General features: G+C 68.1%; 43 protein-coding genes and 1 pseudogene (1 of these 44 running past the window's edge). 26 read left to right on the top strand and 18 right to left on the bottom strand.

Features of this window, described 5'->3' with window-relative positions; translation table 11 throughout:
• The 4 genes in view from HGB44_RS27405 to rfbA are tightly spaced (at most 52 nt apart) and all read right to left on the bottom strand, a layout consistent with a single transcriptional unit that may run on beyond the window.
• On the bottom strand, window positions 1-1,144 hold the 5' portion of the coding sequence (locus tag HGB44_RS27405) for an AMP-binding protein (RefSeq protein WP_061083188.1). 431 nt of this gene lie to the left of the window's left edge; 1,144 of the gene's 1,575 nt are visible here — the first part of the coding sequence; it begins with the start codon at window positions 1,142-1,144; its stop codon lies beyond the left edge, outside the window.
• 52 nt (window positions 1,145-1,196) lie between these two features.
• Entirely contained in the window at window positions 1,197-1,460 is a 264-nt protein-coding gene (locus HGB44_RS27400) for a hypothetical protein (RefSeq protein ID WP_061083189.1), read from the bottom strand.
• Window positions 1,457-2,479 carry a dTDP-glucose 4,6-dehydratase gene (gene rfbB, locus HGB44_RS27395; RefSeq protein ID WP_061083190.1) on the bottom strand — a complete coding sequence of 341 codons (1,023 nt, stop codon included), beginning with the start codon at window positions 2,477-2,479 and terminating at the stop codon, window positions 1,457-1,459. Before rfbB ends, HGB44_RS27400 begins: the two co-directional genes overlap by 4 nt.
• Entirely contained in the window at window positions 2,476-3,372 is an 897-nt protein-coding gene (rfbA, locus tag HGB44_RS27390; RefSeq protein ID WP_061083191.1) for a glucose-1-phosphate thymidylyltransferase RfbA, read from the bottom strand. Before rfbA ends, rfbB begins: the two co-directional genes overlap by 4 nt.
• 841 nt (window positions 3,373-4,213) lie before the next feature.
• On the opposite strand from rfbA, the gene HGB44_RS27385 reads away from it, so the two are divergent.
• From HGB44_RS27385 to HGB44_RS27365, 5 genes are all read left to right on the top strand, one after another.
• Complete coding sequence (locus tag HGB44_RS27385; protein WP_061083192.1) at window positions 4,214-5,323, top strand: DegT/DnrJ/EryC1/StrS family aminotransferase; 1,110 nt, start codon at window positions 4,214-4,216, stop codon at window positions 5,321-5,323.
• A gap of 147 nt (window positions 5,324-5,470) precedes the next feature.
• Entirely contained in the window at window positions 5,471-6,916 is a 1,446-nt protein-coding gene (locus HGB44_RS27380) for an NDP-hexose 2,3-dehydratase family protein (protein ID WP_231972637.1), read from the top strand.
• 47 nt (window positions 6,917-6,963) lie between these two features.
• On the top strand, window positions 6,964-7,566 hold the full coding sequence (locus HGB44_RS27375) for a dTDP-4-dehydrorhamnose 3,5-epimerase family protein (protein WP_061083193.1): 603 nt from the start codon (window positions 6,964-6,966) through the stop codon (window positions 7,564-7,566).
• 77 nt (window positions 7,567-7,643) lie between these two features.
• Complete coding sequence (gene fabG, locus HGB44_RS27370) at window positions 7,644-8,375, top strand: 3-oxoacyl-ACP reductase FabG (protein WP_061083194.1); 732 nt, start codon at window positions 7,644-7,646, stop codon at window positions 8,373-8,375.
• 168 nt (window positions 8,376-8,543) lie between these two features.
• Entirely contained in the window at window positions 8,544-10,892 is a 2,349-nt protein-coding gene (locus HGB44_RS27365; RefSeq protein WP_061083195.1) for a penicillin acylase family protein, read from the top strand.
• A gap of 56 nt (window positions 10,893-10,948) precedes the next feature.
• Here the strand turns inward: HGB44_RS27365 and HGB44_RS27360 are convergent, their stop codons facing one another.
• Window positions 10,949-12,172, bottom strand: coding sequence for a beta-ketoacyl-[acyl-carrier-protein] synthase family protein (locus HGB44_RS27360; protein ID WP_210752246.1), 1,224 nt, complete (start codon window positions 12,170-12,172; stop codon window positions 10,949-10,951).
• A 376-nt stretch (window positions 12,173-12,548) separates the two neighbouring features.
• Between HGB44_RS27360 and HGB44_RS27355 the strand changes: the two genes are divergently transcribed.
• Window positions 12,549-13,967: an activator-dependent family glycosyltransferase gene (locus HGB44_RS27355; RefSeq protein ID WP_267909144.1), complete on the top strand. Its 1,419-nt coding sequence runs from the start codon at window positions 12,549-12,551 to the stop codon at window positions 13,965-13,967.
• On the opposite strand, the gene HGB44_RS27350 is transcribed toward HGB44_RS27355, so the two are convergent.
• The 4 genes from HGB44_RS27350 to HGB44_RS27335 all read right to left on the bottom strand — a co-directional run bounded on the left by HGB44_RS27350 (window position 13,946) and on the right by HGB44_RS27335 (window position 18,707).
• A complete protein-coding gene (locus HGB44_RS27350) occupies window positions 13,946-15,727 on the bottom strand; it encodes a fatty acyl-AMP ligase (protein WP_168444170.1) in 1,782 nt (593 codons plus the stop codon). The genes HGB44_RS27355 and HGB44_RS27350 overlap by 22 nt on opposite strands.
• Window positions 15,721-17,280 carry an aromatic amino acid ammonia-lyase gene (locus HGB44_RS27345; RefSeq protein ID WP_061083198.1) on the bottom strand — a complete coding sequence of 520 codons (1,560 nt, stop codon included), beginning with the start codon at window positions 17,278-17,280 and terminating at the stop codon, window positions 15,721-15,723. Before HGB44_RS27345 ends, HGB44_RS27350 begins: the two co-directional genes overlap by 7 nt.
• A 3-nt stretch (window positions 17,281-17,283) precedes the next feature.
• Window positions 17,284-18,402: a class I adenylate-forming enzyme family protein gene (locus tag HGB44_RS27340; protein ID WP_061083199.1), complete on the bottom strand. Its 1,119-nt coding sequence runs from the start codon at window positions 18,400-18,402 to the stop codon at window positions 17,284-17,286.
• Window positions 18,403-18,473: 71 nt separating this feature from the next.
• Window positions 18,474-18,707, bottom strand: a complete 234-nt coding sequence (locus HGB44_RS27335) for a phosphopantetheine-binding protein (protein ID WP_061083200.1) — start codon at window positions 18,705-18,707, stop codon at window positions 18,474-18,476.
• 1,966 nt (window positions 18,708-20,673) lie between these two features.
• On the opposite strand from HGB44_RS27335, the gene HGB44_RS27330 reads away from it, so the two are divergent.
• The 3 genes from HGB44_RS27330 to HGB44_RS27320 all read left to right on the top strand — a co-directional run bounded on the left by HGB44_RS27330 (window position 20,674) and on the right by HGB44_RS27320 (window position 23,918).
• Window positions 20,674-21,294, top strand: a complete 621-nt coding sequence (locus HGB44_RS27330) for an LmbU family transcriptional regulator (RefSeq protein ID WP_168444169.1) — start codon at window positions 20,674-20,676, stop codon at window positions 21,292-21,294.
• Between the two features lie 151 nt (window positions 21,295-21,445).
• Complete coding sequence (locus tag HGB44_RS27325) at window positions 21,446-22,498, top strand: NAD-dependent epimerase/dehydratase family protein (protein WP_061082571.1); 1,053 nt, start codon at window positions 21,446-21,448, stop codon at window positions 22,496-22,498.
• A 202-nt stretch (window positions 22,499-22,700) separates the two neighbouring features.
• Window positions 22,701-23,918, top strand: coding sequence for a class I SAM-dependent methyltransferase (locus HGB44_RS27320; protein ID WP_061082572.1), 1,218 nt, complete (start codon window positions 22,701-22,703; stop codon window positions 23,916-23,918).
• Window positions 23,919-24,356: 438 nt separating this feature from the next.
• Here HGB44_RS27320 and HGB44_RS27315 read toward each other — a convergent pair whose 3' ends face one another.
• Window positions 24,357-25,565 carry a PLP-dependent cysteine synthase family protein gene (locus HGB44_RS27315; RefSeq protein ID WP_061082573.1) on the bottom strand — a complete coding sequence of 403 codons (1,209 nt, stop codon included), beginning with the start codon at window positions 25,563-25,565 and terminating at the stop codon, window positions 24,357-24,359.
• Between the two features lie 343 nt (window positions 25,566-25,908).
• Between HGB44_RS27315 and HGB44_RS27310 the strand changes: the two genes are divergently transcribed.
• Window positions 25,909-26,241 carry a hypothetical protein gene (locus HGB44_RS27310; RefSeq protein ID WP_061082574.1) on the top strand — a complete coding sequence of 111 codons (333 nt, stop codon included), beginning with the start codon at window positions 25,909-25,911 and terminating at the stop codon, window positions 26,239-26,241.
• 13 nt (window positions 26,242-26,254) lie between these two features.
• The gene (locus tag HGB44_RS27305) at window positions 26,255-26,752 is read left to right on the top strand and encodes a hypothetical protein (protein ID WP_061082575.1); all 498 of its coding nucleotides are present in this window, start codon (window positions 26,255-26,257) and stop codon (window positions 26,750-26,752) included.
• Window positions 26,753-26,871: 119 nt separating this feature from the next.
• Here HGB44_RS27305 and HGB44_RS27300 read toward each other — a convergent pair whose 3' ends face one another.
• Window positions 26,872-27,456 (bottom strand): TetR/AcrR family transcriptional regulator, encoded by a 585-nt coding sequence (locus tag HGB44_RS27300; protein ID WP_231972583.1) that lies wholly within the window; start codon window positions 27,454-27,456, stop codon window positions 26,872-26,874.
• 117 nt (window positions 27,457-27,573) lie between these two features.
• On the opposite strand from HGB44_RS27300, the gene HGB44_RS27295 reads away from it, so the two are divergent.
• The gene (locus HGB44_RS27295; RefSeq protein ID WP_061082576.1) at window positions 27,574-28,323 is read left to right on the top strand and encodes an SDR family NAD(P)-dependent oxidoreductase; all 750 of its coding nucleotides are present in this window, start codon (window positions 27,574-27,576) and stop codon (window positions 28,321-28,323) included.
• 211 nt (window positions 28,324-28,534) lie between these two features.
• Here the strand turns inward: HGB44_RS27295 and HGB44_RS27290 are convergent, their stop codons facing one another.
• Both HGB44_RS27290 and HGB44_RS27285 read right to left on the bottom strand, forming a co-directional pair.
• Complete coding sequence (locus HGB44_RS27290) at window positions 28,535-32,332, bottom strand: caspase, EACC1-associated type (RefSeq protein ID WP_231972584.1); 3,798 nt, start codon at window positions 32,330-32,332, stop codon at window positions 28,535-28,537.
• Window positions 32,332-32,745, bottom strand: coding sequence for a hypothetical protein (locus HGB44_RS27285; protein WP_168444168.1), 414 nt, complete (start codon window positions 32,743-32,745; stop codon window positions 32,332-32,334). Before HGB44_RS27285 ends, HGB44_RS27290 begins: the two co-directional genes overlap by 1 nt.
• A 235-nt stretch (window positions 32,746-32,980) precedes the next feature.
• Between HGB44_RS27285 and HGB44_RS27280 the strand changes: the two genes are divergently transcribed.
• The 6 genes from HGB44_RS27280 (at window position 32,981) to HGB44_RS27255 (ending at window position 46,493) form a co-directional block, all read left to right on the top strand.
• Entirely contained in the window at window positions 32,981-33,505 is a 525-nt protein-coding gene (locus HGB44_RS27280; protein ID WP_061082578.1) for a hypothetical protein, read from the top strand.
• 509 nt (window positions 33,506-34,014) lie between these two features.
• Window positions 34,015-35,067, top strand: coding sequence for an McrB family protein (locus tag HGB44_RS27275; protein WP_061082579.1), 1,053 nt, complete (start codon window positions 34,015-34,017; stop codon window positions 35,065-35,067).
• Window positions 35,064-36,263 carry an McrC family protein gene (locus HGB44_RS27270; protein ID WP_082768546.1) on the top strand — a complete coding sequence of 400 codons (1,200 nt, stop codon included), beginning with the start codon at window positions 35,064-35,066 and terminating at the stop codon, window positions 36,261-36,263. Before HGB44_RS27275 ends, HGB44_RS27270 begins: the two co-directional genes overlap by 4 nt.
• 414 nt (window positions 36,264-36,677) lie before the next feature.
• Window positions 36,678-40,148 carry a helicase-related protein gene (locus HGB44_RS27265; RefSeq protein WP_061082581.1) on the top strand — a complete coding sequence of 1,157 codons (3,471 nt, stop codon included), beginning with the start codon at window positions 36,678-36,680 and terminating at the stop codon, window positions 40,146-40,148.
• An 82-nt stretch (window positions 40,149-40,230) separates the two neighbouring features.
• Window positions 40,231-43,086 carry a DUF1156 domain-containing protein gene (locus HGB44_RS27260; protein WP_210752244.1) on the top strand — a complete coding sequence of 952 codons (2,856 nt, stop codon included), beginning with the start codon at window positions 40,231-40,233 and terminating at the stop codon, window positions 43,084-43,086.
• Window positions 43,086-46,493, top strand: a complete 3,408-nt coding sequence (locus tag HGB44_RS27255; protein ID WP_061082585.1) for a Swt1 family HEPN domain-containing protein — start codon at window positions 43,086-43,088, stop codon at window positions 46,491-46,493. Before HGB44_RS27260 ends, HGB44_RS27255 begins: the two co-directional genes overlap by 1 nt.
• 209 nt (window positions 46,494-46,702) lie before the next feature.
• Here HGB44_RS27255 and HGB44_RS27250 read toward each other — a convergent pair whose 3' ends face one another.
• Window positions 46,703-47,044, bottom strand: coding sequence for a hypothetical protein (locus tag HGB44_RS27250; RefSeq protein ID WP_061082586.1), 342 nt, complete (start codon window positions 47,042-47,044; stop codon window positions 46,703-46,705).
• Between the two features lie 130 nt (window positions 47,045-47,174).
• Window positions 47,175-47,738 carry an ATP-binding protein gene (locus HGB44_RS27245; RefSeq protein ID WP_061082587.1) on the bottom strand — a complete coding sequence of 188 codons (564 nt, stop codon included), beginning with the start codon at window positions 47,736-47,738 and terminating at the stop codon, window positions 47,175-47,177.
• A gap of 235 nt (window positions 47,739-47,973) precedes the next feature.
• Between HGB44_RS27245 and HGB44_RS27240 the strand changes: the two genes are divergently transcribed.
• The 5 genes from HGB44_RS27240 (at window position 47,974) to HGB44_RS27220 (ending at window position 52,894) form a co-directional block, all read left to right on the top strand.
• A complete protein-coding gene (locus HGB44_RS27240) occupies window positions 47,974-48,840 on the top strand; it encodes a helix-turn-helix domain-containing protein (RefSeq protein ID WP_061082588.1) in 867 nt (288 codons plus the stop codon).
• Window positions 48,833-49,084 (top strand): DUF397 domain-containing protein, encoded by a 252-nt coding sequence (locus HGB44_RS27235; protein WP_061082589.1) that lies wholly within the window; start codon window positions 48,833-48,835, stop codon window positions 49,082-49,084. The genes HGB44_RS27240 and HGB44_RS27235 overlap by 8 nt, the downstream gene beginning before the upstream one ends.
• A 502-nt stretch (window positions 49,085-49,586) precedes the next feature.
• The gene (locus HGB44_RS27230) at window positions 49,587-49,856 is read left to right on the top strand and encodes a hypothetical protein (protein WP_061082590.1); all 270 of its coding nucleotides are present in this window, start codon (window positions 49,587-49,589) and stop codon (window positions 49,854-49,856) included.
• A complete protein-coding gene (locus tag HGB44_RS27225; protein ID WP_061082591.1) occupies window positions 49,849-50,457 on the top strand; it encodes a DUF6879 family protein in 609 nt (202 codons plus the stop codon). Before HGB44_RS27230 ends, HGB44_RS27225 begins: the two co-directional genes overlap by 8 nt.
• 64 nt (window positions 50,458-50,521) lie before the next feature.
• Window positions 50,522-52,894, top strand: a complete 2,373-nt coding sequence (locus HGB44_RS27220; RefSeq protein WP_061082592.1) for an ATP-binding protein — start codon at window positions 50,522-50,524, stop codon at window positions 52,892-52,894.
• A gap of 33 nt (window positions 52,895-52,927) precedes the next feature.
• Here HGB44_RS27220 and HGB44_RS27215 read toward each other — a convergent pair.
• Together HGB44_RS27215 and HGB44_RS27210 are read right to left on the bottom strand one after the other, a co-directional pair.
• Window positions 52,928-53,193, bottom strand: a pseudogene (locus tag HGB44_RS27215) (Scr1 family TA system antitoxin-like transcriptional regulator).
• Window positions 53,194-53,337: 144 nt separating this feature from the next.
• Complete coding sequence (locus HGB44_RS27210; protein ID WP_168444166.1) at window positions 53,338-53,574, bottom strand: hypothetical protein; 237 nt, start codon at window positions 53,572-53,574, stop codon at window positions 53,338-53,340.
• On the opposite strand from HGB44_RS27210, the gene HGB44_RS27205 reads away from it, so the two are divergent.
• Entirely contained in the window at window positions 53,518-55,275 is a 1,758-nt protein-coding gene (locus HGB44_RS27205) for an AAA family ATPase (protein ID WP_061082593.1), read from the top strand. The two genes, HGB44_RS27210 and HGB44_RS27205, sit on opposite strands and share 57 nt — an antisense overlap.
• A gap of 122 nt (window positions 55,276-55,397) precedes the next feature.
• Here the strand turns inward: HGB44_RS27205 and HGB44_RS27200 are convergent, their stop codons facing one another.
• Window positions 55,398-56,069 (bottom strand): DUF429 domain-containing protein, encoded by a 672-nt coding sequence (locus HGB44_RS27200; protein ID WP_061082594.1) that lies wholly within the window; start codon window positions 56,067-56,069, stop codon window positions 55,398-55,400.
• A gap of 254 nt (window positions 56,070-56,323) precedes the next feature.
• On the opposite strand from HGB44_RS27200, the gene HGB44_RS27195 reads away from it, so the two are divergent.
• A complete protein-coding gene (locus HGB44_RS27195) occupies window positions 56,324-56,860 on the top strand; it encodes a hypothetical protein (protein ID WP_168444167.1) in 537 nt (178 codons plus the stop codon).
• Window positions 56,861-57,198: 338 nt separating this feature from the next.
• A complete protein-coding gene (locus tag HGB44_RS32560) occupies window positions 57,199-57,327 on the top strand; it encodes a hypothetical protein (RefSeq protein WP_267909143.1) in 129 nt (42 codons plus the stop codon).
• Window positions 57,328-57,671 lie beyond the last annotated feature (344 nt).

Here is a 57,671-nt window from a genome sequence, read left to right as displayed (position 1 = left end):
GCCAGAAGCGGCCCGCGTTGTCCCTCGGGTCGATGTACCCGTCGAAGCGCTGCGGACCGCGGACGCACAGTTCACCGTCGTCCGCACGCTGTCCGCGCTCGTCCATGACCGCGGTTTCCATATGCGGATACGGGGTGCCGATGGGCACCGTCCCGTTGGCCGTCTCCGGCCAGGCGGAGCGCTCCCGCGGCAGCCGGTACGCCGTGACCGTCACCGTGAGCTCCGTCGGACCGTAGAGGTTCTCGACCCGGCTCCCGGGTGCGGCCGCGGACCAGACGTGCGCCTGCTCCAGGGTGAGCTGCTCTCCCGCGAAGAGGCTCCACCGCAGACCGTTCATCGCGCCGCGGCGCAGGGTTCCCAGCTCCTGGCAGATCGAGATGACCGACGGGACCGAATACCAGTGCGTGACGCGCGTGCGGTTGACGAAGGAGACGGGGTCGTAGAGGTCGTCCCTGTCCGGAACCACCACGGCGGCTCCGCTCCCCCACGCCACGAACAGGTCGAAGACCGACGGGTCGAACGTGAGGTCGAACGTCTGCGAGAAGCGGGCCCCCGGCCCCGCTCCGTAGCGCGCGATGTTGTGTTCCAGGAACTCGTCCAAGCGCGCGTTCGCGATCGGGACTCCTTTCGGCCGCCCCGTCGACCCCGAGGTGAACAGGCAGTAGGCGAGGTCCCGGGGGCCTCCCGGGCGAGCGCCGGCACCGACTTCCGCGCTTTCCACCGCACGCGCGCACACGGACCGGACCTCGTCGCCGTCGACCTCGACCACCGGGACCCCGGCATCCTCCAGGAACGCCGCCCCTTCGCCCGCGCCCCGGTCGACGACGACGGCCTCCAGGGACGCCGCCCGCGCGATCGCGCGGAACCGTTCACGGGGGAGGTCGGAGCCGATCGGGACGACGGCGGCTCCCATCCTCAGGATCGCCAGGTACCCCGCGTAGGTCGCGACATCGCGCGAGGCGAGCAAGCCCACGCGCGCGGGAACCCTGCCCCCCAGAAGCCGGACGATGAGACCGGAGACATGCGCGGCGGCACCGTCCAGCCGGGCATACGAGATCTCCTCCCCACCGATCGCGAGCGCGGGGAGGTCGGGGTGCTTGCGGGCGGACTCCACGAACCATCCATACAAACCGTCACGACTCATCCTGGACCCTCAACCGTTTCGATCTCTCCGGTTTCCGAGCGAGCACGGAACGTCATTCACCGGACACCGTTTCCATGTCTTGTTCCGCGGCGATCGAGCAGACGAAGACGCTCAGCTCGTCGAAGGAGAAACCGTTGAATTCGAGCATCCTCTCCAGCAGGACGATTCCGAACTTGTCCTCGACATGCAGCACGAGCTGCACGAAGCTGAACGAGTCGAGGTCCCCGAACTCGATCTTCCCGGACACGTCCTCTGGTTCCATGATCGATTCCGCGAACCGCACGACCTCCTGGTGGACGGTTTCCTTATCCATCATCCGACCTCCTCTTCCCGGCATGCACGGGACATGCCCTGACCAGTTCCTGTCTCCTTGAGCGGCGTCCACCATTCCCGGTTCTTCGCGTACCACTCCACGACGTCTGCCAGGGCCTCGTGGAATATCGATTCGGGTTGGTATCCGAGCTCCTTGCCCGCCTTCTGGAAGTCCATCGAATAGCGGAAGTCGTGCCCCGGCCTGTCGTCGACGAAATCGACGCTGGACCAGTCGGCGCCGGTCAGGTCCAACAGCAGTCCCGTCAGATCCAGGTTGCTCAGTTCCCGCCCGCTCCCGATGTTATAGACCTCACCGGACCGTCCGGCCACCGCGGCGAGCGCTATTCCGCGGCAGCAGTCGTCGACGTGCAGCCATTCACGAACATTCGTCCCGTCGCCGTACACGGGCACCTTGCGCCCGTCCAGCAGATCGGTGATGAACCGGGGGATCAGTTTCTCCGGGTGCTGGTAGGGCCCATAATTGTTCGAAGGGCGCACGGTGACGATATCGATTCCGTGGGTCCGGTGGAAGGACATCCCGAGCATGTCCACGGAGGCCTTCGACGCGGCGTAGACGGAGTTCGGCTGGAGCGGCCGGTGCTCGTCCCAGGAACCCGCGTCGATCGATCCGTACACCTCGTCCGTCGAGACCACGACCAGCCTGCCCACCCGGCCGCCGTGAGCCTGCCGCATCAGGTTGAACGTCCCGACGATGTTGGTGTCCACGAAATCCGAGCCGTCCGCGATCGACCGGTCGACATGGCTCTCCGCCGCGAAGTGGACGACCATGTCCGCGCGGCGGAGCACGCGGGCCACCGTCTCGGGGTCCCGAACGTCACCGTGCACGAAGGAGAACCGGGGGTCGTCCTGTACCGGTTTCAGGTTCTCCGGGTTCCCGGCGTAGGTGAGGGCGTCCAGCACCAGCACCTCGTCGGGGACGAGGCCCCGGTAGGCCCCGCCGAGAAGGCGGCGCACGAAGTTCGATCCGATGAAACCGGCGCCACCGGTGACCACGATCTTCATCCCGCACCCCGAGCATCCGAACCGTCAAAGGCCATAGCGGTCTCCATCACGTAGCGCCCGTATTCCGATACACCCATTTCGGCCCCCAGTTTGATGCAGGCCTCGACGTCTATGAACCCCATCCGCATCGCCACCTCCTCCAGGCATGCCACCTGGATTCCCTGGCGCTTCCGGAGGACGCGGACATAGTTACTCGCCTCCAGCAGGGAGTCGCAGGTGCCGGCGTCGAGCCAGGTGAATCCGCGCCCCAGTTCCACGAGTGACGCCTTCTGCATGTCGACGTACGCCTTATTGACATCGGTGATCTCCAGCTCGCCCCGGGGCGAGGGCTTGATGGACTTCGCGATCTCGACGACGTCGGAATCATAGATGTACAGACCTGTCACGGCATTATGCGAACGCGGTTCCCCCGGCTTCTCGCATATGGACCTGATGTTTCCCTCGGAGTCCGTGTCGACGACCGCGTACCGTTCGGGTTCCGCGACCGGATAGCTGAACAGCACGCAACCGTCCGTGCTTTTCGTCGCTTCCGCCAGCAGCCCTTGGAACCCGGCGCCGTGGAAGATGTTGTCCCCGAGGACGAGGGCCGACTGCTCGCCCGCCACGTGTTCCGCCCCGATGAGGTACGCATCGGCGATGCCGCGCGGATCCTCCTGCCGACCGTAGGAGACGTTCAGTCCCAGCCGGGAGCCGTCCCCGAAGAGCTGTTCGATCTGAACGAGCGAATCCGGGGCGGAAATGATCATGATGTCGCGTATTCCGGCCAGCATCAGGACCGACATCGGATAGTAGATCATCGGCTTGTCGTAGACGGGGAGCAGCTGCTTCGAAGTCACTGCGGTGATCGGGGCCAGGCGTGTTCCCAATCCGCCGGCGAGGACGATTCCCTTCATCCCATCCCTCCAATATTTCCGCTGCGTGGTACGCGTACTCGCGACCGAACGACCGGATGCCCCGGTGTGAAAATTCTCCGCGATAATTCCCTGCCGTCGGCGCCCAATATATCCCGGACCCCTTATTCAGGGCAGTACAGCGAACGGAAACGAACGCGTAGAATTATTCAGGAAACACCTCGGCGCCCCGGACTCCTGCCGCACCCCTCATTCCGCGGGCGGGAGTGAACGCTTTCCTCCGCGCCCCGGGTTCTTCGACTCCACGCCGAGAACGCCCGGGGCCCGCACCCTCATCGGTGCGGTTTCCACCGGAGCCGACGGTGGTCGGGGCCGCCGCCTTCCCCTCACCGGGACGCCGGCGTCCCGCCGGCGGGACACATCCCGTCCGGCGCGGAGCCCCGGCCGACCGACGCCGTCACCGCACCCCGGAAGCCGGCGAGGGGGCACCAGGAGCGGATTCCGGCGGTCGCCCATCGCTCCGTGACCGCCTTTCCCGGGCGCAGGGGCGCCCGCCGCCCGACCCCCTTCTCCCCGACGGTCACGCCGGAGCGGCCTCGCCCGCGGACAGGTCCGTCCCGATGGGGGGCGTCGGCCCGCTCATGGCCCTCTCTGGCGCGAAGACACTTTTCCCGACCGAGTTGTCTATGGTTAGCTGTTCATCGGCGCCTGAGGCGATCCGCCATTCGGATATTCCTTTTCCAAGGGGCTTGGCCCACAACAGCCCGGGCGATTACAGCGAGTATCGACGTCCACACGGGCGACCTCCGAAAAAGGAGCGCGAAAGCGCTGCGTCCAGACACCGGACGGCAGGTCGACCGAAGAATACGAATGGGAGTACCGGATGGCCATACATGTCTGGGCATACCTTGCGGAATACGAGGAGGAGCGCGCAGAGATACTCGCGGCCGTCGACACCGTGTTCAGTTCGGGCCAGCTGGTTCTCGGACGGGCGGTCCGTGAGTTCGAGGAGAAGTTCGCCGAGTACCACGGCACCGGGTTCGCCGTCGGGGTCGACAACGGCACCAACGCCATCGTCCTCGGTCTGCGCGCCCTCGGGGTGGGCCCGGGGGACGAGGTGATCACCGTGTCGAACACCGCCGCTCCCACCGTCGTCGCGATCGACGCCGTGGGCGCGGTCCCCGTCTTCGTGGACGTCCACCCCGACACGCTGCTCATGGACACCGACCAGGTGAAGGCGGCGGTGACCCCGCGCACGCGTTGCATCGTCCCGGTCCACCTCTACGGCCAGTGCGTCGACATGGAGCCCCTCGAACGTCTGGCCGCCGAGCGGGACCTGGTCATCCTGGAGGACTGCGCCCAGGCCCACGGAGCCCGGCACCACGGCCGCGTCGCCGGTTCGATGGGCCATGCCGGGGCGTTCTCCTTCTACCCGACGAAGGTCCTGGGCGCCTACGGCGACGGCGGCGCGGTGATGACCGACTCCTCCGCGGTGGACGCCGCCCTCCGACGGCTTCGGTACTACGGGATGCAGGACCAGTACTACGTCGAGAGCACGCCGGGCCACAACAGTCGGCTCGACGAGGTCCAGGCCGAGATCCTGCTCCGCAAGCTCACCCGACTGGACCGCTACGTGTCCGGCCGCCGCGCCGTCGCCGAACGCTATGCGCGGGAGCTCGCGGACACGTCCCTCCTCCTCCCGACGACCGCTCCGGGGAACGACCACGTCTACTACCTCTACGCGGTCCGGCACCCGCAGCGCGACCGGATCATCCAGCGCCTGAAGGACCAGGGGATCAACCTCAACATCAGCTACCCGTGGCCGGTCCACACGATGCGCGGATTCGCCCATCTCGGATACCGGACGGGCGACCTCCCGGTCACGGAGAAGGCGGCCGACCAGGTCTTCTCCCTGCCGATGTACCCGTCCCTCTCCCGTGAGCACCAGGACCGGGTGATCGGCGCACTCCGAGAAGTCCTGTCGACTTTGTGAGGACCCGCGGCGAACACCCCCCGGGGAGTGTTCCGCGAAGGCTTTCGGATCAGCGAGCGGCCGTCCGGGCGATCTCTCGCAAGACGGTTCGCGCAGGTCAGCCTGCTCGGCTTTTCAAGCGAAACCGGCGCAGCGGGAGGCAGCCCGGTGGTCGCGAGCCCGAAACGGTCCAAGGAACACTCCCTAGGAGCGATCATCTTCCACGCACCAGCGACCGCGAGACTCACGCGTTCGGCAGTCGCCGACCTGCGCCCATCCGGGCTGGAGGGCTTCCACCAGTGGTGGCGCGAGCGCAAGGACGCGGCACACTTCTCGGTGGATCCGATCCCCTTCGCGCAACTCGACGAGTGGGAGTTCTCCGCGGAGACCGGAAACCTCGGCCACACCAGCGGGAGGTTCTTCAGCGTCGAGGGCGTGCAGCCGCACGGCGCGGAGTCGACCCGGTCAGGACAGCCGATCATCTGCCAACCGGAGATCGGCACCCTGGGCATCCTGGTCAAGGAGTTCGACGGCGTACTCCACCTGCTGATGCAGGCCAAGGCCGAACCCGGGAACGTCAACGGCATACAGCTCTCCCCCACGGTCCAGGCGACCCGAAGCAACTACCGCCGCGTTCACCGGGGCGGACGCACCGAGTACCTGCGCTACTTCGCCGACGCGGCGGAACACGTGCTGGTCGACTCCCTCCAGGGCGAACAGGGCATGTGGTTCTGGCAGAAGCAGAACCGCAACCAGGTCGTGGAGACGACAGGCGACGTGCCGGCCCTCGGGAACCACCGGTGGCTGACGCTGCACGAACTCAGGAAGCTCATGTCCGTCGACGACCTCGTCAACATGGACAGCCGCACGGTCCTGAGCTGCCTTCCCCTGGCCCCGCCCGTGGACGGGCCCGCCGCCTCGTCCGACCCGTTCACCCTGGCGCTCGCGCGGTCCTACCGCAGCCTGGACCCGGCCTCCGCCTTCCCCGCGCAGCACGGTGAGGGGGAGCTGCTGAGCTGGCTCATCGACCAGCGGGTCCACAGCTCGCTGCGGCCGCGCCTCGTGCCGATGCGGAACCTGCGGGACTGGAGCCGCACCGATTGGGAGATCGCGGACGCGGGCGGGAAGGACTTCCGCATCATCGCCGTACGCGTCGAAGGCGGCGGGCGGGAAGTCGCGGCATGGACCCAGCCCCTGCTCGCTCCGCGCGCACCCGGGCTGGCCGTCTTCCTCGTCGCGCGGATCCGGGGCGTCCTCCACGTGCTGGCCCAGGCCGGGGAGGAGCCCGGAGCCCGCGAGATCGCCCACATCGTCCCCACGGTGCACGTACCCGCGGGAGCGGAGGCGGGGGAACCCGCGCACCTCCTCGAAGCGGCCCTCACGGAGGACCCGGACCGGGTCCGCTTCGACACGGTCCTCTCCGAGGAGGGCGGGCGCTTCCACCACGCCCGCACGCGCACGCGCGTCGTCGAGGTGGACGCCGGAATCACCGGGGAACCGGCGGAACGCTTCCGCTGGATCACCGTCGGGCAACTGGTCGGACTGCTGCACCACGGCCCGCACGTGAGCATGGAGGCACGCAGCCTCATCTCCTGCCTGCACAGCCTGTGGTGACGGATCCGGGCAGAGGTCCGGTCGGCCAGGAGCAGAAAGGAATCCAGATGCAGGTCAATCCCTTGTCCGTCACCGGAGCCTACGAGTTCGTCCCGGACCTGTTCCCCGACCGCCGCGGATTCTTCGCGGCGCCGTACCAGGAGCAGGCGTTCACGAGGGCGGTGGGCAGACCGCTGTTCGGCGTCGCCCAGTCCGGACACAGCAGATCCCGCAAGGGGGTGGCCAGAGGCATCCACTTCACCAGCGCGCCTCCGGGAATGGCCACCTACGTCCACTGCGCGCGGGGACGGGTCCAGGACTTCGCCGTGGACCTGCGCGTCGGATCGCCGACGTTCGGCCGGTGGGACACCCGCGTACTCGACTCGGAGCGGTGCAACGCGGTCTACCTGCCGACAGGCATGGGCCACGCGTTCCTGGCCCTGGAGGAGGAGAGCACCGTCTGCTACCTGCTCTCCGAGGGATACGTCCCGGAGAACGAACACGCGATCTCGCTCTTCGACGACGCGATCGGCCTTCCGGTCCCGGCGGACACCGAGGTCGTCCTCTCCGATCGCGACAGGTCCGCGGTCTCCCTTGCCTCCGCCCTCTCCGCCGGGCTCCTCCCGTCCTATGCAGCGTGCCTGCGTCTGGAGGAGTCCAGTGCGCCCTGACCACGTCCCGGCTCCCGGCGGGGGCACAGCGCCCGCGTCTGTATCCGTATCCGCATCCCACGCCCACGGAGGAAGCCATGCCATCGGTACCGAGTGATCGAGAGTCCCCCCGATCGGTCGTCGTCACCGGCGGGAACCGAGGAATCGGACTGGCCGTCGCGCGACGGTTCCAGGCGTCGGGGGACCGGGTGACCGTGACCTACCGTTCCGCGCCGCCCCCCGACGACATACACGGCGTACCGTGCGACATCACCGACGGCGCGCAGGTCGACGCGGCCTTCGCCAAGATCGAGGCCAACCAGGGGCCGCCGGAGGTCATCGTCGCGAACGCCGGCATCACCAACGACCGGCTGATGGTGCTCATGAGCGAAGACGACTTCTCCGGCGTCGTCGAGACCAACCTCCTCGGAAGCTTCCGGACGGTCAAGCGGGGTCTTCGCAACATGCTGCGCGCCCGGAGCGGCCGCATCATCCTGCTCTCCTCCGTGGCCGGCATGCGCGGTTCCCCGGGACAGACCAACTACGCCGCGACCAAAGCGGGCATGGTCGGCCTCGCGCGCTCACTCGCCCGCGAGGTCGGCTCCCGGGGCATCACCGTGAACGTCGTCGCCCCGGGAGTCGTGGAGACGGACATGACGGCGTCGCTTCCCGAGAAGCGGAAGAGCGAGATGCTGCGGGAGGTCCCGCTCGGCCGGTTCGGCACGGTGGACGATATCGCGGGGGTCGTGGAGTTCCTCGCCTCTCCCTCCTCCGGCTACATCACCGGTGCCGTCGTCGCCGTCGACGGCGGGTTGGGCATGGGGAACTAGGCCGCGTTCTCCGAACATCCGCCGCGCTTCGGTCCTCCCGTCGCCCGCTGCCGCCCCCACCGTCCGGCCCGCGGTCGACAGTCCTTCCGCCGTGCTCTGCGCCCCTTGAGCGCCAGCGGCCCCCGACCCCGTTCCAGCGTGACCGACCTGAGGAGTTGAGCCGTCCGAATGCCCCGAAGACGCCTTCCCGCACTCGCCGCCCCCGCCCTGGCCCTCGTACTGGCCACGGGATATCCGGTCCACGCGTCGGAACACCCCCCGGGCGAGCGGTTCGAGTCCGAAGCCCTCAAGGAGGACGTGGAGATCCTTGTGGACGAGTGGGGCGTGCCCCACATATACGCGCAGAACACCGACGACCTGTTCTTCGCGCAGGGCTTCAACATCGCGCGCGACCGGCTCTTCCAGATCGACCTGTGGCGCCGGCAGGGACTGGGAGAGCTCTCCTCCGCCTTCGGCCCGGAGTTCGTGGAGCACGACACCGCGGCCAGGCACCTGCTGTACCGGGGAGACATGAAGGAGGAGTGGCGGAGCTATCCGAAGCCGACGCGGAACGCGGTGACACGGTTCACCGAAGGGATCAACCAGTACATCTCCCTCGCGCGGGACGTTCCCGGGATGCTGCCGCCGGAGTTCACCGAACACGATTACCTGCCCGAGCGCTGGGCCCCCGAGGACGTCGTCCGCATCCGCAGCCACAGCCTGGCGTCGAACGTCGAGTCCGAAGTCGCCCGGGCGGTCGTCACCTGCCACGCGGGTCCGCGGGCGCACCTCCTCGACCAGGCCCTCCGCCCCGAGCGGGAGCTGTCCGTGCCCGACGGGCTGGACCCCTGCGACGTTCCCGCGGACGTGCTCGACTCCTACCTCCTGGCGACCGAGCCCGTCTCCCTCGACACCGGGGGCGCGCCCGACACGCTCCTGGGACCGGTCGCGGGAGAGGGCAGCAACACCTGGACCGTCTCCGGTGAGAACACCGCCACCGGGCGACCCATCCTCGCCAACGACCCCCACCGGGCGACCCTGCTGCCCTCGACGCGCTACATCGTGCACCTGTCCGCCCCGGGAACAGACGTGGTGGGAGCCGGGGAGCCCATCGCCCCCGGCATCTCGCTGGGGCACAACGGATCCGTCGCCTTCGGCCTCACCAGTTTCGAGGTCGACCAGGAGGACCTCTACGTCTACGAGCTGAACCCGGACGACCCGAACGAGTACCTCTACCAGGGGGAGTGGGAGTCCTTCGAGACGGACACCGAAACGGTGGCGGTCAGGGGCCGGGAGGACGTCGAGGTCGACGTCTCCTTCACCCGGCACGGGCCGGTGCTCCACCGGGACCTGGAGAACGACCGCGCGTTCGCTCTGCGCACGACCTGGCTCGAACCGGGGACCAGCCCCTATCTGGGGGCCCTCGGGCTGATGGGCGCGTCGGACTTCGACGACTTCTCCTCGACCGTGCGGCGGCTCGGCGGCCCGCCCCTCAACTACTCCTACGCCGACGCCGACGGCGACATCGGGTGGCGGCCGGGGGGAATGGCACCCCAGCGCGTCGGTTACGACGGCCTGCTCCCCGTGCCCGGCGACGGCTCCTTCGACTGGGACGGGTTCCACGGAGGGGCGCGGCTCCCCCAGGTCCACAACCCGCCCAACGGGTTCTACGCGAACGCCAACAACCTGCCGATCCCCGACGGCTCCGCCCCGGACTACGGGTTCCAGTGGGCGGCGCCCTACCGGTACGACAGGATCACCGAAGTGCTCTCCTCGTCGAACCGGCACACGGTCGCCTCGATGGCGGATCTGCAACTGGACGAGGTCTCCCTCCCCGCGAGGGAGATCGTCCCCCTGCTGGAGGGCCTGGAGACCGAGGACGCGTCGGCGAGGGCCGCGATCGCGCTGCTCCAGGACTGGCCCGGTCACGTGGCCTCCGCGGACTCGGCCGAAGCCGCGCTGTTCGAGACCTGGATCATGGCCCATCTCGCCTACACCGTCATCAACGTGGCGCTCCCCCGGCCGGCGGCCGAACAGATCCTCACTCCGGACATCTCCACCCTGATCGATGTCCTGCACGATCCGGAACCGTGGTTCGGCCCCGAGGGCGAGCTGATCCGCGACCAGCTGATGGTGAGCACGCTGGGCCTTGCCTACGACGATGTGGCCGGCCGGCTGGGGGACGACCCGGGCCAGTGGCGTTGGGGGGACCTGCACCAGACGGTGTTCACCCATGCCGCGGGCGACGACGTGGGCCCGTTCGGCCGCGGCGGCGGGTGGGAGACCGTCAACATGTCCGTCTTCCACCCCGTTACGTACCAGCAGATCGTCGGCGCCACCACGCGTGTCGTGATCGACGTGGGCTCCTGGGACGACTCCCTCGCCACCAACGCCCCCGGGCAGTCGGGGGATCCGCGCAGCCCCTTCCACCAGGACCTCGCACCGCTGTGGAGCAGCGGCGAGTTCTTCCCGCTCCTCTACTCCCGTGATGCGGTGGAGCAGCACACCCGTATGCGGATCGTCCTCCGGGCCGACTGACCCCCGCGCCCCGCGGGACCTCCTTCCCGCGGGGCGCGCCCCACCGCCGTTCAGCGTCAGGCGGGCTTCCACCGCCTCATCACCAGCACCGCGTTGTGCCCCCCGAAACCGAACGAGTTGCTCACGGCGACATCGACCGGACTCTCCTGGGCCCGGTGGGCGACCAGGTTCATGTCCGGGTACTCCGGCTCGTCGCAGTTGATGGTCGGGGGGATGACGCCGCTCAGCAGCACCTCGCTCACCACGGCGGCCTCGACCGCACCGCTGGCGGCGAGCATGTGCCCGGTCATGCTCTTGGTCGAGCTCACCGCCACCGCGGCGGCGTTCTCCGGCAGGACCCGGCGCAGCACCGCGAGCTCGTTGGCGTCGTTGGTGGGCGTCGCCGTACCGTGGGCGTTGACGTAGTCGACGTCGCCGGGCTCGACTCCGGCGCTGTCCAGAGCCATCCTGACCGCCCGCTCCACCTCGGGGGCGCCCTCGGGGGGCGCCGTGAGCTGGTAGGCGTCGCAGGTCGCACCGTAACCGACCAGCTCCGCGCGGATCGGAGCCCGTCGTCTCAGGGCGTGCTCCGCGCTTTCCAACACGATGACCCCCGCACCCGCCGCCATGACGAACCCGTCCCGGGACACGTCGAAGGGGCGGGAGGCTCGGGTCGGGTCGTCGTTGCGCCGGGACAGCGTTCTGGCCCGGGCCGCCGCCGCGACCTCGAGTCGGGTGAAGGCGTCCACGCCCCCCGCGATCACCACATCGGCGCGCCCGCTCTGGATCAGGCGCATGCCCTCGCCCACGCACATCGTGCCCGTCGCGCATGCCGCGACCATTTCGGCGCACGGGCCCTGGGCCCCCGCGTGGAGCGCGACCTCGCCGGCGACGCTCATCCCCATGGTCGGGAAGACGGTCGGGCCGACCGCCATGTAACCCTCCTCGTCCAACCGGCTCTGGCTGGCGATCGCCAGCCGTGTGGAGCCGATGATCGATCCCGCGAACACGGCCGTGCGCGGAGCGGTCTCGGGCCCGATCTTCAGTTCCGCTTCCTCCAACGCCATCGACACCGCCGCGATCAGCGGATGCATCGGCCAGTCGAGGCGCCGCAGCAGAGGCCGGGGCAGGTGCGCCGCGGCGTCGAACCCGACCAGCTCGCCCCCGATGCGCACGGGCAGGTCAGAGGTCTCGAACGCGGAGATCTCCCGGATCCCGCTGGCGCCTCGGACCAGTCCCGACCAGGTCTCCTCCCAGCTCGGGCCGAGGGGCGAGACCACCCCGCGGCCGGTGACCACCACTCGCCGCGGACTCGATGTACCAGTGGACGCGGTTGTCCGTTCGGACGCCATGGCTTCCCTCTTTCGATGACTCGGCGGATCCTTGCCCTGAAAACCGGATTCTTGCCCCGGAGGTACTTCGATGGCGCCCACGGGATCGGTGTGCCTTTCCCGCTCCCCGGGGGGAACAACGGCGCCTCCACCGGCGGGTCGCGCGGACGCGCGGAAGCGGCGGGGAGCCGCCGACCGTCCGCAGGTCCGCCTCGACCGCAGGTCGGGACGCCTCCCCCGGGGCCGCTCTCGTCCCCCGCGTCCGAACGCGGACTCCGCGGCCGACGCTTATCCACCGGGATACGGATAAACATTCTTCAACGCGGCAGCAGGATTACGAACCCCAATGGAGGCACCATCATTTTATGATACTATTTTACCGGCCATTCCCACATGCGGGCAATCTGTCAGGCGCATTCATTCGCCCTTTCGCCCGCCGGAGAATCTGCAGCACCCCGAACACACCCGGAAGCACAGGCCACAAGGAGCGCCGCACGTGCGAATTCTTTTTTCCGCCTATTCCGAGAAGACACACTTCTTCAGCATGGTCCCGCTCGCATGGGCCCTCCGCGCGGCCGGCCACGAGGTCCGGGTCGCGAGCCACCCCGAGCTCGCGCCGACCATCACCGAGGCCGGTCTGACCGCCGTCCCGGTGGGACGCGACCACGGGATGTGGCGGGTGCTGTCGACGGTGCACGGCACCAAGCACTGGAGCCAGGTCCCACCGTTCGACGTCGCGGACCAGCCCGCCGACGCGGTCTCCTTCGAGTACCTGAAGGACGGCTACGACGGCGTCGTACCGTGGTGGTTCCGCCTCACCAACGACTCCTTGAGCGCCGACCTCATCGAGTTCGCCCGGCAATGGCGGCCGGACCTGGTGGTCTGGGAGCCGACGACGTTCGCCGGAGCCGTCGCCGCCGAAGCGGTGGGAGCACTGCACGCCCGGCTCACCTGGGGGGTCGACCTCCACGGCCGGGTCCGTGAGATGTTCGTCCACGCCCGGGACCAGCAGCGTCGCGGCCCCGAGGACGACCCTCTGCGCCGATGGCTCGCACGACTCGCCGGGTCCGCGGGGGTGCCCTACAGCGAGCGGCTGACGGTAGGGCACTTCACCATCGACCAGCTGCCCCCGTCGTTTCGCCTGCCGACCTCGCTGCGCTACGTGGACATGCGATACGTCCCCTACAACGGCCCCTCGGTCGTGGAGGAGTGGCTGCGACGCCCACCCTCTCGGCCTCGGGTGGGCGTCTGCCTCGGCTTGACCGCGCGGGAGCGCGGGGGCGACGAACCCCTGCCGCTCGCGCGGATCGTCGAGGCGCTGGCGGCGGCGGACGTCGAGGTCGTGGTGGCGCCGGCGCCGACCGGGGTCCGGCTGCCCGCCAACGTGCGCACGGCGGAGTTCGTCCCGCTCCAGGCGCTCGCTCCGACCTGCTCCGCGCTCGTCCACCACGGGGGCTTCGGGACCGCCTGCACCACCTCGGTCCACGGCGTTCCCCAGCTGGCCATCGCCGACCAGCTGGACGCCCCCCTCATCTCCCGCGGCATCGAGCGGTACGGCGCCGGGCTGCACCTGGACCCGCGCGACGCCGACCCGGCATCGGTGTCCGGCGCACTGGCGAGGCTGCTGGGCGAGCCCGGTTTCCGCCGCGGCGCCGAGCGTCTGCGCGAGGACATGACCGCCCTGCCCTCCCCCGCCAGTGTGGCCGAACAGCTCGTGGAGTCGGTCTCAGAGCACCGCGCCCGTCAGAGCACACCCGCCAGGTAGCGCTCGCGGCAGGTCCCGCGCCGCAGCTTGCCGCTGGTGGTGCGGGCCAGACCCCCCTTGCGGACGATGCGCACATCGGCGAGGGCGAGGCCGTGGTCGCGGTGGGCCGCCCGGCGGACCGCCGCGATCACCTCCTCCCGCTCAGGGGAACCCGGTCCCGGCGGACGGCCGCCGGTCTCCACGAGGGCGACGACCCGGGGCCCGTCCTCGTCGGCCGCAGGGTCGAAGGCGAGCACGGCGGCCCTGGCCGTCGGCACCGCGCCCTCGATCGAGGCCTCGATGTCCTCGGGGAAGTGGTTGCTCCCCCGTACGACGAACATGTCGTCGATCCGCCCGTTGAGGTAGAGCCGGCCCTCGTGGAGGAAGCCCGAGTCCCCCGTGCGCAGCCACGGCGTATCGGCCTCCCCCGCGGGGGAGGCGATCCTCGCGTCGAAGCGCGGGGACCGGTCCTGCGGCGAGTTCCAGTACCTCTGCGCGCAGTTGGGCCCCCGCACCCAGACCTCACCGACCCGACCGTCCGGGAGCGCGGCACGGGTCTCCGGGGAAACGATGCGCACCACCACGCCCTCCATCAGCCGGGCGCAGCCGACGAGCCCGGTGGCCGGGGCGCCGGACCCGCCATCGGGTACCTCGACCGCGTTTCCCCGCTCGAGGCCCGCACGGTCGAACATGCGGACCCGCGTCCCCTCGCCTCGCGGCGCCACGGCGACGGTGAGCGTCGCCTCGGCGAGCCCGTAGCTCGGTATCAGCGCTCCGGGGGCCAGGCCGCAGGAGGCGAAGGCGTCCGCGAACGCAGCCACGGTCTCGGAGCGCACCATCTCCCCGCCGATGGCCAACACGCGCAGGCTGCTCAGGTCGAGTGAGCGCGCCCGCTCCTCGCTGATCCGATCGACGCAGTGCCGCAGGGCGAAGTTCGGCGCGACGCTCCAGTCCGCCCGGTGGTCCGAGATCGCCTTCAGCCACTGGAAGGGGTCCCGGATGAACTGCAGGGGGCTGAGGTGCACCGTGTGGATCCCCGCGCTGAGCGGTCCGACGATGCCGCAGATCAAACCCATGTCGTGGAACAGCGGTACCCAGGAGACCACGGTGCGCGCCGGCATGAAGTGCGAACCCAGCTGCCAGGCCGTGGCCGCCAGGTTGCCGTGGGTGATGCAGACTCCCGCCGGATCACCGGTCGAACCCGACGTGTACTGCAGGTACGCGATGCGGTCCGCGCCGTGGTCCGGTTCCCGGAGCAGCGGCCGCCGCTCACCCTCGTCCACGGTGTCGGCGGTCAGGACCTCCGTCGCTGGGGCGACGTCGCCCAGCAGGCCGCGCACCGACCGTTCGGCTCCGGTGGTGGTGACGGCCAGCGCGGGACCGCTGTCGGCGAGCACCGCCCGCAGGCGCTCCTGGCCGCGGAAGAACTCCGGGGCGTGGAGCGGAACCGCGACGACACCCGCGTACAGGCAGGCGAGGAACGCGACGATGTAGTGCTCGTCATGCGGGCACATGATGGCGACCCGCCCGTCGTCGGGGCACCTCTCCTGGATGCGCCTTGCCAGGACCCGCGCCCGGTCGTCCAGCTGGGCGTAGGTGAGGCCGACCCCTCCGGAGGCGGCGCCCGCGAAACTCACCGCGGGCGCCGATCCGGAATCCCGGGCCAGCCGCTCAAGGGCCAGGGGGAGGGGCTCCAGGCGGACCTCCTTCTCCCCGATCACCATGTCGAAGCCGGAGGCAGCCGTGAAGGCCGCCTCACGGCCGGCGTCCGCGGTTACCATCCCTCTCCCCTCACCGGTCCCGAGAGCGACGGCGCCCACGTGGGAGCCTCGCTCCCCAGCCACCGCACGGACGCCGACCTCATCAGGTCGCGGGCGGAACGCACCTCCGCGGCCAGCGGCCGGTCCCGGTCCAGGGGCGGCGACGCCTCACCGAGCAGGGCCCACGGCTCCCGCGACCCGCCGACGTCGCGCAGTGCGGCGTACTGCGTCACCGCCAGCGCCAGTGACCCCACGACCAGCCACGCCAGCTCCACCGCCCGCGACACCGAGACGGCGCCGTTGAGAGCCATGGGCACGTGGTCCTGGTTGCCTCCGTTGGTCGGGAGCGCGGTCAGCCCGGACGGGTACACCAACTGGCGTATGCGAGCGACGAAAGAGGTGGCGCTGAGCTGGACGCCGGCGATACCGCTGCCCTCGCCGGGACGGGGCGTCAGCATCGGGGGCAGCCCGCCGTTCGTGCCCGGCGAGCACAGCATCGCCAACTGGCGCTCGGCCAGGAAGGCGACCTGCTGGAGGCACAGCCCGAGCTGGTCCGAGCTCAGTCCGACGGGCATCGCGTGGAAGTTCCCGCCGTGCAGCACGCTCCCCTCGTAGCAGATGGGGTTGTCCGTGCAGCCGTTCGCCTCGCGCAGGAGGATCTCCTCGGAGCCGGCGAGCTGGTCGAGCACCGCGCCGAGGACCTGCGGAGCGCAGCGCAGGCTGTAGGGCTCCTGCAAGGGGCGCTCCGAGGAGCGCTGGTGGTCCTCGGGGAGCGCCTCGCGGATCCACCTCGCCGCGGTGCGCTGGCCCTCCTGGCCGCGTACGACGCCGAAGCCGTCGTCGTAGGCCTCGGGGTTGGCTCCCGCCAGCTCGGCGAACCTGGCCGTGAGAGCGGCGGTGGCGCGCGTCAGCAGCGTGATCTCCCAATGGTTGGCCAGACTGACCGCGAGGCCGACACTGGAACCGTTGACGAAGGAGAGCGCCTCACGGGCCGACCAGGTCACCGGCTCGACCCCGGCCCCGGTGAACCACTCGGCCGCGGGGCCGCGGCGCCGGTCTCCGTCGGCGGAGCGGGACCACACCTCTCCGGTGCCCGCCAGGGCGAGGGCCGCATGGGCGAGCGGCTGAAGGTCCCCGCTGGCGCTGACGGTCCCCTCGCACGGGATCACGGGGGTGAAGCCGAGGTTCCAGATCCGGGCGAGTTTTTCCCAGAACTCCGGAGGCACCCCTGAATACCCCCTGCTCATACTCCGCAACCGCAGCCACATCACCAGGCGGCTGACGTCCGGGGTCAGCGCGTCACCCTGTCCGGTGGCCAAATGGGAGATGAGGCCGAGCCCCTGTGCCTCCAGGGAGTCCGAGGCCGCGTAGTCGACGAGCGGCCCGAACCCACGGGTGATCCCGTACACCTGATCGTCGGAGGCGAGTACCTTCTCCAGCGCGGTGACGCTCGCCCGCATGCGTTGCAGGTCGTCGGGCGTGCACTCTTCGATGACGGCCTTCTCTGAGGCGAGTTCGAGGAGATCGGCGATCCTCGTGCCCACAGCTCGGTCCTGGGACGACTGGTTGGCCATTGGCTATCCTTCACCGTAGTGTCCGGAACCCGGTTGCACGAGCCGGACTTTTCCTGTCTCGGAGCGTTCGATGCTCTCGACGAATCTGACGCGGTGCGGGCGGAACTCCGGAAGGTCCGCGGCGAGGGCGGCGCGCACCTGTTCCTCACTGGGCTCGCCCGGGGAGAACGGCACGATCAGCAGATCGATGTGCTCACCGCTGATGGCGTGCCGGACTGGTTGGCACATCAGGTCCCGGCACTTCACCACCGGTTCGACGCGGCGTTCCAACGTGTCGAGGTTGACCCGGCGCCCGTTGACCTTCACCAGGCGGCCGCGCCGCCCCGTGAACCGGAACCGGCGGTCGCCGACCGGAACGACGTAGTCGTCGGTGCACCAGCTGTCCAGGGGTGTTCCGTCCGGGCTCTTCGCCAGGCGGGGGCTGCGGACGACGAGGGGGGTCTGGGTGTCGCCCGCAGGGCCGTCGACCGCGAGGGTGACGTCGTCGAACAGCCGCCACATGCCCTCTTCGTCGTCGTGCCGACGCCAGGCGACGCCTCCGGTCTCCGTCGATCCGAAGACCTCGGTGATGCCCATCCGCCCGGGTCCGAGCGCCTGGGCGAACCGGTCCGCGGTCGGGGGGAGCATCGCCGTACTGTGCAGAGCCGCGATGTGCTCGGTCGACCCGACCCACTCCGTCTGGCGCTCCAGTATGGAGAACGTCCACGGCACCGCCACGACCGCCCACCGGCGCGCCTGGTGTCCGGGCATCGAACCGAAGTACTTGGGCCGGTACCAGGCGGGCAGGCCCAGTCGAGCCGGCATGAGCACGCTGGCGAGCGCCCCGTACACGTGCCGTGGAGGTGCGAAGGTCAGCACCGCCTCGGGCCGGGAGGGCCGCACCAGCTCTCCGAGCAGGGCCGCCTCCTCCAGCAGCTGCGTCCGCGAACGCAGCCACGTCCTGCTCTCGCCCGTACTCCCCGACGTGTGGAAGTCCACCTCCGACAGAAGGCTGTCCGCGAGCTCCGCACGCGTGCTCGGCCCGGCGCGGTCCCAGCGCACGCACCACGCCTCGTCATTGAGCTGCTCCGAGAAGAACCCGAGGCTGAGGAATTCCTGGGGGGTCACCTCTGAATAGGGCACTGCTCACACCTCGATCAACGTGCAATGCACACAGTGACAGACCTGCAGAACGCGGAGAAAACCGAAGAAGCTCAGAGGAGCGCAAGCAGATCATTCGGCGTCCGAACATCGGCGATCTTCTCCTCGGGAACCTCGACCCCCGTCGCCCGTTGCAGGCTGAAAGCGATCTCCACCATGGTCAGCGAGTCGATCTCAAGGTCCTCCACAAGGAGGTGGTCGGGCTTTATTTCCGAACGGGGAATTCCGGAGACTTCTTCGATGGTGGCCGCGATGAAATCGAAGTCCAGGTTCATTTCAGTCGACATGAGAGCAACATATCCATTCACCCCCCTTCTCTCCAAGCCGGGGCCGGGAAATCATGCCTGATTTGCCGTAGATAACCCGACCGAACGCCATCGCATACGGAATCACGGGCCCCGGGGCACCGAACGGGGTGCACCGGGGCAGTCGGTTTCTCCTGTGCGGCTCCGTCAGACCAGCCGCGTGGACCGAACGGGGAGAACCGCCGGAACCGCATGTCACAAGCCATTGCGGCGGGAAATGCGCGGCCCGTGCACGCGTAGCACGCCGAACCGGACCGCATTCGAGGCGCGAACGCGACCGGCGGTTCGCGCCGCCGCACCCGCCGATTCGACCAGTGCGCGAGGGCGGCGGGACCACGGCCGCCCTTCCCCGGCGGGACGCCCGGCTTGGGAACCCGCTCCGCGGCCCGGACGGCGCCGGCCTCTGGCGGTCGAGAAGGCAACGACACCACGGCGGCGACATCCGCGTGCCCTCGGACGCAGGACGGCTGGCCGCCGCGGACCTCTCCCGCGACCCCGGGCGCGAACACGGCACCACCCCGCCAAGGCCCGCCCTGAACCGCCGCCCATGGCGAAGAGGCCCGCCGCCGAGGACGACCGGCTCACCCGCACCGGCCCAGGGCTGTGAAAACCTCAGCCGCGCTCTACTGCCCCGTCAGGAAACCCATCCACTCCTCGGTCGACGCGCATCATGCCCGTGCGCACACTCCTGCCTGCTGGAACTACGCAGAGTTCACCTCGAAAGCCCCGGGCGGCGCCCCTGACCCCGACATGGTCACGCTCTGTGATTGACATGTTCCGATGGGCTTGAGGAGGCCTCCCGGACTGGTCCCGCACCACCGTCGGCTCCCGGCCCTTCACGCCGAGGGAGAGGATAAGACGGTGCAAAAACCACTGATCACGACAAACCCGACAGCAAGCTCCACCTGTGGTGCGACCACCACGGGCTACTGCTGACCTGCACGGTCCCCTCCCCCTCCGTCGACGGCGGCCAGGCGCTCCCGCCCAGGCCGAACGCGCGTCGGGAACGCAGGGCCTCGGACCTTCCGACCATGCCCGGCATCACCCGCGCCTCCCTCTGCCGCGAGCACCTGGTTGGACGTGCCAACGGCTTTGGGGACGGGCCTTCAGCTGCCCAGCCGGCCGTGGCGAGAACACCGCGGCGAAAACCGTCGTCCTCACCCTTCCATCACGCGTTCGCGCGCCTCGACGCCGGGGCTCCCCCAAGAAGGCGAACAGCCGGGACCCGTTCCCGCGCTCGGCACGGCCCCACCCGCGATGGACGGCACCCGTCCCGTCCGGGCTCGGCACCGGCGGCCCGGCCCCGCCCGACCGAACCCCGATCGCGGCCGGAACCCGTCTGGCCTGCCGCGAGGGGACACGGCGAGATTCTCCCGGCGAACTCTGTTTCCACGCGTTGTCGAGGACGAGGGCCGCTCGGGTTCCCGCTCCGATCCGGCCCGGGCCCAAGGTGACGCGTTTCAGGGCCCACCGTCACTGTTCCAACTCCCCGCTTCGCGCGGGGGCGGGACCTTCCCATTGTCCGCACTCCTCCTCCAACCGCACGTTCACATACCCAGCGGCAATTCCGCTCCGCCTCCGGGCGATGACACACCGCCACGGAACAAAAGCCCCTATCGGCCCGTTCATCCGCTCCGGGACGGGTGATCCCTCGTGTCTGTTTTCTCGACCGACGATACGCCTTCGATTAGTCGGTGTATTGCAAGTTCAATCATTAGGTCTTGACATGGGAACCTCCCACCACGTTGGATATCGCTTGACGAGGCAACGGCAGCCGAGCAGCGGGGCGGCGCTGCGCCCGCTGACACCCGAAACTACGGACGAGGCAAGGCCCACAGCCATAAGCATGGGAAATAACAGAATGCATCTGAGACACTCACCGCTAGAGAGAGCCGCTTTGCAGCCTGGCATCCCCACAGAACCTCCCCCCGCTTCCATCGTTTCCGGCATGATCAGCAACGCCCAACGCACCCACCTACACCTCCCCACGGACATTCCCCTGGAGGACTGGAAAAGCCTCGGTGAACAGATATTCGTCATCTGGGACTCGTCCGGATGGTGGCTGGGAGACTGGCTCGTCTACGGACAGGACCACTTCCCCAGCCGGTACCGGATCGCCATAAACGAGACATCACTGAGCTACCAGACCCTGAGGAACTATTCCTGGATCGCCCGGAAGTTTCCAGTGGAAAGGCGCCGCAAGGAACTCAGCTTCCAGCACCACAGCGAGGTCGCCTCCCTGACCGAGGAGATGCAGGAGAAGTGGCTTGACCGGTGCCAGAAGTTCAATTGGTCGCGAAACGAACTCCGGAGAAGGATCAAGGCGGCCCTGGCGGCCGGCGGACCCCAGGCCGACAACGTCCGGGTCGACCATAAAATCGACCTCCGGGTCGAGGCGCAACGCAAGGCGCGGTGGGCGAAGGCGGCCGAGTTCGCCGAGAAGGACCTGGACAGCTGGATCGTATCGGTGCTCGACGAGGTGGCCGAATCCGTCATGAGCGGCAACTCCGGAACTTTTGACATCGGAACACCGGGGAACACGGCGGTCATCGATGCGAATCAGAACTGACTATCGGTCCTGTGGGACCCCAGAGCCGCACTAGAAGGCGTCGGAAAAATCTGAGGGGCACCGCAGCGGGTGATCGTGGTTCGGACCATGCCGGGCGACCGGCCGGATACCGCATGAATCCGCGTGCGCACTCCGTGAAAAGGAGCGCCTGTTGCAAGACCACCGGCCGATCATCGTGATCCTCGGCGCGTCCGGGTTCATCGGAACCAGCCTGGTGCACCTGCTCGCCCGATCTCCGCTTCGCCTGCGGCTGGTCGCGCGCCGAGCCACCCCGCTGCCGCCCCGCCCCGTCGCCGACATCGAGGTGCGCCGCGCGGACATCACCGACAGCTCCGCGTTGGCCGAGACGCTCTCCGGGGCCACCGCGGTCGTCCACCTCGTACGGCACCAGTCCGAGACGGGGAGTTGGCGCTGCAGTCCGGACGACCCGGACGGGGACAGGGTCAACGTCGGCGCCGTGCGCAACCTCCTCGCCGCCTTGGAGCGCTCCTCGTCGACGCCGCCACCGGTCTGCGTGCTCGCCGGGTCGGTGAGCCAGGTCGGCCTCCACACGGGCGGCCCTCTGACCGGCGCCGAGCCCGACCGGCCGACGGGCGCCTACGGCAGGCAGAAGATGGCCGCCGAGCGGCTGCTGCTCGAACACGGCGAACGGGGGCTGCTGCGGGGAGTCGCGCTCCGCATGCCCACGGTCTTCGGCCCCGCCCCCGTCGCGTCGGCGCCCGATCGGGGAATCGTCACGACGATGGTGCGTCGGGGACTGCGCGGTCTGCCGCTCACGTTGTGGAGCGACGGGAGCGTCGTACGCGATCTCCTGTACATCGACGACGCCGCGCGCGCCCTGGCGTCCGCGATAACGCACGCCGACGAACTCGCGGGACGCCACTGGCTCGTCGGCACGGGTACGAGCACCTCGCTCTCGGACCTCTTCACGACGATCAGCGACCTGGCCTTCCGGGAAGGCGGGCGGCGGAGTCCGGTCGTCTCCGTGGAACCGCCGGAGCACTCGGACCCGCACGACTTCCACAGCTTTCCCGTAGACCCCTCGGCTTTCAGCTCGAAGAGCGGCTGGCGGGCTGTGACCTCGCTGGAGGACGGATTGGAGCGCACGCTGAGACACGTGGCCGCCGAGGATCCCCAGCCGGATTCCGGCCCCCTCGGACGACGGCGGCCACCGGACGGCGCGACCCCCGTGCCGCTGGGCTGATCCGCGCTCCCGCGAACAGCACCGCCCCGCCCGCCTCATCGCGTTCCGACCTTCGACGGCCATGAACGGCACGGCTTCGGAGAACCGCCCCAACAGCCCACGGCGACGGTGGCCCGAAGGAGTCCGCGCTGCGGCGACCCGGCCCCGATGCCGCAGACAGCGCCATCGCCACCGAAACCACAACGCTTAGGAGCCCTTCCCCATGAGCCCGACGCCTACCTGCCGTATCTGCTCCTCCTCCCTGCACGAGTTCCTCGACCTCGGATCCCAGCCGCTGTCCGACCGCTTCCGGCTTCCGCACGACGATGGACCGGAGTACACCTATCGACTGGCGGTCGCCGCGTGCGATAAATGCACCATGGTGCAATTGGTGAACGAGGTTCCGCGGGACCTCATGTTCCACGCGGATTATCCTTACCTGTCGTCGGGATCGTCCAAGATGCGGCGGCATTTCACCGAGTTCGCCGACGGACTGGCGAGCAGCGACCCGGACCTGTTCGTCGTCGAACTCGGCTGCAACGACGGCGTCATGCTCAGCAGCCTCGCCGCGAAGGGGATCCGCCATCTCGGCGTGGAGCCCTCCGCCGGTGTCGCCGCGCTGGCCGAGAGAGCGGGCGCGCAGGTATGGAACGCCTTCTTCGAGGAGTCCACCGCGCGCCGGATCCTCCACGAGCACGGTGCGGCCGACGTGGTGTACGCCGCCAACACCCTGTGCCACATCCCCTATATCGGATCGATCCTGCGCGGGGTCTCAGCGCTCCTGTCGCCGCACGGGAGGTTCGTCTTCGAGGACCCCTACTTCGCGGACATCGTGAGGCTCGGGTCGTTCGACCAGGTCTACGACGAGCACTTCTACTTCTTCACCGCGCGCTCGGTCCGCGAAATGGCCCGCAAGTACGGTCTGGAACTCGTCGACGTGGAACGGCTGACCGTGCACGGCGGCGAGGTCCGCTACACCCTCGCGCTGGCGGGAGCACGCGAGCCCAGCCCCGCCGTGGCCGAGCTCATCAGTGAGGAGGAGCAGACGGAGCTGGTCGCTCCGGCGACCCTCGCACGCTTCGCCGCACGGGTGCGGGCCACCCGGGACGACCTGGTCGGGCTCCTTCGCGAACTGCGCGGGCAGGGGGCGAGCATCGCCGGGTACGGTGCCACGGCCAAGAGCGCCACCGTGCTCAACTACTGCGGCATCGGCCCGGAACTGGTCTCCTACATCAGCGACACCACACCCGACAAGCAGGGGCGCGTCACACCGGGGACGAGGATCCCCGTGCGTCCGAGCGCGGACTTCAGCCGCCCCTACCCCGACTACGCCGTGCTGTTCGCGTGGAACCACAAAGAGGAGATCATGGCGAAGGAGGAGGGGTTCCGACGCGCCGGGGGACGGTGGATCCACTACGTGCCCGACGTCCGCGTCGAGTGAGACCACCGTCGGCCGCGCGGGCCGCTCCCCTCCGCCGCCACCGCGCCGGCCCGCCGGGGCACCGGGGCACCAGGGCGCCGTCCCTTCACGCGCCCTTCGCCGTGCGCGCCCGCGGGAGTCCGGGGCCGGGGCCCGACCGCGCGGTGGTCGGGCCGCCGACGGGTCCTCCGCGCGTGGTGGTCACTGCGGCGCCGGGTCGCTCCGCCCCGGGCCGGCGGACCCGGGTCCGGCCGAGCCTCCCGGAGGACGGCGGTGGGCAGCGCTCTTCGGTCGGCGCGGGGGGCGGCCGGTCTTCGGCGGCAGGGCGGTGGCGACCCCTCACCGCCCCCGGGGCCCTGTCGTTCCCGTCCTCCTCGGAGGCGGGGACCGGCTTCCGGGGAGGCCTTGTCCGGGGACCCTGTTCTCGGCCCGCGCCGCCCCCGGACACCGCGGCCGCGCTCAGGCCTTCCTCGCCGCGGGGACGCCGGGGGCCGCGGGCTCCTGCCAGCGTCCGGTCGAGAGGAAGTCCTCCAGCGCCTTGGTGTACGGCTTCAGGTCGAGCCTGAGCTCCTTCTCGACCCAGGTGTCGTCGTAGTAGTTGTGCATGTACCGCTCGCCCTGGTCGCACATGAGCATGACGACACTGCCGCTCTCCCCGTCGGAGAGCATCTCGGCGACGATCCGCAGCGCGCCCCACAGGTTGGTCCCGGTCGAGGGGCCCGCACGGTGGCGCAGGCGCGACAGGAGCAGGCGCATGGCCGCGATCGAGGCGGCGTCGGGCACCGAGATCATCCGGTCGACGACGGCGGGCAGGAACGAGGGCTCCACCGCGGGACGCCCGATCCCCTCGATGTGGGAGGGCCTTCCCTTGATCCAGGCCGAGGGGTCCTTGGGCCACTGGCTCCTGGGACGGCCCTCGTTGACCGTCCAGTTGGGGAAGAACGCCGAGTTCTGCGGGTCGACCACGCACACCCGGGTGTCGCGGCGGCTGAAGCGGATGTGGCGGCCGATGGTCGCGCTCGTGCCCCCGGTGCCCGCTCCCACCACGATCCACCTGGGGTCGGGGTGGCGCTCCTCGGCGATCTGCCGGAAGATCGTCGCCGCCACGTTGTGGTCGTCGCGGTAGTCGTAGGCGCGCTCGGCGTAGGTGAACTGGTCCATGAAGTGGCCCTTGGGGGCCTCCGCCGCCAGGCGGGCGGCCTCCTTCTCGATGTCGCCGTCGGATCCGGGGTTCCTGACCTCTCCCCCGTAGGACCTGATGAGCTCCACCTTCTCCCGACTGGTACTCCCGGGCACCACGGCCGTGAACTTCAGCCCCAGGAGCTTGGCGAAGTAGGCCTCGGAGACCGCCGTGGAGCCGCTGGAGGCCTCGAACACGTGCGTGCCGGGCTCGATCCACCCGGTGCACAGCGCGTGCAGGAACAGCGCACGTGCCATGCGATGCTTCAGGCTGCCGGAGGGGTGGACGGACTCGTCCTTGACGTAGAGGTCGATGCCCCACTCCACGGGGAGCGGGAACTGGAAGACGTGCGTGTCCGCCGAGCGCGTGGCGTCGGCGTGCAGCAGCCGGACCGCCTCCTTCACCCAGGCCCGCTTGCGACCGTCGTAGTGGTCGACGACGCGTGTGGTGACGGCGGCGGTGTCCTGCTGGCTCTGTGTCGTGGTCATGAGCCGGAGCTACCCCCACCTTGGTCACGGGGACCGGCCAGGGGCGAAATCGCTGCTCAGGCTTCCGGTTCCGTCCTGTTTCGAAGCCTTGGTCCGCGCCGCCGCGAGCGGTTTCGGCTCCTCCGCTTCGAGTAATCAGGAGGGACCGCCACCGCGTCAGTACAAGCCGCCGCCTCCCTGGCCGAGTGAGCGACGATCGTGCCCGCCCACCGCCGACGGGAGGCCGGGCCGGGCATGGCCGGAAACGGCCACACCCCACCCGAGCTGGCACGACAGCCGTGCGGTGTCGGTCAGGCAAAAGCCGCGGAGCCCGTTCGTCACCTGGCCCGTGCATGATCAGGCCATGGAACGCTGTGACTTCTGTGAACTCCCCATCGGTGGCGGCTGCGCGTGCTCGCTCGTGCGCGAGAACCGGAGCGCCTCCGGTCAGGGCGCCCCCTCCCTGGGTGACGCGCGCTTTCCCGGAGGCACCATCCTCATCTCGCCGCGCGGCGTGGCCCACCGCCCGGGCTGCCTGCACCAGTCCGACTCCGAGATCAAGGCGCCGCTCTGGGGCTGGATCCCCGAACCCGACCCGCAGCTGTGGCGCCGCCTCGGTGGAGGCTCCCCCGCCCGCGCCACGCACGGCAACACCGAGCGGGTCGCCACACGGCGCTGCCAGAACTGTGACGGCTGACGAGGAGGCGCTTGTGGCCACCGGTCACCAGCGTCCGTCCGTCCTGCCCCGTCCGGTCACCGGTGTGTTCGTCCGCCAGATCATCAGGAGCGCCTGCCCCGGCCACTTCGCCCTCGTGTGGCTGGACGCGCTGCCACCCGCGGAGGACGTGGTACCGGACGAAGGTGTGGAGTTCGTCGACGACCTGCCCGCCGTGTGCCGCGAACCCGGGGAGCCGCTGCCCGCCGAGTTCACCGAGGCGTTCGCGAACGGGTTCCGCCAAGGGTGGCGGGCACGCGGGCGGGGCGTGCCTCCCCACACCGTGCGCGTCGTCCTGCGGGACGCGGTCTGGCGCGGGAACGACTCCAACCGCTGGAGTTTCGAGCAGGCGGGGCGCGTGGCCGCCCGCGAGGTCCTGGACTGCGTGCGTGAGGACCGTTCTCCCCGACCGGCCGGACGGCCCGTCCGGCCCGGCTCCTCCATCCCGCCGATGCCCAGGACCCTGCCATCCCGCAGACCTTCGCCCGACTGAACCGTTCACCCCGTCAAGGCCGGATCCCGACAACCCGGGAAACCTCCCCCAGCCGCACCCGCTCGGCGCGACACTCTCCTCCGGCCGGCCCGCTCCGACGGGAAGAAGGGGGCCAAGGGTCACAGGGGAGGCCAGTTCCTCAGGGCGGCGTCGGCCATCCTCTGGAGTTCGTCGCGGTCGGCGCCGCTTGTGGCCTGGACGGCGATGCCGTTCGCCATGGTCATGAGGTAGCGGGCGAGTACTTCCGGATCGGCGTCGGGGGGCAGGTCACCTTCGTCGACGGCCTGTCGGAACCGGTCGCGCAGGCGTGAGAGGTTCTCGACGCGCCAGGCGCTCAGGGTGTCGCGGGCGGGCTCCCCGAGATGGCTGGCGGCCATGAAACCCTGGACGCCCAGGCACCCGGCCGGGCGGTCGGGCCGGGTGGACGCCGCGATCGAGCCGGTGAGGTAGGCCGTGGCCACATCCCGGGCGGTCGGCTCCTCCAGGGCCCGGGTGCCGTAGGAGGCCGGGCCCTCGGCGTAGCGTTCCAGGGCCTTGCGGAACAGCTCCTCCTTGTTGCCGAAGGCCGCGTACATGCTCGTCTTGGTGATGCCCATGGCGCGGGTGAGGTCGGTCAGGCTGACACCGGCGTAGCCGTGCTCCCAGAACATCGCCATGGCCCGTTCCAGGGCCTCTTCGGCGTCGAATCCCCTCGGCCGGCCCACCGGCGCTCTCCTGATGCCCTCCACACGCAGCATCCTACCACTTCTGTACCGATCGGCCTGGAAGTGCTGCAGCCTCATTCTGTCCCGATCGGAACAGAATTCTGTGGAGCTCAGACCATGCAGAGACTGCAAGACAAGATCGCCGTCGTCACCGGCGGAGGCACACGGGGTATCGGCCGGGCCACCGCCGCACGACTGGCGGCCGAGGGCGCGCACGTGTTCATCACCGGGCGGCGCGAGGCCGAACTGGACGAGGCCGCCGAGGTCATCGGCTCCGCGGTCACCGCGGTGCCGGGCGACATCACCGACCCGGCCGACCTGGACCGGCTGTACGCCATGGTGCGCGAGCGCGACCAGGGCCTGGACGTGCTGTTCGCCAACGCGGCCACCGCCTCGTTCACGACGCTGGAACAGACCACCGAAGAGGAGTACGACCGCATCTTCGACGTCAACGTCAAGGGCACGCTCCGCACCGTGCAAAAAGCGCTGCCCCTGCTCAACGACGGCGCCTCGGTGATCCTCAACGCCTCCACCACCGTCGATCGCGGCACAGCGGCCTTCGGCGCGTACGCCGCGTCCAAGGCCGCGGTCCGGTCCTTCGCCCGGACCTGGGCCAACGAACTGAAGGACCGGGGGATCCGGGTCAACGCGATCTCACCAGGACCGATCGACACCTCCGGCATCACCGAACTCGCCGGCGAGCAGAACGCCGCGGCCTTCAGGGAGGGCCTGGTCGCCGATCTCCCGATCGGTCGGATGGGCCGCCCCGAGGAGGTCGCCGCCGCCGTGGCCTTCCTCGCCTCCGCGGACAGCAGCTTCCTCCTGGGCGCCAACCTGTACGTCGACGGCGGCGAGAACCAGATCTGACACTGGGCCCCCTGCTACGCGGGAAGGAACCCAGGTCACGGATCTCTGACACTGCGCCACGCGGATCGCACCGACCGGTGTGCCCACCCGTCAGAGGAGTGCCGTCTCTGACCGCTTCCGGCCGAACGGCCAGCGGGCTCAGGCGGCTGGTTCCGCGAAGGTACGCGGACGCCGTCCCCTCCAGCCCTGTGGAGGGGACGGCACCACGTCTTCACGCTCTCACCGGGCACACCTGTTCCTCGTCGGCGTCCGTGTGTCGGCCGAGCAGTTCCACCGCCACCGCCTCGGGTTCGGTCAGGCAGCGCCAGGCGGGGACTCGTACCGTCAGCAGCCCGGAGACAGCCGCGAACAGTGCGACCCGGTCGAGACTCCGCTGGAGGGTCCGGCCGGGAGCCGGGGAGGCGGTGCCACCAAGACCGGCGCTGTCAACGATCACGGCCGTCTCCCGGTCGGTGTCAGCACCCGGGGCCGTGTCAGAGAACCACAGGTCGCAGACGTACCCCTGAACGCGGTGACGGGCCCTCACCCGGACTCCGTGACCGGCCAAGGCCTCGAACAACCGGTTCCCGGCCTCGTCGAGGGCCTTTTCCGGACCGAGGGTGTTCTCGGCGGCCAGGTCGGAGAGCAGGCCCCCTTGCTCGGCCCAGTACTGCCGGTCACCGACGACGTACAGGCGCGCACGGGCCCGGGTGACCGCGACATTCCACAGGTTCTGCTGTCGCAGCGCCCACTGGCCGCTGTGCCGGTGCACCCCCGTCGCGGCCGCGGGAGAGACGACGACCACGTCGCGCTCTCCGCCCTGGAAACGGTGGGCGGTGCCCACCCTGATGCGCTCGAGTCCCCCCTGGCCCAGTGCCCGCTCGATCTGGCGCACCTGGGCAGCGAAAGGGGACACCACTCCGATACTCACCTCGGCGGGCAGTGTCCGCCACAGTTCGCGCAGGAGGTCGACCACCGCATCCGCCTCGACCCGGTTTCGGCAGGAGCGTCCCTGGGGACGTTCGCAGTCCCCGCGGACATCGATCCACCGAACGGCCGGGTCCTCCGGCGCCGCCAGGGCGGCCGTGTCGGTGCGCACCGCCAACCGGTCACCGTAGAAGCGCCGGTTCACCGAGGCGACGATATCGGGATGGCAGCGGTAGTGCTCGTCCAGCCAGAGCACCTCGCCGCCGCCCGCCACCAGAGCGGAGGCAGCCGCGTGGTAGGCGGAGGAACCGGTGTAGGTCAAGGAGCGCTCCTCGCCCTCGGACCGGCTCAGCCCGTGGACGGCCTGGAGCCTGCGATCGTCCTGCGCGGACAGCGCGCTCACCGGCTGAAGCTGGTGCGGGTCGCCGATCACCAGTGCCCGCCGTGCCCGGTAGAGCAGCGGAACCAGGTCCGCGACGGTGCACTGGCTGGCCTCGTCGACCACCACCAGGTCGAACAGGCCCGGTTCCGGCGGGAAGACCCCGCGCACCGACCTGGAGGTGGTGGCCCAGGCCCGCACCACGCGCACCAGCGCCTTCATGCCCTTCCAGCCGCTGTCCCCCGACGCCAGGTTGCGCAGCCGCTCCTCGATCACGGCCCTCCCCCGGACCAGGGACTGCGCGAACCGGCCCAGCAGGAACTCCCTGCTCACCCTCTGACGCTCCGCGCGCAGTGCGCGCACACGCTCAGCCGTCTCCTCCGGCGACGGTCGACCTTTCCTCCGTTCGAGCAGTTCCCTCCACTCACGCTCGATCACCAGGAAGGCCAGCACCTCAGCGAGCTCACGCTCCGTACCGGCGACCCCGAGTCCTCTGCGGACCCACCAGCGGTGCCACCATCGGGCCCACCGGGACTCCAGCGCCGCTCCGGTCCTGCGAGCCCAGGCGTCCGCCTGCCGCTGCCCCGCGAAATCGGCCGGGGTGACGCCGTCGGGCAGACGCCGGATCTGTCGCTCGCGGGCGTCGGCCAGCGACGCCAGGCGCCGTTCGGTCTCCTCGACGTCCGCCAGCTCACCCTGGGCCTCCTCCAGTCCGCGCTGATGGGCGCTCAGGCGCGCGTGCGCGGTGGCGGAATCCACGGGCCCCCACTCGGCCGCGAGCAGCGCGTTGAGGATCTCGGGTTCGTCGGCACGTCTGGCCCGGTTCCCGGTACGCACCATCAGGTCCGCCTCCGGACCGATCCGGTTGACGCGCGTGACCACCTCGTCCACGGCGGTGTTGTTGGTGGAGGCGACCAGGACGGACTGGCCCGCGGCGACGGCGGTGGTGACCACGGAGGTGATGAGTTCGCTCTTGCCGGTGCCTGGCGCGCCGGTGGCGACGGTCAGGGTCCTGCTCATCGCCGATGCCAGAATCTCCTCCTGGGCGGTGTTGCTGCGGCCGGTGACCACGGGCAGGGCGGTCTCGAACGAGCGGACCGCGTGCTGTGGGTCGGACAGCGCGGCCAGGGCCGTGCCGGGCAGGGACTGGATCCGGATTCCCTTCCGCCCCTCGCGGTGGTCGAGGTCGCCGACGAGCTGTTTGACCGCCGCGCCGGCGGGGTCGGCCCGGTACAGGAGGGCGGCGTTCTGCGCCCCTCGGCGCGCACCGCGCAGCACGTCCACGGAGTCACGCAGTTCCCCGGCCGCGAGGTCGTCCACCCGCGGCAGGCCGAGGCGGGAGCAGACGGCACGCGCCTTGTCCGCCAGACCGGCGACCCCGTGTCCGTCCCAGTCGGCCTCGAACCAGTCCACCAGTTCCTCGATGTCGCCCTCGTCGAGGTCGGCCACGGAGACCAGCAGTTCGCGGTTGAGCTCCGGTTCCCCGACCGGGACGAGGAAGGGGCCGTCGGGTTCCTGGGCCAGTTCCACGTCCATGACGATCAGGGGGGCGAGTTTGGGCTTCGTGCCGCGGCGGTCGCTGCTGGCGGGGTCGAAGAGCACCGTCGGATAGCCGTAGCGCAGCGGACGTCCCTCCTTGACGGCCTCCCTGGCCAGGGCCTCGGCCCGCCCGGTGAGCGCCCACCGGTCCGCCGCGCGGCTGAGGAGGACCTCCGACCCCATGGCGCAGACCGCCGTGTCCTGCCCGGTGGCGTCCGGCAGCTGTTGGAGGACGCTCTGCCGCATCAGGCAGTCCCGCAGGTAGTCCAGGTAGGAGTCCCAGCGCCATCCACCGGCGGCGCCCGGGGAGGGGCGGCCCGCGGTCTCTCCCTGTCCGCGGTTAGCGGACGGACCGGGTGCGCCCCTTCTGACCGAGCCCTCCTGTGGGGCCTCGGTCTCGTGGGACGCGGAGGCACCGCTGCCCGAGCTCCCGGGCAGGTCTGTCGCCGTGGCCGCACCTGTGTGGCGGGCCAGCACCAGCGCCCCGCGTACTCCCAGGGAGGAGACGGTGACGCGCTGGCCGTCCACGTGGTCCACTTCGCGGTGGACGTGCTGGTAGAGGTCCACCGCGTCGATCCATCCGTCGCCGTTGGCGTCGGGGGCCGCACCGGCGAGCCCTCGCACCACCGAGGTGCTGAAGGGCGAGGGTTGGACGCCGTGGGTGTTGTCGCCCTCCCTGGCCCGTTCCAGAGCTCCTGATGCGGCGATGACGTAGGTGCCCGCGCCGTCGCTGAGCTGGCGTTGCAGGTCCAGGGGTTCGTCATCGGCGGAACGGGTGGCGAACCCGTCGGCGAAGGCGCCGCCGTGGCAGCAGTCGAGCAGGAGCACCTTGCTCCGCACCCGGGAGTCCTCCAGGAGGCGTTTGAGCACCTCCGCGGAGAGCGCCGTGGTCTCCAGCCGTGTTCGGCGCGTGTCCTTGACCGCCAGGTGCAGACGGCCCCTCTTGTCCTTGACGCCGTGCCCGGAGAAGGACACGAGCAGCAGGTCGTCGGGGCGCCCCGTGGACAGGGCCTCCTCCAGTACCTCCATGACTCCGTTTCTGGTGGGGTCGAGGAGGGTCTCCACCCGGTCGTAGTGGCCGTTGTCCTTGAGGACCCGTTGCAGGGCCGCGACGTCGGCGTGCGGTGAGCGCAGGTTCTCCAGGTCGTCGTAGCGGTTGACCCCGAGGAGGATGGCGGTGCGCATCAGGCGTCGGCACCCTCCGGTCCGGGGGCCGCGGACCCGGGGCCCGCACGCAGGGCCCGGACGTAGGTCTCCACGTCCCCGGGCGAGACCGGCCCCTGCACGGTGACCTTGGCCCCCTCGACCTCGACCGTCACCGCCTTCTGACCGCTCTGTTCGAGCCACGTTCCGGCGAGGGAGACGAGCGCGGTGAGCACGGGTTTGAGCAGCATCCCGGTGACCAGTACGGCACCGGCCAGGGTCGCGGGGTCGGCCGACCGGGTGCCGGGGACCGTGTCCCCTTCCGCGGCGCGGACCTCGTCGACGTCCAAGTCCTCGAGCAGGAGAACCAGGTCACGGGTGTGCCGGTCCGCCTCCTCCTCGGTGACATCGTCCTGGAAGTCGATCCTGGCCACCAGGCCATCCGTAAGAGGCACCCGCACACACTCCCCTCGGCGGGAGGGGGCCGCTCGGTCGCGGCCCGCTGACACTCCGCCACGCAGGTTGTACCAACCGGAGCCCTTGCACGTTCGAGGTTTTCCGTCTCTGGCCGCTTCCGGCCACTCCATACACGAAAGCCCTAAAAAGGACTAAAAGGACATACAGCGGGGCGGTCCTGCCAGTACGCTCATCACTTCTCCCCCGACCCACGCGTCCCGGAAGGCAGCCTTCGTGGCATCCCGCAGCGAACTCAGTGCCAGGATCACCCGCACCCTCTTCGAGGTACTGGACCAGCACCCCGGGGGCCTGCACAAGAACACTCTCTGGAACCTCGTCCTGGGCGCGAACCCCGGGTTGGAGGAGGCCTGGCGCAAAGCCGTATCAGGAAAGACGACCCCGTTCACCCACATGAGCTGGATGGCCACGGAGGCGGTCAAGGCCGGATGGATGCGCAAGGACGGCGACGGGACCTGGGAACTGACGGGGGCCGGACGCCACACCCTGGCCGAACTCGATGAGAACGCCAACCTCAAACCCCTCATCAAGCTCCGCTACCACGAGTGGAAACGGGCCAAGGACAGCTACGACCTGGCCGGCAACGTCCTCCAGTCGCTCCCGGAGGGACGCTGGGTCGGCCTGAAGGACCTCGCCGAGGTGAGCGGTCTGGATCCCGTGGCGCTGATGCAGCACCTGTCGGCGGCACGCACCGAGGGCTGGCACCGCGTCCTGGACGAGGAGGGCCGGACACCGGAGTGAGCCCACCTCACGGACGAGGAACAGGCGGCGGCGAACGCGCTGCTGGACGCCGACGGCATCCTCGGCCCCAACGGCTGGACCCTGGGCAGCCACCGCCTGTCCTGGGCCGAGCTCACCGAACAGGTCTCCACCGATGACACGGCCGCTGACGAGGCCTCACCCCCTGCCCGCGCCTGGCTGGTCCGCGGCACGGACCCGGGTGGGGACGGCTCCGTCCACACGTCCTGGGTGGAGCGGGGCGTGTGCTCCCTGACCGCGAACGGAGCCGACGCGCTGCGCGCGGGCGTGGGCGAGGCCATGGTCCGCGACACCGTCGAACGCCTCCACCAGCACTGGTCGGCCGAGGAGCGCGAACGCCTCGTCTTCGCGCTGCACAGCTTCGTCTCCAAGTTGCGGGTCGGGGACCTCGTCCTCACCAACGTCGGCCGGCAGGTCCACGTCGGCGTGGTGGACGGCGAGGAGCTGGACACCGACGCCCCTCGGCTCCGCACAGGCTGGTCCGCAGGGTCGTGTGGCACACCCGCTCCTCGCCGCTCGATCTGTTCGAGGACCTGTCGGCCGAACTCGCCTCCCGGGTCGGCACGCCCAACAGCGACCTGCTCGAACTCACCGGTTTCCGTGAGGAGATGGAGGCCTTGATCGGCGGCTTCCGGCAGCGTCCGCAGAAGCAGCGGGAGTTCGCCCTGCCCGAGCCCACCGAGGAGTTCGCGCGGAGCGTCTTCACGGACAGGGCGTGGCTCGCGGAGTGCGTCGACCTGCTCCGCGACAAGCCCCAACTGGTCCTCTACGGGCCCCCTGGCACCGGGAAGACCCACCTGGCCCAGGAACTGGCCCGACACCTGACCGGGGACCGGCCGGAGAACTGCCAGCTCGTGCAGTTCCACCCGTCCTACTCCTACGAGGACTTCTTCGAGGGGTACCGGCCCCACCCCGGTGACGCCGAACGGTCCGCGGGTTTCACCCTCACCCCCGGCCCTCTGCGCACGCTCGCCAGCGCCGCACGCAAACACCCGGCGGAGCCGTTCGTCCTGATCATCGACGAGATCAACCGGGGCAACCTCGCCAAGGTCTTCGGAGAGCTCTACTTCCTGCTGGAGTACCGGAACAGGTCCGTCCGGCTGCTCTACGGGTCCGAGGGAGACGCCGGGTTCGACCTTCCGCGGAACCTGATCATCATCGGCACCATGAACACCGCGGACCGTTCGATCGCCCTCGTCGACACCGCGATGCGCCGACGCTTCTGGTTCACCGAGCTGCGCCCGAGCTCGGCACCCGTGTCCTCGGTGCTGCGGAAATGGCTCGAACACCACGACCTGCCGGAGACTCCGGCGCTCCTGCTGGACGCACTCAACGACCGGATCGACGACCGTGACTTCCGCATCGGCCCGTCGTACCTGATGCGAACGTCGATCCACTCCTCCCCCACCGGCCTGGAGCGCGTGTGGCGCCACCAGATCCTTCCCCTCCTCGAGGAGCACCACTACGGCGACGGAACGGACGTGGAGGCCAGGTACGGACTCGTGTCCCTGTGCAAGGCCCTGCAACTGGATGAGCAATCGTGACGGTCGTTCGACTGACCGAGCACAAGCCACAGCGGGGCGTCCGGCTCACCGCTGCGCAGGCCGCCCTCCTCACCGCCTCGAAACTGGTCACGGTGACACCGGAGCCCACCGGACACTGGTGTGTCAACGCCGACCGCGAGATGGTCGGGTCCGTGCGGCTCACCTCCCGCGGGGAGGCGATCGACCTGGTCATCACGCCCAAGCTCCCCGTCCGACGTCTGTTCTTCCTCCTCGGCTACGCGCAGGGAAGCATGCGCTGGCACCAGGAGTCGGTGGACGTCCATGAGAACGACGACCTTCTTCCCGTCATCGCCCATGCCTTCGCCCGCATGTGCGAACGCGCTCTTGGACAGGGGATTCTCCAGGGCTATCGCACCGTCGAGGAGTCGGCGCCGGTCCTCCGTGGCCGCCTGCGGACCACCGAGCAGGCCCGCCGCCGCTTCGGGATGCTCCTGCCCGCGGAGATCCGCTACGACGACCACACCACGGACATCGCCGAGAACCGGATCCTACTCACCGCCGCGCGCAAGCTCCTTCGCACCACGGGAACTAAGGCCGCTACACGCGCCCTCCTGCGACGGGTCCTCGTCCGCCTGGAGGGGGTGGAACCTCTGCCGCCCGGCCGAGAGTTGCCCGCCTGGCAGCCCAGTCGGCTGAACACGCGCTTCCAGAACCCGCTCCGACTGGCGGAACTCGTCCTGAGGTCAGGCTCCTACGAGTTCGCCGGGGATCGATCCCTGCGCGCCGAGGGTCTGGTTCTGCGCATGTGGCAGGTGTTCGAGGACTTCGTGACCCGTGCCCTCGCCGACGCCCTGCGCGGCAGAGGCGGCAGGTGCCTGCTCCAGGACAGGCGCTTCCATCTGGACCACGCGCACACCGCGCAACTGCGCCCCGACCTCGTCTACGAGCCGCCGGGCGCCGCCGGTCCGACCGGTGTGGTGGACGTCAAGTACAAGCGGGCCAGGGACCAGGGCGGCCACACGGACGACCTGTACCAGATGCTGGCGTACTGCACCCGGCTCGGTCTCGCTGAGGGACACCTGGTCTACGCGGCGGGCCCGGGGACAACAGCGCAACGGCACCGCCTGCACGGCGATCCGGGCGTCACCGTGCACCAGCACGTCCTCGATCTGGATACCGATCCGGAGGCCCTGCTGTCCCAGATCGACACCATCGCCGAGGCCGTGCGGAGCTGACCGCGATCCGGTCCTCGAGGGACACTGCTCGAAGCAGCGGCCCTATGTGTGGAGGGGCCGTAGCCGCATCGGCTCCTCGAGCACCGTGCGCTCACCATCGCAGCCTGTGAGCACAGCCCATCCCGGCCGTCTCCATCACCCAGTTCGTCTGATCCTCATCCGAACTCTGAACCGAGGATTCTCTGGATAGTGCAATAACGGAGTGCTGATCATACGAAGCGCTCAGTGAAGCAGACTCTCGAACTAATCAGACACAAAGATTGGAGATCCCCTCGAATGTGGAACATGCTCCTGCTCACGGGCTTCTGGTTCACAACAGCGGTGTCCGATCGTCGGACCGACCGGATACAGTGAAATTCCTTTAGGCAAAGACCTGCTCCGAGCTCTGCCAACGCTCGGTCATGGAAGGATCCTATGCTCGCCGATGAGATTCAGCCGGGAGTTCGGCTCACTGGTCTGGTCCTGGGAACGGCAACGGTCGTGGCCGCCACACCCATCGGTGACGCCCTACAGGTCACGGTCCGTGACGATAGTGGACACCTGACGGATCAGGTGCTTTTCCCCGACGACATCGCCGCGCTCCGCCCCGAGGCCCCGAAGTCGCGATGGTCGTTCGACGCCGACCCCAAGCAGTTCCGGCTTGCCGCAGAGGCACTACGCATGCGGCACGCGGGGCTGTCGGACCCGATGTTGGCGGTGGAAACCAGCGACATCGACCCTCTGCCCCATCAGATCCGCGCCGTGTACGGCACCTTGCTCACCCAACCCGGCTCCCTGCGCTTCCTACTCGCGGATGATCCGGGTGCCGGTAAGACGATCATGGCGGGCCTCTATCTCAAGGAGCTGCTGCTACGCGGAGACGTGCAGCGATGCCTGATCGTCGCCCCCGGTGGGCTGGTCGAACAGTGGCAGGCCGAGCTCCTGGAGAAGTTCGGCATCGAGACGACGATCCTGACCCGCGACCTGGCGGCAGCCGACCGGGACGGCGATCCGTTCCGGTCCAACCCGATGCTGATCGCGCGCATGGACCAGTTGGCCCGCAACGAAGAGTGGCAGGCCATGCTCGCCAACACGGAGTGGGACCTCATCGTCGTGGACGAGGCCCACCGCATGAGTGCCTCGTGGTTCGGCAACGAGCTCAAGCGCACCCGTCGTTACGAACTGGGCCAGCTGCTGGGCAGTATCACCCGCCATCTGCTGTTGATGACCGCGACCCCGCATTCGGGGTCGGAGGCCAACTACCAGTCCTTCCTCGCCCTCCTGGACCCCGACAGGTTCGCTGGCCAGTATCGCCAGGGCGTGCACTCCACTGACACCACCGGCCTGATGCGCCGGATGATCAAGGAGGACCTGCTTACCTTCGAGGGCAAGCCGCTGTTCCCCGAGAGGGTGGCCGAAACCGTCGAGTACACCCTCTCCGCGCTGGAGATGCGCCTGTACGAAGAGGTCACCGAGTACGTCCGAACGGAGATGAACCGAGCGGAGCAGGCCGACGGCAAGCGACGCACCGTAGGCTTCGCTCTCACCGTCATGCAGCGTCGCCTGGCATCCAGTCCCGAGGCGATCTACCAGTCGATCCGCCGCCGCGCCGCCCGTCTGCGGACCCACCGGGAACAGATACTGACCGGCACCTTCCACGACACGACGGAGGCACTGCCGTTCGATCTGAGCGACTACGACTCCGACGAACTGGACGCCGCCCAGCGCGAACAGGTGGAGAGCGAGGTCCTGGACGTCGCCACCGCCGCCCGCACCGCCGCTGAGCTGGACGCCGAACTCGCGGCCCTCACCCGTCTGGAGGAGACCGCTTATCAGGTCCGCGACTCAGGTGATGACCGCAAGTGGCAGGAACTACGTTCCCTGGTCATGAAGGCCCGCGACGAAGGCCTGGCCAGTTCTCACCACCGACCGCACAAGATCATCATCTTCACCGAGCACCGCGACACCCTCAGGTACCTCACCGACCGGATCACCACCCTGCTCGGCGGAGACACGGACGCCATCGTCACCATCCACGGTGGCACCGCCCGCCAAACACGCCGGGAGATCCGCGCCAAGTTCACCAACGACCCTCGCTGCCACGTCCTGATTGCCACTGACGCCGCTGGCGAAGGCCTGAACCTCCAGGCCGCGCATCTCATGGTCAATTACGACCTCCCCTGGAATCCCAACAGAATCGAGCAGCGTTTCGGACGCATCCACCGCATCGGCCAGCGCGAGGTCTGCCGGCTGTGGAATCTCGTGGCCTCCCAGACCCGGGAGGGGCAGGTCTTCCAGCGCCTTCTCACAAAGATCGAGGAGCAGCGGCGCGCCTACGGCGGCAAGGTCTTCAACGTCCTGGGCGAGAACGCCTTCTCGGACGAGCCGCTGCGTGACCTGCTCATGCGTGCCATCCGCTATGGCGAGCAACCCGAAATCCGCGCCCAGTTGGACCAGGTCATCGACGAGTCCGTGGCCGAGGGCCTACAAGAACTCCTCCAGGAACACGCCCTGGCCACTCCCGAGATCAGTGTGGACGAGCTCGCTGAACTGCGCCTTCAGATGGACGAGGCCCGAGCCCGGCGCATGCAGCCGCACTTCGTGTCGGCCTTCGTCATGGAGTCCCTGCGTGATCTTGGGGGACGCGCGGCCAAACGGGAGAAGGACCGCTTCGAGCTGACCAACGTGCCCGCCGCCCTGCGCGAGGGACGCCGCACCATCAGCCGACGCTACACCCGCATCACGTTCGAGCCCTCCGCCGTCACGGTGTCTGGCCGTCCGGACGCCGAACTGATCGCTCCGGGCCATCCGCTGATGGAAGCGATCATCAGCGAAATCCTCAAAAGGTACGGCGGCACCCTCACCCGCGGGGCGGCCTTCCTGGACCGGGCCATCACCTCACCCAGGCTCGTGATCTCGCTCCTGGAGGAGCTCACCGACGGACACGGAACCACGATCAGCAAGAAGTTCCAGTACGTGTCCGTCCTTCCCGACGGTACCGCCCAGCCAGCAGGCCCCGCCCCGTACCTCGACTTCACCGCGCCCACAGAACTGAACCCCGAGCAGCACGCCGTATTGACCGACGCCATCAGCTCCGAGCTGTCCTCGCCCTGGCTCGCTGACGGCGTGGAAGAAACCGCTTTGTCCTGGGCGGTCCGACACGGCCTGCCCGAACACCGCGCGGACGTCACGGCACGGCTGTCACCAGCCGTCGAACGTACCCGCAAACTCGTACGCCAGCGCCTGAAGGCCCAGATGAACTACTGGGATGGTGAGGCGATCAAGCTCACCGAAGCCCAGACAGCTGGTAAGAGGGTCCGTATCTCGCCAGCCACCGCCCGCGAGCGCGCCCGTTCTCTGGAAACCCGTCTCGAACGTCGGCAGGCTGACCTCGACCTTGAGGCCCAGGTCCACGTACGTCCTCCGAAGATCGTCAGTGCCGCGCTTGTCCTCCCCGCCACGGTTGTTCCGGCCACCCCGGAGGAGCAGCCGAGCCCTGACAGCTATGCCCTTGACACCACCATCACCGAGCGCCGCGCCGTCGACGCTGTCCTTGCCGCCGAGCGTTGGCTCGGCCGGGTACCCGAGGAGATGGAGCACTCCAACAAGGGCTTCGACATCCGCTCCCGCAAACCCGACGGCCACCTGGTCTTCATCGAGGTCAAGGGCCGGGTCCTGGGTGCTGACAACTTCACCGTCACCACGAGCGAGGTCGGCTACGCGAAGAACGCTGAGCCCAACTACCGGCTCGCCCTGGTCGCCGTCGACCCCGGCACTCCTGACGGCTCCAACGACCAGGTCCGCTACGTGCTCAACCCGTTCGCCGACCTCGTCCTGGACAAGTACGTCGACGACCTACGCCGCAAGTGGCGGGCTGAATGGGATCGCGGTGTCGCGCCCCTCTGACATCCTGGACCCACACCCTTCCTCCGTCCGCTCGCATGTCCCCGCAGCATGGATCGAGCGTCTCGGCATCTAGATTGAACAGGTGAACAGCGCAGTGCACCCCGAAACACCAGAGGGTTCCGTCCCCCGACGTAAGCTCATCGAGGTGTCCCTCCCCCTGGAGGAGATCAACGCCGAGTCCGCCCGCGAGAAGTCCATTCGCCATGGACACCCCTCCACACTGCACCTGTGGTGGGCCCGTCGCCCTCTGGCCGCAGCCCGCGCCGTGCTGTTCGCTCAGCTCGTCGACGATCCGTCCTCACATCCCGAGCTGTTTCCCAGCGAGGAGGAACAGAAGGCGGAGCGTGAGCGCCTGCACGGGATCATCCGAGAACTGGTGGTGTGGGAGAACATCTCCGATGAGGGCCTGTACCGGAAAGCCCGCGAGGAGATCCTCAAGAGCACAGGGGGAAATCCACCTGCGATCCTGGACCCGTTCGCGGGTGGCGGCACGATCCCGTTGGAGGCCCAGCGTCTGGGCCTGGAGGCCCACGCCAGCGACCTCAACCCGGTTCCCGTACTGATCAACAAGGCCCTCATCGAGATCCCGCCGAAGTTTGCGGGACAGCCGCCCGTGTTCCCTGGGGCTGCGGAGAGTCGTCTGGGTTCGTGGCCTCGCGCCACGGGACTGGCAGAGGACGTACGTCGCTACGGCGCCTGGGTGCGCGAGCGAGCACTGGAGCGGATCGGGCACTTGTACCCCAAGGCGCAGGTGCCTGTGCTGGGGCCCGATGGCAAGCCCACAGGAAAGACCAACGAGGCGACCGTCATCGCGTGGATCTGGGCCCGGACAGTGGTCTGCCCGAACCCGGCGTGTGGCATCCGCATGCCCTTGGTGCGTTCCTGGTGGCTTGGCAAGAAAAAGGGCAAGGAGGCGTACGTCATCCCGACCGTGGTGGACAACGCCGCAGCGCCCGGCGGACGCCGTGTGGAGTTCAGTATCGGGCACGACCCAAAGCAGGCTCCAATAAAAACAGACGATGGAACCATGACAACGGGCAAGGGAGCCACTTGTGTCGCTTGCGGAGGGTTCGTCACTTTGGCTTTCATCCGCGCCGAAGGGGTTGCCAACCGAATTGGCACCCAACTGCTTTCCGTCGTTGCAGCAGGAAATCGTCGCCGAACTTACCTCACTCCCAGCAAAGACCACGCGCAGGCAGCAAATATCCCACAACCGATCAGCACACCAGCCGGTTCCGTTGCTGCGAACCCGCGATGGTTTTCCCCTCCCCAGTATGGCCTGAGCGAGTTTTCCGACCTGTTCACTAACCGCCAGCTCACTGCTCTGACGACATTTAGCGACCTCATCAATGAGGTGCGCAACAAAGTACTCGCAGACGCCACCGACCAAGGGCTCTCCCGAGGCGAACGTCTGACAGCGGGCGGCGCGGAAGCCGAGGCATACTCTGACGCTGTGGCGACGTATCTCGGCATGGCGTTGAGCCGGACAACAGATCTGAATAACTCAATCGTCACCTGGTCAAGCGGACGTGACCAAGCAAGGAATCTGTTCGCGCGTCAAGCAATCCCGATGGCTTGGGATTTTGTCGAGGTGTCTCCATTTGCGCGAGCCGCAGGTGACATTTCAATTGCAACTGAAAGCCAAGCAGAAGCGCTCGAAAATCTATCAGCAAGTCTTTCCGGGAAAACTTCTCAAGACGATGCTGCTAGCCGCGACTACACAGGCCTCCTAATCGCCACCGACCCACCATATTACGACAACATCGGATACTCCGACCTGTCCGATTTCTTTTACGTTTGGCTCCGGCGTGCACTTCGGAAAATCCATCCCGACCTATTCGGAACGATGCTCGTGCCAAAGAATGAAGAGCTCGTCGCCAACCCCTATCGCCATGGCGACAAGGCACACGCCGAGAGATTCTTCAAGGATGGGTTTGAGAACGTCTTCGCACACGCTCGGAAGACAGCCTCATCGGACTATCCAATCACCGTCTTCTACGCTTTCAAACAAGCCGAACTGGAGAAGGAAGGAGTCGCCTCCACAGGGTGGTCCACCTTCTTGGAGGGCATGGTGCGTAACGGCTGGACCATCACCGCGACATGGCCTGTTCGCTCGGAGCGCGGAGGTCGCATGATTTCCGTCGGCACGAACGCACTCGCCTCGTCGATCGTGTTGGCTCTCCGTCCTCGCGAGAAGACCGCTCCGGCAACGGACCGTGCAGGGTTCCTGACCGCGCTCTACACGGAGCTGGAGGAGGCACTACCACGTATCCGTGAGGGCGCCATCGCCCCAGCGGACTTGAGGCAGACGATCCTCGGTCCTGGCATGGCCGTGTACTCCCGTTTCTCCCGAGTCTTGGAGGACGACGGCTCTACAATGCCAGTCAAGACCGCGCTGGCGCTAATCAACCAGACGTTCGACGCCCTACAGAACGAGCATGACGCGGAACTGGATGCCGATACCCGGTTCTGCCTGGACTGGTTCCGTTCCTATGGTTGGAACACTCGCCCGTTTGGTGATGCTGAATCGCTGGCGGTCCCACTTGGTCTGTCTGTGGACGGGATCGCTCGCGGCGGGACCCTCACTTCCGGTGGTGGCAAGGTGGCACTGATCAAGCCACAGGATCTTGATCCCCAGTGGGACCCAGCCCACGATGATCGTTTGTCACTGTGGGAGGTCACCTGTCACCTAGCACGCGCGTACGCGACCGAAGGACGTGAAGATGCTGCCAGGCTCATGGCAGGGGTGAAGGGGAAGGTGAACCTGGACGAGGTCAACCGCCTGGCCACCCGTCTGTACGAACTCATGGAGTCTCAAGACGCCTCGACCGCTGGCCTATTCAACGGGCTCGGTGGTGCGTGGGCCGAAGTCTCCGCGACCTCGACCACGATCCGCCCTGCCCCTGTGGCGGAGATGCTCTTCGGGGAGGACCTCTGATGGCGCTGACGAACAACGAGAAAGTACTGCGCGGCCTCGACCAGTTGCTTGAGGGCATCCGTCCGTGGGTCGACATGCGGATGTCTGCCCAGGCTCCCGCCGGTAAGACCTGGATCGATCTAATCACCGCCGAGGACACCGCGAAGTTCGGTTCCCCCAAGACCTATTCGCAGGACGACGTGCGGTTCCTGCTGCGCATGATCACCGAAAAGTGGAGGACCTTCGAGAAGGACCTCTCACGTCCACAGTCGGCGTTGGCCTCCGAGCTACGGGACACGGCGAACTCGGTCCACCACGGGCACAAGTTCTCCTCAGACGACACCTACCGTGCTCTGGACACGATCGAGCGCCTGCTGACGGTGATCGGTGCGGGGGACGAAGCTGACGCGGTCGCGAAGATGCGCATGGAGCACCAGCGGGAGGTCTACGAGAAGCAGACCCGCAACCGGCTGATGCGCGAGTCTCAGACGGTCAAGGTCGCTGGTATGCAGGCTGGCACCACGATCAAGCCGTGGCGTGACGTCATCCGCCCGCACGCTGACGTGCTTCGCGGGCAGTTCTCCGCTGCGGAGTTCGCCGCCGATTTGCACGCGGTAGCCCATGGCCACGCCACCGCGACGGAGTATCTAGACCCACATGAGTTCTTCGTCCGCACCTACCTGACCAGTGGCCTGTCCGATCTACTGACCCGTGCGCTCAAGCGTCTTTCCGGAGACGCCGGAGCAAGCCCGGTGATCAACCTGCAAACTCAGTTCGGTGGTGGTAAGACCCACTCAATGCTGGCCCTCTACCATCTTTTCTCAGCAGGCTTGGACGCGAGCAAGCTGCCCCAAGCGGTTCAGGACGTCATCCATACCTCCCTGCCCACAGCCCAAGGCGACCCTCTGAGATCGCTGGACGCGAAGCGGGTCACCCTGGTGGGAACAAAACTGTCCCCGAGCCAGCCAATCGTCAAGGACGACGGCACGCAGGTACGCACCCTCTGGGGGGAGCTGGCCTGGCAGCTCGGTGGCCGCGAGGCGTTTGACCGCGTCGCGATGGCGGACGCTTCCGGTACCGATCCGGGGGACGCGCTCGACGCCCTCGTGCGTGACATCACCGCTGAAGGTCAGAGCGTGCTGATCCTGATCGACGAGTGGGTGGCTTACGCCCGCCAGCTTCTGGGGCGCGACGACCTGCCCGGCGGATCCTTCGCTACGCAGAACACCTTCGCCCAACACTTGACCGAGATGGCCAAGTCCACCCCAGGTGTCATGCTCGTCGTGTCCATCCCTGCTTCCGACTCCCTGGACAACGGTGGCGGTGGCTCGGCGCTGGAGGTGGGCGGCCACAACGGGCACGTCGCCCTGGAAGCCCTTCAGCAGGTTATCGGTCGTAACGCCGACGACTGGCGACCGGCCAACAACGTGGAGTCCTTCGAGATCGTGCGGCGGCGTCTGTTCGAGGAGCCCGATGCCGTCGCCCTGGCGGACATCTCCGCAGTGGCCAAGCAGTACGTGAAGTACTACCAGGACAACACCGGGTTCTTCCCCCGCGAGACGACCACCGGCGAGTACGAGCAACGTATCCGTGCGGCATACCCGATTCACCCGGAGCTCTTCGACCGCCTCTACGAGGACTGGTCCACGCTGCCAAAGTTCCAGAGAACTCGCGGTGTGCTGCGATTGATGAGCGTGGTCATCCACGCGTTGTGGATCACCCGTGACACCACACCGCTCATCACACCTGGCGCGGTGCCCATCGACGACACCCAGGTCTTCAGCGAGATCACCAAGTATCTTGATGACAACTGGAAGCCGGTGGTGGACAAGGACGTCGACGGCGAAGGGTCCACACCGGTCCAGATCGATCACGAACGTCCGTCGTTCGGACAGCAAGCCCTCACACGACGTATCGCCCGGTCGGTCTTCATCGCGACCGTCCCGACACTGCGCTCGGCACACAAGGGCGTGGACATCCAGCGGCTACGTCTGGGGACCGCGGTGCCCGGCGATGTCATCAACCACATCGGGGATGCCCGCGCCCTGCTGGGGCAGCGTGGCACATACTTCTACGAAGACGGCGACCGCTCCTGGTACGACCTGGCCGCCTCGGTCTCCCGCGTGGCCACCGACCGCGCGGCGGGCTACAGCGAGGCCGATGTTCATGCCCTGATCGTCGACCGGATCAAGTCCGTGGCAAAGGAGCCCAAGGCTTCCTTCAGCGCCGTGCACACTGCTGTTCTCGACACCGGGGACGTCCCCGACTCCGACGTGTTGAAGCTCGTGGTCCTGCACCCGAAGTTTACCTGGGGCAAGGACACCTCCACAGCCGCCGACTTCGCCGAAGGTCTCCTGAGAGAGGCGGGCAGGGGCCAACGGCAGCGCCGCAACATGCTGGTCATGATCGCCGCTGACCGCGATGTCTACCCCGAGCTCGAAGGAATAGCGCGCGAGTATCGGGCCTGGACGTCCATCGCCGGCGAGGCTGAGGAGCTCGGTCTCAGCCCTCAACAGCGCAAACAGTCTGTCACCCGGGCCCGCCAGTTGGACACGGCCGTGGACGACCGTGTCCGTGCCGCCTTCACCGCGGCCCTGGTCCCGGTCGAACAGCCCGGTCAGAAGCCGACGCTCTCCTTCGTCCGTGTCGCCAGGGAGGGCGGCTCCCTGGCCGATCGCGTCACCGCCGCGCTCAAGGCCAAGGGCTGGATCACCCCTGCGCTCGGGACCACGCTCGTACGCATGGCGCTCGACGGGCCCCTGATCAACGCATGGAACAAGGGGCACGTGCGGTTCGGGGACCTGTGGTCCTGGTACACCCAGTACCCCTACCTGAAGCGCCTGCCTAACCGGCAGGTCCTCGAACAGGCGGTGCTCGGTACCACTGACGTCCTCCTGTGGCAACAGGACGCCTTCGCCATCGCCGACGGCTACGACGAGGCCACCGGCCGGTACGTGAATCTCTGGGTCCACGGTGACAAGCCCGAGCCCACATTCGTCACCGACGACACGCTCCTCGTCCAGCCCGCACGAGCGGTTACCCAACACGCACAGGACGCTGCCGAGGCTGAGGATGCCGTCCCTGCGAGTGGAGGTAATGGCAACGACGACGTGACCCAACCCTCTACTCCCACTCCTGTGGCTCCTGACCCGGTCACCGGCTCCCAACCCACGACTCCGCCAGCCAAGGAGGTCCGGCGCAGGTTCTGGGGCGTTAAGGACCTCAATCCCAACCGTCCCGGTATCGACTTCGCCAACATCCAGCAGGAAGTCCTCGCACATCTTGAAGCCGCCGACGGGGTCCAGCTCCACGTCAAGATCGAGATCGAAGCAACCGCCCACGACGGGTTCACCGAACAGCAGATGCGCACTATCCGGGAGAATGCCGCTCAACTGAAGTTCGAAGACAGCGGTTTCGAGGAGAACTGAGTCCGGCTTGACCATCCGCGCTGGTGCTCTGCGGCTCTGGGTGTGGCTGTTGGCGTGCCCTGGCCTGTTTTCGCTACCCAAGAGGGTACGAGTAAGGCCAGGGCGCGCCACTGCCATTCAGACCTGGCCGAGACGCGGTGCCACTGGCTCCGTTTGGTGGGAACCCATAGGAGACTGACCAGCACCGCGATGCTTCGGGCCAGTCGGCGTCAGGCAAACACCGGTGTCAGGAGGCGGGCGAGGGTTCCGATGTCGGGAACCTCGGTCAGGCCGGTGGAGGAGGCGACCCAGTACGACCCCGTCCTCTCCCCGTACCAGATCACCAGGTGCCGGTTCCGGGCCTGGAAAGCGGCGGCGAGGGCGTGTTCGCGCTGGTACTCAGCCAGGTGTCCGCCCAGGCGGGGCAGGCGCGCGGCCCGCCGTCGACGGCACGAGGGGTGCTCACAGGACGGGCAGAACGGGCCGACCAGCGGGTGTCGCCGGGGCAGCGGCGGGAGGGAGCGGTGCAGCGGGTCGCTGGAGGGCCGGGGTACGGGGATAGGATGCGTCACTGATCCTGTTTCCTTACATCTCGCAGTGTGTGGATTTTGGGATTGGAGGGCCCGGGAAGAGCGTTGCCGCGCTCTCCTGGGCCCGTTTCAGTACAGAGGCACTGACGTCGTGGGCGTGATGAGCCGCGCTCTACACGGCGGTGTTCCAGAGGTTGTCGGTCAGGTCGGAGGCCAGGAAGAACCACACCTGTCGGTGGTCAGGGATGCCGTTGTCGCCCCATGAGGTGGCCAGGGCGTTGATCAGTGCTAGACCGCGCCCGGACTCGGCGGTCAGGTCCAGCCCGTTCGGGCGGGGACGCAGGTACGAACGCCGATCGCACTCGGCCTGCTCACCGTCGCGCGCGCCCTGGTCGCGACAGGTCAGCTTCAGTCCGCCGTCGCGCCGCTCGCACTTGAGGGTGTAGGTGCCGTAGGGCTCGCCCGAGCGGCTGTGCTCTACGGCGTTGTTCGCGAGCTCGGATCCGAGCAGGGTGAACAGGTAGCGGTAGTCCTCGGACCGGGTGGCAGCACAGGTGTTCAGGAAGGCGCGCACCAGCGGCAGGTACTGGACAGAACCACCGAAGGAGTAGCAACGCGCCTTGTAGTTGCGGATGTCGGCGTCGCCGGTGAAGTAGTGGCGGCAGCGCTGCGGCACCAGCTCTCCGAGCGGGTCGGTCACCTCGGGCAGGTAGGCCAGGGATGCGGTTGCGGGCATGACGAACAGACTCCTTGCATGTGTGGAGCGACAACGGGGGTTCGGTGTGCCCGCAGGAGTGGGTCCTTCGCGTTTCCCCAGTACAGGGAATGGGCACGGCGTAGCCTGACCAACGCGGCTTCTGCGACCCTCTGTGAGGATCCGGTCACCGACTACACCTCCATCATGCTCTGCGATATACATCCTGTCAACGAGAAAACTCGATATACGAAGAAGATCTGAGTAGGCTGCCCCTATGCACCATCCGATCAGCCCCACCGTGCGTCGACGGAGGCTTGCCCGAGAGCTCCGCCGTCTGCGCGAGGATCGCGGCCTCAAGCTCTCCGTGGCCGCCAAGGAAGCGTCCGTCCCCCAGTCCACGCTGAGCAACATCGAGGCTGCCGAAGCTCGCCGTATCAAGCCGCGAGACATCGATGCGCTCGCTGACCTCTACGAGGCCTCCGCCAACGTGCGGGCTGCCCTTCAGGATCTGGCTCAGGAGTCAAAGGAGAAGGGCTGGTGGTCGAAGTACAGGGACGTGTTCGGCGGCAACGCCCTACCTGACTTCGAAGTTGAGGCCTCGATGATGCGATCGTTCGAATGTCAGGTAGTTCCAGGACTGTTGCAGACGCCGGAGTACGCCAAAGCCGTCTTTCAAGGAGGAGGCGCTTATACAGACGAAGAGGTCAGACGCAACGTTGACGCGCGTATCCAGCGCCAGCACGTCCTGTCGAGACACAACCCGCCGCACCTGTGGACAGTCATCGATGAAGCTGCCCTCCACCGCCAGCCAGGCGGCACAGAAACCATGCGTGGACAGCTACAGCACCTGCTCCACATGGCGATGCGTCACAACGTCGTCATTCAGGTGCTGCCGTTCAGTGCCGGGATGCACGCCGCGCTGTCCGGATCGTTCGTTCTTCTGGACTTCCCCAGCGAGCCCGACCCGAGCATCGTCTACACCGAGACATCTACGGATAGCCTGTTTGTGCAAGAAAGTGCATCTCTGCAACGCTATGTGACAGTCTTTTCGCACCTCAACGCATCCGCTCTCCGACCTTCGGAAAGCGTTCAGTTCCTACAGCAGATCCTGGAGTCCAACGAACAGCATGTCCATGAATGACGGCTTGAACTTCTTCAAGTCCAGCTACAGCGGTGACCGCATCAACTGTGTGGAGGTCGCCCACATCCCCACGGGCTTCCGGAAGAGCAGTTACAGCGCACACGGCCAGAACTGCGTCGAGATCGCCGACCTGCCCTGCGGCGCGGCCGTCCGGGACTCCAAGCACCCCACCCACGGCCACCTCCCCTTCCCCGCCACCGAGTGGGACGCCTTCCTCACCTCCGCCCGTACCTCCCAGAGCTGACCTCGGCGACACGTGGTGGTCGATGGGTATAGCATCCCGTCGACCACCACACTGCTTCTTGCTGCGGTTCCCACTCGACCATCGGCTGCCCTGGCCTGTTCCGCCCTCGCCCTCGCCTTTCGACGAGCCTTCAGGCTGGGATCGGCCAGCGGCGCCAGCACCCTCGCCAGCTTCGCCCAGACCCGAAACCTGAGCACATAGGTGACCGAGGACCCTTGCGCTCGCTTTTCTCGAAGTAGCAGTCCGAACGCCACCGAAGGAAGCCAGACAAACCACCACCGTCCTCACTGCACATCAGCACGCAGCACCGGCATCAAATACCACGTCATCCGCATAATTCACTGGCATAGCCGCATCTTTCCGGCAAGGGTTCCAGCACCCGCTCCGACCCATGTCGGCTTCGCTGCCGAGAACGAATAGCCAGCCCGGATCAACGCGACCGTCGTGATATTTTCCTCGCACGCGCTCACCCCCGATTCCAGGAGCGCGTGGGAGGGCCACCATGACACGTCCCTGGGAAGCGGACCCGTCCGCTGACATGGCACGGAGGCTGGGCAGGTCTCCGGCCGAACTGGGCAACACCGACAGAGCCAGCGGTTGTCCCGACATCTGGGAACTCGACAACGGCGACATCGCCGTGATCGGGCGCGACCTGACCGACGCCTACACGGAACGTCTGCCGCCGGGTGCCACCATCGCAGAGGACGAGCGTCTGGTCATCATCCCCCGCAACACCCTGATATCAGCGAAAGCGGACATCCCTGATGCTTGACACCATCGACGGCCTTTCCGGTGACCGGCTGGAGCTCGGTCCCTATCTCGACGACTTCGACGGGCGTCTGGCATCGCTCAGGAACACCGATGTATGGAAGCTCGAACGGCGACAGGTCTTCCACCAGCCGGAAAGTGACAGTTGGATGGCGTTCCGGGAGGGACGCCGCGATGAGTCCCTCCGGCTTCTGGAGAACAAGCGCTCCTCCTTGCGGGAGGAATTCGCCGAACTCGCCCGAGCGGGATGCGTGCTGCGACGAACCCGCGTCGTGGAGAAGCCTTTCACGACGTATCTGCTGTGGGAACTGCACTCCCTCCATCTGCGGGCCCAGTGCGGCGAGGACGTGCGGATCGTCTCCCCCGAACCCCTCGCGGCGTGGGAGCACAGGGGCCAGGTACCGGAGATCGTCGGGCTCGGCGACGAGGTGGCGTACAGGATCCGGTACGACGACCAGGGCGTTCTCCGAGGCGGAGTCCGGTTCACCGACCACGCCACCACCACACGGTGCCGCGCCGAGATCGCCGCGCTCCACGAGACCGGTGAGGACCTGAAGCGCTACTTCCCGCGCGAGGTCGAGGGGGCCGCGCTCAGCCGTGACTGACCGCAGGCCCTCCGAACCCGGTGAGGAACCCGACGAGCGACCCGGTACCAGTGCCGGTGCACGGATGGGCGCGGTCGCGGGCCGCGCGGTGCAGGCGCGGGACGTCCGAGGCGGGGTGCACTTCCACGGCCAGGGGCCAACGGCGCACTCCGCTCCCGTACCCGGGCAGCTCCCCGGTGACGTGCACGGATTCGTGAACCGGGTGGGCGAACTGGAGGTGCTCAGCACCCATCTGCGCGCTGAGGACTCCGCCGCCGGCCCTGAGGCTCCCGTTCATGTCATCACCGGCACGGCCGGTGTCGGCAAGACCGCTCTGGCCCTGCACTGGGCCCACCGGGTGCGCGACCGCTTTCCCGACGGCCAGCTCTACGTGGATCTGCGCGGATACGGGACCGGCCCGCGGGTCGAACCGGATCAGGCGCTGGAACGCTTCGTCCGCGCCTTCGGGGTGCCCGCGGACGCCGTACCCGCGGACGTCGACAGCCGCTCCGCCCTCTACCGCTCCCTCCTGGCCGAACGGCGCGTGCTCGTCGTCCTCGACAACGCGGCGACCGCGGCGCAGGTACGCCCGCTGCTGCCCGGGTCCTCGGCGTGCGTCGTATTGGTCACCAGCCGGGACCGGCTGTCCGGGTTGGTCGCCCGGGACGGAGCGCGGCGCCTCACCGTGCGTACGTTGGAGCCGGCGGAGGCCGTGGAGCTCCTCGAACACGTCACCGAAGACCACCGGCCGCGCGATGAGCCACACGAGATCGCCGAGTTGGCCCGTCTGTGCGGAGAGCTGCCCCTTGCCCTGCGCATCGCCGCCGAACGGGCCGCCGGACGACCCCACATGCCCTTGGCGGAGCTGATCCAGGACCTGCGGGACGAGTCCGCTCTCTGGGACGCCCTCGCCACCGACGAGGAGGAGGAAGCCGACGCGGTCCGCACCGTCTTCGCCTGGTCCTACCGGGCCCTGCCGGGGGAGACCGCACGCCTGTTCCGGCTGCTCGGGCTGCATCCCGGCCACGACTTCGACGTAGGCTCCGCGGCTGTCCTCAGCGGTCTGCCGGTCCGGCGGGCACGGCGCGTCCTGGACATGCTCGTGGGCGCGCACCTGGTGGAACAGACCGGCCCGGACCGGTACCGCTTCCACGACCTCCTGCGTTCCTACGCGCTGGACCAGGCGCGTCGCGAGGAGCCACCGGAGAGTCGACAGGAGGCTCTGGGGCGCCTGCTGAGTTGGTACCTGCGCACCGCTGACGCCGCCGCCAGGGCGGTGGACTCACCACTGCGGCAGCTGGAGCCGGACTCAGGCCCGATCGAGAGTGCTGCCGGTGGTATTCGCGAGTTCACCGACAACGCGGACGCGGTCCGATGGTTCGAGGCCGAGAGCAGGAACCTGGTCGCCATGGCCGAGGCCGCCGCCGGGGCGGAGATGGACGCGATCGCCTGGCGCCTACCGGTCGTACTGAGACACGTCTACGTGTACCGAACACCCATGAGCGCCTGGATCGCCACGACCCTCCTCGGGCTCGGTGCGGCCCGGCGGGAGCGGGAGCACGCGGCCGAAGCGGACCTCCTGGAGAGTCTGGGGATGGCGTACGTACAGTCCCACCGCATGCGGGAGGGCATCACGCACCATCGGCAGGCCCTTCGGTTACGGCGGGAGCTGGGCGATGAGCTCGGGGAGGCCATGTCGCTCAACGCGCTGGGGCTGGCGCACCTGCGCGAGCACCGGCTCGACGAGGCGCGCGAGGACTTCGAACGCTCACTCGGAATCGCCCGGCGTCTGGGCGAGCGGCGTTGGGCGGGAATCGCGCTCGGCAACCTGGCGGACGCGCTGCTTGACTCGGGAGATCCTCGTGCATCAGTGGCCCTGGCCGAGGAAGCCGTCGCGATACACCGCGAGACCGGCAACAGGATGAGCGAGTTCGCCTGCCTGGCCTGTCTGGGCGCGGCATGGCGGGAACTGGGCTCGACCGACCGCGCGCTGTCCTACGGGCGGCGTGCCCTCGATGTCGCCCGGGAACTGGACAACCCGGTCCGGGAGGGGTTCGCGCTCCTGGAGCTCGGTAGGGCCCAAACGCTGCTCGGCCAACCGGAGGAGGCCCTGGCGAGTTTCCATGAGGCAGCCGCACTGCACCGCCCGATCGGCGACCACGTGCGCGAAGCCGCGTCCTTCGAGGGTGCGGGTGAGGTCTACGAGTCACTCGGACGCCTGGCCGAGGCAGCACAGTTCTTCCGCCAGGCGATAGGCGGATACCGCAGGGGCAAGGCCCGCTGGAACCTCGCGGTATGCCTTGACCGCCTGGCCGCCGTGGTGTCCCGGAACGGCGAAACGGAGGCGGCACGCGGACACTGGCGCGAAGTACTGGAAGCCCTGTCGGACCTGGCTGATCCCAGAGCCGAGCACCTACGTGAGACGGTCACCGGACACCTCGGTGACGCGAACGGCTGAGGTCCTTCGAGGGCAGCGGACCGCACGCGTGGGTCAAGCACGGCCCGGCATCCCGCGCATGATGTCTTCGGCCTGCTCGGCCATCACTTCGGGCGAACCGGCCTGCCACCGGAGCGCCCCTTCGGGCACGATCACGCGGTGCTGAGTCGGCCCCTGGAACAGCCCTGACGCCTTTCCTGCCGGGCCTCGATGGACGCCTCCGTCTCCTCGGCGGAGACCTTGTCCCAAGGGTCCTCGAAGACGCACCGCGTGTACTCGAGGGTCCGGAGAACCCCCGAGAAAAGGTCAACTCCGATCACTGGATATGGGACAACGTACGGCTCTTCAGCGCCGACTACGTCCGCCGGAGTCTGCGATTCGATGTCGAGGGCTCAGACACCGGCGCACCAGCGCTGATGTATCTGGGCGAGCTCAGCATCGAACTCAAGGAACGCCGGGAGGCGTCACAGCAACGCATCGAGGAACTCGGCCCCCAGATCAAGGGCCTCCAGAAGTGAAGGAACCGGTAGCAGCGCAAACGGGAGGAACTCTGCCGCGGCATAGGTCGGCGGGCCAACAAGGAATTCTTCTCCGCGAACGACCGTTTCAGCCGTGCCTTCAACCGCAGCCAGGTCGAGAAGGCGTTGGAAGGCCACCGAACCACCCTGGAGGACCTCGACCGGTGTGAGGAGCAGGACCACGCTCTGATTCACGGCCCCGCGTGGAAGCCCGTAGGCGTAACGGCTCAGGCCGACCCGTCGATCCGGGAGCTGCACGGTCGGCTCACCGATCTACTGGCGCGCACGGTGACATCCGAGGTGATCTCGCACTTCGCGGCCAACCAGGCCCACAGTGACTGGGTACGCGACGGCCTGGCTCTGCACGCCGACCGCGACACTTGCCTGTTCTGCGAGTCCCCGGTCGGGAAGGAGCGCAGGCACAGGCTAGAGCGCCACTTCGACGAAAGCTACACCCGGCTGCAGAATGACATCGGCGCGTTGGAACAGGAGATCGGCCGTCTCCGACAGCAGTTCGGCGGTCTTACCACCGAACTGCCCGCCGGGGAACAGCTCTTCGAGCACCTCCGGGAGCGGTACGGCGACGTGGTGAAGAAGGTCCGGTCCGGTACCGACGACCTTCTGCTGAGCCTGGACCGGTTCGAGCAAGTCCTGGGGGAGAAGAAGGGCGCGATGTTCACCGCACTCGCGGTGCCTGCCGACGTGGAGACGCTCACCGTGGACCTCGGTGAACTACACGGGATCCTCGACGAGCACGACCGGGGTACGCGCACACGCGACCTGGACCGCTCCCAGGCGGCAGAGCGCGAGTTCCAGCGCATGCTGCACGGGATCGAGGAGACCTGGCGGGACCACCACTCCCAGGAGGAGTCACTCGGTACCGAGATCAAGAACCTCCAGGACTTCCTGGCCGAATGCCAGGAAGTCCTTCGGGAGACCCCGCGGGAAGGGCCGGACCCCCACCACTTCCTCTCCCTGCTCAACCTCGACATCCGCAGCCTTCTCCAACACGGGGAACTCACCTTCGACTACGAGGACGGGCACTACCAGGTCATGCGTTCCGGCAGTCCCGCCCGCAACCTCAGTGAGGGCGAGAAGACCGCGATCGCACTGCTCTACTTCCTCCAGAGCCTGGTGGAGCACGGTCGGGAGCTGAAGCAGACCATCGTCGTGGTGGACGACCCGGTCTCCAGTCTGGACGACCACCTCATGTTCGGCGTCTACTCCACCCTGGCCACCCGGTTGGAGCCGGGGAAACTCTGCCGTCAACTGTTCGTCCTCACGCACAGCACCCAGTTCCTGCGGCACTGGTCCCGCGACCTCCTCAGGGGAGCGCCTGATGTTCGACGGGCCCACGCCACACTGCACTTCATGAAGTCCGTGGACCGCCCCGACCGGGACGGCTCAGGAGCCGTACGCCAGCCCGTCCTGTACCCGGTCGACCTGGAGAGCCCGGTCGCGACGATTCTCGGCGCCGAATACCTGCTGCTCTTCTATCGGGCCGCTTGGGATCTGCTGGAGGCCACCCAGGGAACCTGTGTGGACGCCGACATTCGGCTCGCCACGTCCACACCCAACGACGCACGCAGGCTTCTGGAGTACTTCCTGCAGTTCAAGGCCCCCAAACAGGCGACGGATCTCACGGGGGCGGTCACATACGTGCTGCGGAAGGATCTCGTCCGTGCCGACCGTCTGGTGAATTTCCTGCACCCTCACTGCCACAGCACGTTCGGCGAGGGTGACGGGCAGATCCTCGACTTCAGGGGCCGCGAGATCATCTCCGACGTCTTCGCCTTGATGCGTGAGTGCGACAGGGACCACTTCGGGGGCGTGTGTCATCGACTGGGGCTGACGAAGTACATGGACCGGCTTGTCTCCGTGTAACCGGTGGTCTCGGCCACCGCTGGTGCTGGTTCAGCGAGGCCGCCTCGCTGAACCGGCTTCCGGATGTCCCGCAGGACAGTGGGGCGGTCACGGATCTCCCACCGGGCAGCAGGCAGGACGGGTCAGTACCAGATCGCGATCGGCTCCCCTTGTTCGTCGCGTTCTGGGGGGTCGGGACAGGACACGGCCTGGCCAGTGGCGATCCGATACGCGGTCCAGGCCGCGACAGCGGCGTCCAGGACGTCATCGACCGCCACCTTCCCGCCCGGGCCGAGGTCCTCGGGAAGGCGGATTCCGGCCTCGGCGAGGAGGCGATCGCGAAGCCTCTGCCCGTTCCAGGTCTTCTTGGAAAAGGCCAGCGGTCGTCCAGCCATGGTGCGGAACGACAGTTCGGGGTGGACCTCGTACAGGCGGTGCGCACCGGCGCGTCTGAGGGCATCGGCCTCAAGGACCTTGGGAAACAGGGAGTACGTCTGACGGGGGAGCCTCTGGCCCACGACCTCCTCGCACAACGCGCTGGCCGCCTCCCAACCGACGGTCTCCACCACACTCCTCGGCGGGATCCGGAAAACGGTGCTCGCGAGCGGCCCGAGCATCCCGCGCACGCGCAGATCGCACTCGCGCCAACCGCTCCCCACCAAGCCCAGGGGGACATCCACGGTCACGGCCTCGGCCGCGGCCACGTCGACGGCCTCCTCCAGGCTCGGGCACACCCGGACCCGGTGGAACATGCCGTCGACCAGGTGGACCGTCACCCAGCCCTTCCTGCATCCATCGACACCGACGACCTCCATGCACACATCCTCACACCGCTGCGTCGACGAAGGAAAGGCCTCCAGGAAAGATGAAAGGCGGCGGAGCGCGCCCACTTCATCTGGCCCGAACGCCATTCGACTACTTTTCGCAATACCAATGCCACGAAGAGCGAATTCTGCGAAAAGCCAGAAATGGTCCCCCTGTACCTGGTTGACTGCTCTCCACCTCCCCGCGCACCCCTCCCAGGGGTGATCCCTACCTCCCATCCCGTGGACAAGGCGGTCCGAGCACCGTGCAAGACGACATCTTCACGTCCCGTTCCGGCACACCGGAAGACATTCTCACCGCGCAACTCAGCGCGCTCGTCGCCCCGCTCGCGAAGAACAGCAACGCGGTCATCGACGATCCAGGACTCCTCGACGTGGCCAGAGCGGTCTTCGCCGCCTACGCCAGCACACCGACGGTCGACGGGCTGACCATGCGCGAACTGCGCGCGGCCTGCGCCCACGTGTGCGATGACGACGCCGTCTTCGAGCAGCGCTTCCACACCTTCCAGGTGCTGCGTATGCTCCTGCCTGCGTTCGAGAAGAAGTACGAGCAGCGCTACATCCTCCACCCCATCAGCATGGTCGGGATGCACGTGACCTCAGGGTCTGCGAACGGGGCGGGATCGGTGAACTCATCGCCCTGTTGGACCACACACGATCGGCGATCGAACACCACGGGGCCAACGAGGACGACGTCCCCGGGAGGCCCTGCTGAAGAGTCGGCGCATCCTCACCATCATCGCCAACCACCTGCACGTCCTCGTGGAGACGCGAACCCTTGACGAGCTCATCGTCGAGCGGCGCCAGCACGAACACCCGGGTCTGATGGAGCACGTGCAGGCGTTGAGCTTCGTCATTCTCGGGGGCAGGTCGTCACCCTACGCAAAGGCCAGGGATTCCTCGACCGACACCATGACGGTGGCGACCAACAAACATCTCCGGATGCTCCGTGTTATGCGCACGTATCTCCCGTCCCTCCTCCGCGTAGTGGTCGCTTTCGGTCCGGCCCTCGCCGATCAGTCCACGTTCCGCCGCGAGCACGAACTCGGTGCGAGCGAAGCCTACCCGGATGGCAGCGATCGGACCGAAGGGCCGATCCTCCCAGTCCAGCGTCATGTGCGTGAGCAGACTGACGGAGTCGTGGCTGTCCCACTCCATGCCCAGCCGCGCACGCATCCGGGCGCGCCCACCAGGAGCACGCATCCTGAGGATCAAGCTCCATGAGCCCCTCCGGGGAGAGCACGAGTAGGTTCCTGGCTGCGGTGTCGTAGCAGTGCAGCGCCCATTGCGGATCACCCTGGTCCTTGAACTCTTCCGCGAGTGCGAGCTCGCCCTGAAGGTCACCGGGGGCCGTGTATCGGGATCGAGTGTGGGAAGGATCGAAGAAAGCGAAGCCGTCTGCGTCGGTCATGCCTTCACGTTAAGGAAGCAGGACCCGGCGAGTGGGGCATTCGACGAATGTGCCCACTCACTGAACTTTAATTTGTGGGGTTACCGTTCTTGACAAGCAGCCCCGCCGGAGTATCCCGAAGGTATGAGGTATTCCACCGGCGGCGGGCTGACCGCCGCAGAACGCCAGCGACGCGAGGCGGT

Origin of the sequence: Nocardiopsis alborubida (assembly GCF_012396365.1) — a bacterium.
Taxonomy (GTDB): domain Bacteria; phylum Actinomycetota; class Actinomycetes; order Streptosporangiales; family Streptosporangiaceae; genus Nocardiopsis; species Nocardiopsis alborubida.
Note: the sequence above shows the minus strand (reverse complement) of the source record. Positions and strands in the feature narration are given on the sequence as shown.

Excerpts from the sequence above, each read along its gene's own strand:
- HGB44_RS27400 (WP_061083189.1), bottom strand. The coding sequence starts at position 1,460 with ATGATGGATAAGGAAACCGTCCACCAGGAGGTCGTGCGGTTCGCGGAA.
- rfbB (WP_061083190.1), bottom strand. The coding sequence starts at position 2,479 with ATGAAGATCGTGGTCACCGGTGGCGCCGGTTTCATCGGATCGAACTTC.
- rfbA (WP_061083191.1), bottom strand. The coding sequence starts at position 3,372 with ATGAAGGGAATCGTCCTCGCCGGCGGATTGGGAACACGCCTGGCCCCG.
- HGB44_RS27385 (WP_061083192.1), top strand. The coding sequence starts at position 4,214 with ATGGCCATACATGTCTGGGCATACCTTGCGGAATACGAGGAGGAGCGC.
- HGB44_RS27375 (WP_061083193.1), top strand. The coding sequence starts at position 6,964 with ATGCAGGTCAATCCCTTGTCCGTCACCGGAGCCTACGAGTTCGTCCCG.
- fabG (WP_061083194.1), top strand. The coding sequence starts at position 7,644 with ATGCCATCGGTACCGAGTGATCGAGAGTCCCCCCGATCGGTCGTCGTC.
- HGB44_RS27365 (WP_061083195.1), top strand. The coding sequence starts at position 8,544 with ATGCCCCGAAGACGCCTTCCCGCACTCGCCGCCCCCGCCCTGGCCCTC.
- HGB44_RS27355 (WP_267909144.1), top strand. The coding sequence starts at position 12,549 with ATGGAGGCACCATCATTTTATGATACTATTTTACCGGCCATTCCCACA.
- HGB44_RS27350 (WP_168444170.1), bottom strand. The coding sequence starts at position 15,727 with ATGGTAACCGCGGACGCCGGCCGTGAGGCGGCCTTCACGGCTGCCTCC.
- HGB44_RS27345 (WP_061083198.1), bottom strand. The coding sequence starts at position 17,280 with ATGGCCAACCAGTCGTCCCAGGACCGAGCTGTGGGCACGAGGATCGCC.
- HGB44_RS27335 (WP_061083200.1), bottom strand. The coding sequence starts at position 18,707 with ATGTCGACTGAAATGAACCTGGACTTCGATTTCATCGCGGCCACCATC.
- HGB44_RS27330 (WP_168444169.1), top strand. The coding sequence starts at position 20,674 with ATGATCAGCAACGCCCAACGCACCCACCTACACCTCCCCACGGACATT.
- HGB44_RS27320 (WP_061082572.1), top strand. The coding sequence starts at position 22,701 with ATGAGCCCGACGCCTACCTGCCGTATCTGCTCCTCCTCCCTGCACGAG.
- HGB44_RS27315 (WP_061082573.1), bottom strand. The coding sequence starts at position 25,565 with ATGACCACGACACAGAGCCAGCAGGACACCGCCGCCGTCACCACACGC.
- HGB44_RS27310 (WP_061082574.1), top strand. The coding sequence starts at position 25,909 with ATGGAACGCTGTGACTTCTGTGAACTCCCCATCGGTGGCGGCTGCGCG.
- HGB44_RS27295 (WP_061082576.1), top strand. The coding sequence starts at position 27,574 with ATGCAGAGACTGCAAGACAAGATCGCCGTCGTCACCGGCGGAGGCACA.
- HGB44_RS27290 (WP_231972584.1), bottom strand. The coding sequence starts at position 32,332 with ATGCGCACCGCCATCCTCCTCGGGGTCAACCGCTACGACGACCTGGAG.
- HGB44_RS27265 (WP_061082581.1), top strand. The coding sequence starts at position 36,678 with ATGCTCGCCGATGAGATTCAGCCGGGAGTTCGGCTCACTGGTCTGGTC.
- HGB44_RS27255 (WP_061082585.1), top strand. The coding sequence starts at position 43,086 with ATGGCGCTGACGAACAACGAGAAAGTACTGCGCGGCCTCGACCAGTTG.
- HGB44_RS27245 (WP_061082587.1), bottom strand. The coding sequence starts at position 47,738 with ATGCCCGCAACCGCATCCCTGGCCTACCTGCCCGAGGTGACCGACCCG.
- HGB44_RS27240 (WP_061082588.1), top strand. The coding sequence starts at position 47,974 with ATGCACCATCCGATCAGCCCCACCGTGCGTCGACGGAGGCTTGCCCGA.
- HGB44_RS27235 (WP_061082589.1), top strand. The coding sequence starts at position 48,833 with ATGAATGACGGCTTGAACTTCTTCAAGTCCAGCTACAGCGGTGACCGC.
- HGB44_RS27230 (WP_061082590.1), top strand. The coding sequence starts at position 49,587 with ATGACACGTCCCTGGGAAGCGGACCCGTCCGCTGACATGGCACGGAGG.
- HGB44_RS27225 (WP_061082591.1), top strand. The coding sequence starts at position 49,849 with ATGCTTGACACCATCGACGGCCTTTCCGGTGACCGGCTGGAGCTCGGT.
- HGB44_RS27220 (WP_061082592.1), top strand. The coding sequence starts at position 50,522 with ATGGGCGCGGTCGCGGGCCGCGCGGTGCAGGCGCGGGACGTCCGAGGC.
- HGB44_RS27200 (WP_061082594.1), bottom strand. The coding sequence starts at position 56,069 with ATGGAGGTCGTCGGTGTCGATGGATGCAGGAAGGGCTGGGTGACGGTC.